Source organism: Pseudomonas sp. REP124 (genome assembly GCF_020164475.1).
Taxonomy (GTDB): domain Bacteria; phylum Pseudomonadota; class Gammaproteobacteria; order Pseudomonadales; family Pseudomonadaceae; genus Aquipseudomonas.
On record NZ_JAIQWX010000001.1, the window covers coordinates 115,343 to 172,225 of the forward strand.

General features: G+C 58.7%; 51 protein-coding genes and 1 pseudogene (2 of these 52 only partly in view). 24 read left to right on the top strand and 28 right to left on the bottom strand.

Going from position 1 to position 56,883, the window contains the following annotated elements; genetic code table 11:
- A pseudogene (locus K9857_RS00385) lies at window positions 1–1,754 on the top strand (acyl-CoA dehydrogenase C-terminal domain-containing protein); it begins 22 nt to the left of the window's first position.
- Between the two features lie 35 nt (window positions 1,755–1,789).
- The gene (locus tag K9857_RS00390) at window positions 1,790–2,953 is read left to right on the top strand and encodes an iron-containing alcohol dehydrogenase (protein ID WP_224532924.1); all 1,164 of its coding nucleotides are present in this window, start codon (window positions 1,790–1,792) and stop codon (window positions 2,951–2,953) included.
- Between the two features lie 200 nt (window positions 2,954–3,153).
- Here the strand turns inward: K9857_RS00390 and K9857_RS00395 are convergent, their stop codons facing one another.
- The 3 genes from K9857_RS00395 to K9857_RS00405 are packed head-to-tail and all read right to left on the bottom strand — an operon-like array spanning window position 3,154 to window position 7,783.
- Window positions 3,154–4,737 carry an aldehyde dehydrogenase (NADP(+)) gene (locus tag K9857_RS00395; RefSeq protein WP_224532925.1) on the bottom strand — a complete coding sequence of 528 codons (1,584 nt, stop codon included), beginning with the start codon at window positions 4,735–4,737 and terminating at the stop codon, window positions 3,154–3,156.
- Window positions 4,738–4,739: 2 nt separating this feature from the next.
- On the bottom strand, window positions 4,740–5,972 hold the full coding sequence (locus tag K9857_RS00400; RefSeq protein WP_224532926.1) for a fumarylacetoacetate hydrolase family protein: 1,233 nt from the start codon (window positions 5,970–5,972) through the stop codon (window positions 4,740–4,742).
- Between the two features lie 26 nt (window positions 5,973–5,998).
- The gene (locus K9857_RS00405) at window positions 5,999–7,783 is read right to left on the bottom strand and encodes an IlvD/Edd family dehydratase (protein WP_224532927.1); all 1,785 of its coding nucleotides are present in this window, start codon (window positions 7,781–7,783) and stop codon (window positions 5,999–6,001) included.
- 256 nt (window positions 7,784–8,039) lie between these two features.
- Between K9857_RS00405 and K9857_RS00410 the strand changes: the two genes are divergently transcribed.
- Together K9857_RS00410 and K9857_RS00415 are read left to right on the top strand one after the other, a co-directional pair.
- Entirely contained in the window at window positions 8,040–9,077 is a 1,038-nt protein-coding gene (locus K9857_RS00410) for a LacI family DNA-binding transcriptional regulator (RefSeq protein ID WP_224532928.1), read from the top strand.
- A gap of 185 nt (window positions 9,078–9,262) precedes the next feature.
- The gene (locus K9857_RS00415; protein ID WP_224532929.1) at window positions 9,263–10,615 is read left to right on the top strand and encodes an MFS transporter; all 1,353 of its coding nucleotides are present in this window, start codon (window positions 9,263–9,265) and stop codon (window positions 10,613–10,615) included.
- Between the two features lie 83 nt (window positions 10,616–10,698).
- On the opposite strand, the gene K9857_RS00420 is transcribed toward K9857_RS00415, so the two are convergent.
- From K9857_RS00420 to K9857_RS00450, 7 genes are all read right to left on the bottom strand, one after another.
- A complete protein-coding gene (locus tag K9857_RS00420; RefSeq protein WP_224532930.1) occupies window positions 10,699–12,195 on the bottom strand; it encodes a sensor histidine kinase in 1,497 nt (498 codons plus the stop codon).
- Between the two features lie 205 nt (window positions 12,196–12,400).
- Window positions 12,401–14,638, bottom strand: coding sequence for an ATP-binding protein (locus tag K9857_RS00425; protein ID WP_224532931.1), 2,238 nt, complete (start codon window positions 14,636–14,638; stop codon window positions 12,401–12,403).
- Window positions 14,635–15,249 (bottom strand): biliverdin-producing heme oxygenase, encoded by a 615-nt coding sequence (locus K9857_RS00430; protein ID WP_224532932.1) that lies wholly within the window; start codon window positions 15,247–15,249, stop codon window positions 14,635–14,637. The genes K9857_RS00425 and K9857_RS00430 overlap by 4 nt, the downstream gene beginning before the upstream one ends.
- A gap of 452 nt (window positions 15,250–15,701) precedes the next feature.
- Window positions 15,702–16,004, bottom strand: a complete 303-nt coding sequence (locus tag K9857_RS00435; RefSeq protein ID WP_224532933.1) for a DUF6124 family protein — start codon at window positions 16,002–16,004, stop codon at window positions 15,702–15,704.
- 516 nt (window positions 16,005–16,520) lie between these two features.
- Window positions 16,521–16,865 (bottom strand): hypothetical protein, encoded by a 345-nt coding sequence (locus K9857_RS00440; RefSeq protein WP_224532934.1) that lies wholly within the window; start codon window positions 16,863–16,865, stop codon window positions 16,521–16,523.
- Between the two features lie 156 nt (window positions 16,866–17,021).
- The gene (locus K9857_RS00445) at window positions 17,022–17,849 is read right to left on the bottom strand and encodes a molybdate ABC transporter substrate-binding protein (RefSeq protein WP_224532935.1); all 828 of its coding nucleotides are present in this window, start codon (window positions 17,847–17,849) and stop codon (window positions 17,022–17,024) included.
- A gap of 11 nt (window positions 17,850–17,860) precedes the next feature.
- Complete coding sequence (locus tag K9857_RS00450; protein ID WP_224532936.1) at window positions 17,861–18,631, bottom strand: type 1 glutamine amidotransferase domain-containing protein; 771 nt, start codon at window positions 18,629–18,631, stop codon at window positions 17,861–17,863.
- A 175-nt stretch (window positions 18,632–18,806) separates the two neighbouring features.
- Between K9857_RS00450 and K9857_RS00455 the strand changes: the two genes are divergently transcribed.
- Window positions 18,807–19,709 carry a LysR family transcriptional regulator gene (locus tag K9857_RS00455; RefSeq protein WP_224532937.1) on the top strand — a complete coding sequence of 301 codons (903 nt, stop codon included), beginning with the start codon at window positions 18,807–18,809 and terminating at the stop codon, window positions 19,707–19,709.
- Window positions 19,710–19,974: 265 nt separating this feature from the next.
- Here the strand turns inward: K9857_RS00455 and K9857_RS00460 are convergent, their stop codons facing one another.
- Together K9857_RS00460 and K9857_RS00465 are read right to left on the bottom strand one after the other, a co-directional pair.
- The gene (locus K9857_RS00460; RefSeq protein WP_224532938.1) at window positions 19,975–21,261 is read right to left on the bottom strand and encodes a CitMHS family transporter; all 1,287 of its coding nucleotides are present in this window, start codon (window positions 21,259–21,261) and stop codon (window positions 19,975–19,977) included.
- A 107-nt stretch (window positions 21,262–21,368) separates the two neighbouring features.
- Window positions 21,369–22,301, bottom strand: a complete 933-nt coding sequence (locus K9857_RS00465) for an SMP-30/gluconolactonase/LRE family protein (RefSeq protein ID WP_224532939.1) — start codon at window positions 22,299–22,301, stop codon at window positions 21,369–21,371.
- Window positions 22,302–22,691: 390 nt separating this feature from the next.
- On the opposite strand from K9857_RS00465, the gene K9857_RS00470 reads away from it, so the two are divergent.
- The 4 genes from K9857_RS00470 to K9857_RS00485 all read left to right on the top strand — a co-directional run bounded on the left by K9857_RS00470 (window position 22,692) and on the right by K9857_RS00485 (window position 27,238).
- Window positions 22,692–23,633 (top strand): hydroxymethylglutaryl-CoA lyase, encoded by a 942-nt coding sequence (locus K9857_RS00470; RefSeq protein ID WP_224532940.1) that lies wholly within the window; start codon window positions 22,692–22,694, stop codon window positions 23,631–23,633.
- Window positions 23,630–24,832: a CaiB/BaiF CoA transferase family protein gene (locus K9857_RS00475; protein ID WP_224532941.1), complete on the top strand. Its 1,203-nt coding sequence runs from the start codon at window positions 23,630–23,632 to the stop codon at window positions 24,830–24,832. Before K9857_RS00470 ends, K9857_RS00475 begins: the two co-directional genes overlap by 4 nt.
- Before the next feature lie 178 nt (window positions 24,833–25,010).
- Window positions 25,011–26,330, top strand: coding sequence for an MFS transporter (locus K9857_RS00480; protein ID WP_263487661.1), 1,320 nt, complete (start codon window positions 25,011–25,013; stop codon window positions 26,328–26,330).
- A 137-nt stretch (window positions 26,331–26,467) separates the two neighbouring features.
- The gene (locus K9857_RS00485) at window positions 26,468–27,238 is read left to right on the top strand and encodes an IclR family transcriptional regulator (RefSeq protein WP_224532942.1); all 771 of its coding nucleotides are present in this window, start codon (window positions 26,468–26,470) and stop codon (window positions 27,236–27,238) included.
- An 11-nt stretch (window positions 27,239–27,249) separates the two neighbouring features.
- Here K9857_RS00485 and K9857_RS00490 read toward each other — a convergent pair whose 3' ends face one another.
- Window positions 27,250–28,320, bottom strand: a complete 1,071-nt coding sequence (locus K9857_RS00490) for an AbrB family transcriptional regulator (protein WP_224532943.1) — start codon at window positions 28,318–28,320, stop codon at window positions 27,250–27,252.
- Window positions 28,321–28,446: 126 nt separating this feature from the next.
- On the opposite strand from K9857_RS00490, the gene K9857_RS00495 reads away from it, so the two are divergent.
- A complete protein-coding gene (locus K9857_RS00495; protein ID WP_224532944.1) occupies window positions 28,447–29,349 on the top strand; it encodes a LysR family transcriptional regulator in 903 nt (300 codons plus the stop codon).
- 50 nt (window positions 29,350–29,399) lie between these two features.
- On the opposite strand, the gene K9857_RS00500 is transcribed toward K9857_RS00495, so the two are convergent.
- Complete coding sequence (locus tag K9857_RS00500) at window positions 29,400–30,323, bottom strand: AraC family transcriptional regulator (RefSeq protein WP_224532945.1); 924 nt, start codon at window positions 30,321–30,323, stop codon at window positions 29,400–29,402.
- A gap of 326 nt (window positions 30,324–30,649) precedes the next feature.
- On the opposite strand from K9857_RS00500, the gene K9857_RS00505 reads away from it, so the two are divergent.
- The 3 genes from K9857_RS00505 to K9857_RS00515 all read left to right on the top strand — a co-directional run bounded on the left by K9857_RS00505 (window position 30,650) and on the right by K9857_RS00515 (window position 33,677).
- Window positions 30,650–31,858: an MFS transporter gene (locus tag K9857_RS00505; protein WP_224532946.1), complete on the top strand. Its 1,209-nt coding sequence runs from the start codon at window positions 30,650–30,652 to the stop codon at window positions 31,856–31,858.
- Window positions 31,859–31,999: 141 nt separating this feature from the next.
- Window positions 32,000–33,016 (top strand): alpha/beta hydrolase, encoded by a 1,017-nt coding sequence (locus tag K9857_RS00510; protein ID WP_411961531.1) that lies wholly within the window; start codon window positions 32,000–32,002, stop codon window positions 33,014–33,016.
- 109 nt (window positions 33,017–33,125) lie between these two features.
- A complete protein-coding gene (locus K9857_RS00515) occupies window positions 33,126–33,677 on the top strand; it encodes a chalcone isomerase family protein (protein WP_224532948.1) in 552 nt (183 codons plus the stop codon).
- A gap of 32 nt (window positions 33,678–33,709) precedes the next feature.
- On the opposite strand, the gene K9857_RS00520 is transcribed toward K9857_RS00515, so the two are convergent.
- The 6 genes from K9857_RS00520 to K9857_RS00545 are packed head-to-tail and all read right to left on the bottom strand — an operon-like array spanning window position 33,710 to window position 38,677.
- Window positions 33,710–34,213: a DUF2878 domain-containing protein gene (locus K9857_RS00520; protein ID WP_224532949.1), complete on the bottom strand. Its 504-nt coding sequence runs from the start codon at window positions 34,211–34,213 to the stop codon at window positions 33,710–33,712.
- On the bottom strand, window positions 34,210–35,478 hold the full coding sequence (locus K9857_RS00525) for an SAM-dependent methyltransferase (RefSeq protein ID WP_224532950.1): 1,269 nt from the start codon (window positions 35,476–35,478) through the stop codon (window positions 34,210–34,212). The genes K9857_RS00520 and K9857_RS00525 overlap by 4 nt, the downstream gene beginning before the upstream one ends.
- Window positions 35,465–36,256, bottom strand: coding sequence for a DUF1365 domain-containing protein (locus K9857_RS00530; protein ID WP_224532951.1), 792 nt, complete (start codon window positions 36,254–36,256; stop codon window positions 35,465–35,467). Before K9857_RS00530 ends, K9857_RS00525 begins: the two co-directional genes overlap by 14 nt.
- Window positions 36,253–37,500 (bottom strand): NAD(P)/FAD-dependent oxidoreductase, encoded by a 1,248-nt coding sequence (locus K9857_RS00535; protein ID WP_224532952.1) that lies wholly within the window; start codon window positions 37,498–37,500, stop codon window positions 36,253–36,255. Before K9857_RS00535 ends, K9857_RS00530 begins: the two co-directional genes overlap by 4 nt.
- Entirely contained in the window at window positions 37,497–38,258 is a 762-nt protein-coding gene (locus tag K9857_RS00540; RefSeq protein WP_224532953.1) for an SDR family NAD(P)-dependent oxidoreductase, read from the bottom strand. Before K9857_RS00540 ends, K9857_RS00535 begins: the two co-directional genes overlap by 4 nt.
- Window positions 38,255–38,677, bottom strand: a complete 423-nt coding sequence (locus tag K9857_RS00545) for a nuclear transport factor 2 family protein (RefSeq protein WP_224532954.1) — start codon at window positions 38,675–38,677, stop codon at window positions 38,255–38,257. The genes K9857_RS00540 and K9857_RS00545 overlap by 4 nt, the downstream gene beginning before the upstream one ends.
- Before the next feature lie 272 nt (window positions 38,678–38,949).
- Between K9857_RS00545 and K9857_RS00550 the strand changes: the two genes are divergently transcribed.
- From K9857_RS00550 to K9857_RS00585, 8 genes are all read left to right on the top strand, one after another.
- A complete protein-coding gene (locus K9857_RS00550; protein WP_224532955.1) occupies window positions 38,950–39,927 on the top strand; it encodes a TerC family protein in 978 nt (325 codons plus the stop codon).
- A gap of 156 nt (window positions 39,928–40,083) precedes the next feature.
- Window positions 40,084–40,917: a type 1 glutamine amidotransferase domain-containing protein gene (locus K9857_RS00555; protein WP_224532956.1), complete on the top strand. Its 834-nt coding sequence runs from the start codon at window positions 40,084–40,086 to the stop codon at window positions 40,915–40,917.
- A gap of 275 nt (window positions 40,918–41,192) precedes the next feature.
- Window positions 41,193–42,224 (top strand): phosphate ABC transporter substrate-binding protein PstS, encoded by a 1,032-nt coding sequence (gene pstS / locus K9857_RS00560; protein ID WP_224532957.1) that lies wholly within the window; start codon window positions 41,193–41,195, stop codon window positions 42,222–42,224.
- A gap of 73 nt (window positions 42,225–42,297) precedes the next feature.
- On the top strand, window positions 42,298–43,263 hold the full coding sequence (gene pstC, locus K9857_RS00565; RefSeq protein WP_224532958.1) for a phosphate ABC transporter permease subunit PstC: 966 nt from the start codon (window positions 42,298–42,300) through the stop codon (window positions 43,261–43,263).
- Window positions 43,263–44,159: a phosphate ABC transporter permease PstA gene (pstA, locus tag K9857_RS00570; protein WP_224532959.1), complete on the top strand. Its 897-nt coding sequence runs from the start codon at window positions 43,263–43,265 to the stop codon at window positions 44,157–44,159. Before pstC ends, pstA begins: the two co-directional genes overlap by 1 nt.
- Before the next feature lie 76 nt (window positions 44,160–44,235).
- Complete coding sequence (gene pstB / locus K9857_RS00575) at window positions 44,236–44,997, top strand: phosphate ABC transporter ATP-binding protein PstB (RefSeq protein ID WP_178131312.1); 762 nt, start codon at window positions 44,236–44,238, stop codon at window positions 44,995–44,997.
- 98 nt (window positions 44,998–45,095) lie between these two features.
- Window positions 45,096–45,794 carry a hypothetical protein gene (locus K9857_RS00580; RefSeq protein ID WP_224532960.1) on the top strand — a complete coding sequence of 233 codons (699 nt, stop codon included), beginning with the start codon at window positions 45,096–45,098 and terminating at the stop codon, window positions 45,792–45,794.
- Window positions 45,795–45,853: 59 nt separating this feature from the next.
- Window positions 45,854–46,396: a hypothetical protein gene (locus K9857_RS00585; protein ID WP_224532985.1), complete on the top strand. Its 543-nt coding sequence runs from the start codon at window positions 45,854–45,856 to the stop codon at window positions 46,394–46,396.
- Window positions 46,397–46,560: 164 nt separating this feature from the next.
- Here the strand turns inward: K9857_RS00585 and K9857_RS00590 are convergent, their stop codons facing one another.
- Window positions 46,561–47,202 (bottom strand): HD domain-containing protein, encoded by a 642-nt coding sequence (locus tag K9857_RS00590; protein WP_224532961.1) that lies wholly within the window; start codon window positions 47,200–47,202, stop codon window positions 46,561–46,563.
- Between the two features lie 193 nt (window positions 47,203–47,395).
- Between K9857_RS00590 and K9857_RS00595 the strand changes: the two genes are divergently transcribed.
- Window positions 47,396–48,361: a GlxA family transcriptional regulator gene (locus tag K9857_RS00595; protein WP_224532962.1), complete on the top strand. Its 966-nt coding sequence runs from the start codon at window positions 47,396–47,398 to the stop codon at window positions 48,359–48,361.
- Window positions 48,362–48,370: 9 nt separating this feature from the next.
- Here the strand turns inward: K9857_RS00595 and K9857_RS00600 are convergent, their stop codons facing one another.
- A complete protein-coding gene (locus tag K9857_RS00600; RefSeq protein ID WP_224532963.1) occupies window positions 48,371–49,312 on the bottom strand; it encodes a LysR substrate-binding domain-containing protein in 942 nt (313 codons plus the stop codon).
- A gap of 161 nt (window positions 49,313–49,473) precedes the next feature.
- On the opposite strand from K9857_RS00600, the gene K9857_RS00605 reads away from it, so the two are divergent.
- Window positions 49,474–50,730, top strand: a complete 1,257-nt coding sequence (locus K9857_RS00605; RefSeq protein WP_224532964.1) for a M24 family metallopeptidase — start codon at window positions 49,474–49,476, stop codon at window positions 50,728–50,730.
- 93 nt (window positions 50,731–50,823) lie between these two features.
- Window positions 50,824–51,681 (top strand): glycine betaine ABC transporter substrate-binding protein, encoded by an 858-nt coding sequence (locus K9857_RS00610; protein ID WP_224532965.1) that lies wholly within the window; start codon window positions 50,824–50,826, stop codon window positions 51,679–51,681.
- A gap of 284 nt (window positions 51,682–51,965) precedes the next feature.
- On the opposite strand, the gene K9857_RS00615 is transcribed toward K9857_RS00610, so the two are convergent.
- The 6 genes from K9857_RS00615 to pchA all read right to left on the bottom strand — a co-directional run.
- Window positions 51,966–52,451, bottom strand: coding sequence for a DUF6130 family protein (locus K9857_RS00615; RefSeq protein ID WP_224532966.1), 486 nt, complete (start codon window positions 52,449–52,451; stop codon window positions 51,966–51,968).
- A 189-nt stretch (window positions 52,452–52,640) separates the two neighbouring features.
- On the bottom strand, window positions 52,641–53,012 hold the full coding sequence (locus K9857_RS00620) for a c-type cytochrome (RefSeq protein WP_224532967.1): 372 nt from the start codon (window positions 53,010–53,012) through the stop codon (window positions 52,641–52,643).
- Between the two features lie 58 nt (window positions 53,013–53,070).
- On the bottom strand, window positions 53,071–54,636 hold the full coding sequence (locus K9857_RS00625; protein WP_224532968.1) for an FAD-binding oxidoreductase: 1,566 nt from the start codon (window positions 54,634–54,636) through the stop codon (window positions 53,071–53,073).
- A 13-nt stretch (window positions 54,637–54,649) separates the two neighbouring features.
- The gene (locus K9857_RS00630) at window positions 54,650–55,342 is read right to left on the bottom strand and encodes a hypothetical protein (RefSeq protein ID WP_224532969.1); all 693 of its coding nucleotides are present in this window, start codon (window positions 55,340–55,342) and stop codon (window positions 54,650–54,652) included.
- A 10-nt stretch (window positions 55,343–55,352) separates the two neighbouring features.
- The gene (locus K9857_RS00635) at window positions 55,353–55,688 is read right to left on the bottom strand and encodes a c-type cytochrome (RefSeq protein WP_224532970.1); all 336 of its coding nucleotides are present in this window, start codon (window positions 55,686–55,688) and stop codon (window positions 55,353–55,355) included.
- A 46-nt stretch (window positions 55,689–55,734) separates the two neighbouring features.
- Window positions 55,735–56,883, bottom strand: partial view of a 4-hydroxybenzaldehyde dehydrogenase gene (gene pchA / locus K9857_RS00640; protein ID WP_224532971.1) — the 3' portion only. 336 nt of this gene lie beyond the right edge of the window; only the last 1,149 of its 1,485 coding nucleotides appear in the window; its start codon lies off the right edge, out of view; the stop codon is at window positions 55,735–55,737.

Below are 56,883 nucleotides of genomic sequence, written 5' to 3' on the forward strand. Positions count from 1 at the left end.
GAGAGGTGCGGTTCGTGCTGCACGAACTGTTCGACGTCTGCGGTCACTGCGAACAACTGGGCATCGACCTGGACCGCGACACCCTCGATGGCATTCTCGAAGAAGCGGCGCGATTCGCCGGCGAAGTGATCGCGCCGCTTAACCGCAACAGCGATGAACAGGGCTGTCTGCTTGCGCAGGGCAATGTCCGCACCCCGGACGGCTTCAAGGAGGCCTATCGTCAGTACGTCGACAACGGCTGGGCAAGCATGACCGGTCCCGTGGAGTTCGGGGGGCAGGGGCTGCCGCAAATGGCGTCGGCCAGTTTCCATGAAATGCTGATGGCGGCGTCGTTGTCCTTTCGCATCTATTCGGGGCTCACCGAAGGTGCGGTGCTGGCGTTGCATCGCCATGGCAGCGAAGCGCTCAAGCAAGCCTGGCTGGGCAAGATGGTCAGCGGCCAGTGGAGTGGAACCATGTGTCTCACCGAGCCGCAGGCCGGCACCGATCTGACCTTGCTGCGCACTCGCGCGCAGCCCCATGTCGATGGCAGCTTCGAGATTACCGGCAGCAAGATTTTCATCAGCGGCGGCGAGCAGGACCTGACGGACAATATCGTTCATCTGGTACTGGCCCGCTTGCCCGATGCACCGGCAGGGGTCAAGGGCATCAGTCTGTTCCTGGTGCCCAAGGTGATGCCTGATGGGCAGCGAAACGCCCTGAGCTGTGGGGCGCTGGAGCACAAGATGGGGATCAAGGGCGCTTCCACTTGCGTGATGAATTTCGACGGTGCGCGAGGCTGGCTGATCGGCGAAGCCAATCAAGGACTGGCCTGCATGTTCACCATGATGAACGACGCCCGTTTCCAGGTCGGCCTGCAAGGCTTGGGCATCGCCGAGGCGGCGTTCCAGGGTGGTTTGCGCTACGCGAGCGAACGCTTGCAGTCGCGTTCGCTGACCGGTGCCGTGGCGCCGGACAAGCCGGCTGATCCGATCATCGTCCACCCCGATGTGCGACGCATGTTGCTCACCCAGAAAACCCTCACCGAAGGCTGCCGGATGCTGGGCATCTACACGGCGCGGCAACTGGACCTCGAACACGCCGCGCAGGATCCGCAGATCCGCGGCGCGGCCTCCCGTCGCGCCGCGCTGCTGATCCCCATCGTCAAGGCCTTCTTCACCGATGTCGGCCAAGAAGTCGCGAGCCTCGGCGTGCAGCTGTACGGCGGCCATGGCTACATCCGCGAGTGGGGCATGGAGCAACTGATGCGCGACAGCCGTATCACCCAGCTCTATGAAGGTACCAACGGTATCCAGGCGCTGGACCTGGTTCGCCGCAAACTGCTGGGTGACGGTGGCGCGGAGCTGAACGCGCTGATCGAGGAGTTTGGCCGGCACGTCGACGCGGCTGGCGCTCACGTCGAACTGCAGGCGATGGCTGTGGCGGTCGCCCGACGACTCGAAGAATGGCGTGCACTCGGCGCTTCCATCATCGAAGCCTGCCAACGAGAGCCGCAGGAAATCGGCGGGGTCTCGGTGGATTTTCTCGCCTACTCTGCCTACATCCTGCTGGCCGGTTTCTGGTTGCAGGCGGCGCTGCGAGCCAGCACCGAGCTGGCCAATGGCAGCGGCGAAACAGCCTTCTACTAGGCCAAGCTGCACGCTGCCGATTTCTACTGGCGCCGCGTGTTGCCACGGGCCACGGCACATCGCGAGGCGTTGCTCGGCGGCGCCGACTGCCTGATGGCCATGCCGGCCTGCGACTTCGCCTGTTGATTGCAGACCCATAACAATAATAAGGAGGCGCTGCCATGCAGCCATTCAGCTTTGCCACCACCGCGCAGATTCTCTGCGAAGCCGGCTCCACCCGGCGCTTGGCCGGCCTTTGCCGCGAGCGTGGCGCGCGACGTGTATTGATCGTCACCGATCCGGGAATCGCACGCCTGGGTCTGTTGGATGACGTGTTGCCGGGCTTTACCGAGGCGCAGGTCGCGGTGGCGATTTTCAGCGAAGTATCGGCCGACCCGAGTCAGGCCTGCGTACTGGCCGCCACGCAACGCGCGCAGCATATCGGCGCGGACCTGATCGTGGGTTTCGGCGGTGGCAGCTCGATGGACGTCGCCAAACTGGTTGCGCTGCTGGCCAGTCCCGATTGCGCACAGTCCATCGCCGAACTGTATGGCGTCGACAAGGCACGCGGGCGGCGCCTGCCGCTGATCCAGGTGCCGACAACTGCAGGGACCGGTTCCGAGGTCACGCCGATCGCGATCGTCACCACCGGCGACACCACCAAGATGGGCGTCGTTTCGCCGTTGCTGCTACCGGATCTGGCGGTGCTGGATGCCGCCTGCACACTGGGTCTGCCGCCGGCCGTGACAGCGGCGACGGGGATCGATGCCATGGTGCATGCCATCGAGGCTTATACCAGCAAACTCAAGCGCAATCCGCTGTCGAGCCTGCTGGCTCGGGAGGCGCTGCGGCTGTTGTCCGGCAATCTGCACCAGGCGGTACATGAGGGCAGCAATCTGGCCGCTCGCCAAGCCATGCTGCTCGGCGCCTGTCTTGCCGGCCAGGCGTTTGCCAATGCGCCGGTGGCGGCGGTGCATGCACTGGCCTATCCGTTGGGCGGGCAATTCCACATTCCCCACGGGTTGGCGAATGCGTTGGTGCTGCCCCACGTGCTGCAATTCAACCTGCCCGTCGCGGCAGCGGACTATGCCGAGTTGGCGCCGCTGATTCTGGGCGAGCGGTTCAAAGCGGGGGATTGTGATGCTCGGGCTGAACAGTTCGTTGCAGAACTCGCGCAACTGGGTGCTCGTTGCGGATTGCCGGATCGACTGCGAGACACTGCAGTCACCAAAGACAGCCTGACCCGCTTGGCAGCGGACGCCATGCAACAGCAGCGCCTGCTGGTGAACAATCCGCGTGAAGTCAGCGAAGCCGATGCGCTAGGGATTTATGAGGCGGCGTATTGATGGGTTGCGGGTAACCACTATGAACACGTGAACAACGTCATCTTCGAAACCTGTAGCAGCTGGCGCAGCCTGCGTCCGGCTGCGAAGCAGTCGTGAAATCGGGCAACGCGGTGTGTCAGGTGTACCCCGCGCTCAGGATTTACTACTGCTTCGCAGCCGGACGCAGGCTGCGCCAGCTGCTACAGGGACCGGGTTTGGCCTTAACTGACGGCCTCAGTCGTACTCACGCCATCCACCAACCGCGCAATCCCCAACGGATTCGCATTCTTCAGCGCATCAGGCAGCAGATTGTCCGGGTAGTTCTGGAAACAGATCGGGCGCAGGAAACGATTGATGGACACGGTGCCCACGGACGATCCGCGTGCATCCGAAGTAGCAGGGTAGGGGCCGCCGTGGACCATTGCGTCGCAGACTTCGACTCCGGTGGGATATCCGTTGAGCAGCAGGCGACCGGCTTTGAGTTCCAGCAATGGCGTCAGATCCGCGAATGCTTCCAGGTCCGCGGGCTCGGCGATCAGAGTGGCGGTCAGTTGGCCTTGCAGGCCTTGTAATGCTCGCTGGAGTTCCTCGCGATCTTTCACCGCAACGACCACGACGACCGGGCCGAATACTTCATGCTGCAGCAGCTCGTCACCATTGATCAGCAACTCGGCGGCTGCTTCATACAATTGCGGATGGGCCTGGCCGCCGGCTTGAGGTTGTCCCGCGCGATGCTGGATCTGCGGGTGCTCATGCAGACGGGTCAAACCATCGGTGTAATTGCACAAACCGCCGGCGTTCAACAGTGTTTGCGCGGGATGGGCGTTGATCTGCTGCGCCAGCTCATCGAGAAATGCCTGGAACTCGGGCGAGCGTATGCCGATGACCATGCCGGGTTTGGTGCAGAACTGTCCGGCACCCTGGACCACCGAAGCGCTGAGCTCGGCGGCGATTTTCGATCCGCGTACTTTCAACGCTTCAGGCAGTACCAACACCGGATTGACGCTCGACATCTCGGCGAACACCGGGATCGGTTCTGGCCGTGCCGCCGCCAAATCACACAGTGCCCGTCCACCCTTGAGCGAACCGGTGAAACCGACCGCCTTGATCGCCGGATGTTGCACCAGCCAGGCGCCCACCATGCCGCCATAAATCATGTTGAAAACGCCCGCGGGCATTTCAGTCTTTTCGGCGGCGCGGATGATGGCCAGAGCCACGCGCTCGGCGGTAGCCATATGACCCGGGTGGGCCTTGAAAACCACCGGGCAACCGGCGGCCAGCGCTGCGGCGGTATCGCCACCCGCGGTAGAGAAGGCGAGGGGGAAATTGCTCGCGCCGAACACGGCAACCGGGCCGATCCCGATGTGGTACTGGCGTAAATCGGGGCGTGACAGCGGCTGGCGATCGGGCAGGGCGCGGTCGATCCGCGCGCCGAAAAAATCACCCCGGCGCAGGACCTTGGCAAACAGCCTCATCTGGCCGCTGGTGCGAGCACGCTCACCTTGAATACGTGCAGCAGGCAACGCCGTTTCCCGGCAAACCGTTGCGATGAACTCTTCGTCCAGTGCGTCGAGCTCATCGGCGATGGCGTCGAGAAAGGCGGCGCGTCGAGTGGCAGGCAACGTGCGGTAAGGCTGGTAGGCCGTTGCTGCTGCTTGAGCGGCTGCGTCTACTTCTTCACGCGTGGCCTCGCTGTAAAAACCTGGCAGCGGCTCGCCGGTGGTCGCGTCGAAACTTTGCAGGCTCCCGTGTCCCGCGGCGCTGCGTTGGCCATCGATAAAGTTGTGTCCGGTGTAATCACTCATCGTCATGCTCCTGAGGGTAAGCGTGGCTTGATCGCGGCATCGACCAGGCCGCGGCCGTGCAGGTTGTCGAGCAGGGCGCGATAACCGATCTGCCAGGCCGGAGCGCGGTCGCTCGTCGTCACCCGGTTCACCAGCGTGCCGAGCTTGGGGCTGCTGATGGCGACGGTGTCACCCACCTTGTGGGTGAAGCCTCCACCCGGCAGATCGCGGTCCTGCTTGGGGGCAAACAGAGTGCCGAGAAACAGCACGAAGCCATCGGGGTATTGATGGTTCTCGTTGAGCGTTTGTGCCACCAGATCCGTTGGATCGCGGCTGATCTGGTTCATGGAGCTGCTGCCGTCGAGAATGAAGCCATCCTGGCCCTCGACCCGCAGGGCGACTTCCGCCGAACGGACATCGTCGATGCCGAAAGTCTCATCGAACAGGCGGATGAAAGGACCAAGGGAAGTCGATGCATTGTTGTCCTTGGCCTTGGACAGCAACAGGGCGCTGCGGCCTTCGAAGTCGCGCAGATTGACGTCATTGCCCAGGGTCGCGCCCTGGATCTTGCCGCGACTGGAAACGGCCAGCACCACTTCTGGCTCGGGGTTGTTCCAGCTGGACTTGGGATGGATGCCGATATCCGATCCAAAACCCACCGCCGACAGTGGCTGCGCCTTGGTGAAAATCTCGGCGTCCGGTCCGATGCCCACTTCCAGGTACTGCGACCACATGCCCTGGCTGATCAGCACTTCTTTGAGCGCGGCGGCCTGCACCGAGCCCGGCACAATGTCGCCCAGGTCAGCGCCGATGCTTTGCACCAGTGTCGCGCGAATGCTGTCGGCCTTGGCCGGATCGCCCTTGGCCTGCTCCTCGACCACGCGTTCGAGCATGCTGGTGGCAAAGGTCACGCCGGCGGCTTTCACCGCCTGCAGGTCGATGGGCGCCAGCAACCATGGCCGGGTTTCGTCACGGTTGGCGGCGTCGCTGTTGCGCAGCAAGTCATCGAGGCCGATCAGCGGCTGCTGCAAGGGCAGGCTGCGCAGATAGGCAACGGGATCATCGAGCTCCAACAGGGCGGATACGGTCGCAACCCGTGCGCTGATGTCATGGACCTGCCGGTCTTTAAGCAGAACCACGGCCGGCCCTGGAGCGGCGCCCGGAATCCAGACGCGGCTGATCCAGGTGCCTTGCGAGACATCCTGAGCGGTGGCGTACAGGTCCGACAAAGTGTTTGCAACGGTGGAAATGGACATGGAAATACCTCTGCAGAATGTGCCAATCAGTGGGAGTGACGTGGATTGCCGCTTCGCGCGATGACCCGCAGGTGCAAGGTCGCGGGCTCCAGGCAGCCACCGGTCGAAAGTTGGCCGACCTGCTGGCGATAGATTTCCTGCCAAGGTGTTTGCGATGCCGGGATGGTCGGTTTGAACGCGGCCTGACGACGGGCCATTTCGCTTTCATCGACCAGCAGATCAACTCGGCGCGCATTGAGGTCGACGCGCAGACGGTCATTGGTTTCCAGCAGGCCGATCCCGCCACCCACCGCAGCTTCCGGGGACATGTTGAGAATCGACGGGCTGGCCGAGGTGCCGCTCTGGCGCCCGTCACCCAGGCAGGGCAGCGAATCGATGCCGCGTTTGATCAGATGCGCCGGTGGCGCCATGTTGACCACTTCGGCGCTGCCGGGATAACCCACGGTGCCGCAGCCCCGGATGACCAGGATGCAACGTTCGTCGATGTCCAGAGCCGGGTCGTTGATGCGCGCGTGATAGTCCTCGGGACCTTCGAACACGATGGCGCGGGCTTCGAAGGTGTTCTCTGCGCCAGGTTCGGACAGGTAGGTTTTACGGAAGGCCTCGCCCACCACCGACATCTTCATGATGGCGCTGTCGAAGAAGTTACCGCTCAACACAATGAATCCGGCGCGCTGGATCAGCGGGTCTTCAAAGGCATGGATGACATCCGGATCGCTGGCCGCGCTGTTGCTGACGATTTCGCCGATGGTTTTGCCCGAGACCGTGGCGCAGTCTTCGTGCAAGCGACCGGCTTTCTTCAGTTCATGCATGACCGCGGGAACACCGCCGGCGCGGTGGAAGCCTTCGCCCAGGTATTTACCGGCGGGCATGCAATTGACCAGCAGCGGCACGTCTTCGCCGATGCGTTGCCAGTCCTCCAGGCTCAGGTCGATGCCGCTGTGCCGCGCGATCGCGATCAGGTGCGGCGGGCAATTGGTCGAGGCGCCCAGGGCAGAGGCCACGGCGATGGCGTTCTCGAAAGATTCGCGGGTCATGATCCCGGAAGGACGAATGTCCTGTCGAACCATCTCGACGATGCGTTTGCCCGTGGCATAGGCCATCTGGCCGCGTTCGCGATAGGCCGCCGGGATGCTCGCACAGCCTGGCAGCGACATGCCCAGGGCTTCGGCCAGCGCGTTCATCGACAACGCGGTGCCCATGGTATTGCAGTGACCAATCGAAGGAGAGGCCGCGGTGGTCATCTCCATGAAACCTTCGTAATCGATCTCGCCGCTGGCGAGCAGGTTGCGCGCGTGCCACAGCACGGTGCCGGAACCGATCAACTGGCCCTTGTGGTGGCCATCGAGCATCGGTCCGCCGGACAAGACGATCGCCGGGATATCGACCGTCGCTGCCGCCATCAGGCAGGCCGGGGTGGTCTTGTCGCAGCCCGTGGTCAGCACCACGCCATCGAGCGGGAAGCCATGGAGAATCTCTACCAGGCCCAGGTACGCCAGGTTGCGGTCCAGTGCGGCAGTGGGGCGACGGGTCTGTTCGGCCATCGGGTGAACGGGGAATTCCATCGGAATGCCGCCGGCGTCGCGAATGCCCGCCTTGGTGCGTTGCGAGAGTTCAAGGTGGTGACGGTTGCACGGCGCAAGATCGCTACCGGTCTGGGCGATGCCGATGATGGGGCGACCCGATTGCAACTCCTCGCGCGTCATGCCGTAGTTCATGAAGCGTTCGACGTAGAGCGCGGTCATGTCCGCATGATCCGGATCGTCGAACCATTGCTGGCTGCGCAGGGACAGAGGAGTTTTATCAGGCATGGGTCATTTCTCTTGTTGGATTTATGGCGAACTTCAATGCGCGTTGGGCGGCATCGATTGGTGTCCTGTTTGGCCTGATGTTACCGGTAACATTGTTTTTGTAAAGTGCTTGCTCTGAAGTTTCCAATGGCGAGATTACCCTCTGCCGGGAGCAGAGCCGGTATGTGACAGCCCATGTATAATCGGCCACCATCCGTATCGGCGGCGTTGATTGACATGATCCGCCCGGTCATTTTTCAGCGAAGACAGGACGTTCATGAGTTCCGAGGATTCAAGCAAAACCACGACGCCGCCGCGCATGGCCGATGTCGCCAAGCTGGCTGGTGTTTCGAAGATGACGGTGTCCCGCGTACTGGCCGGTCGCGACGTTTCCGAGCGCACGCAGAAGCTGGTTCTGGATGCGATCGATAGCCTCGGTTATCTGCCTGATGCCACCGCGGGCACCTTGTCCACGGGCCGCTCTGAATTCATCGTCGCGCTGGTGCCGTCCCTGGCGAGTTCGAACTTTGCCGATACCGTGCGCGGCCTCAACGATGCCGTGAGCGGGCATGGTCTGTGCCTGCTGTTGGGCGATACCGATTACCACCTGGAGCAGGAGGCGTTGCTGGTTCGCACGCTGTTGCGCCATCGGCCGGTCGGAGTGATGTTGACCGGCAGCGCGCACCTGGAAGAAACCCGCAAGCTGTTGCGTCAGGCACAAGTCCCGGTGGTGGAGACCTGGGACATTCCAGCCGATCCTATCGAGCAGTCGGTGGGTTTCTGTAACGCCGCCGCTGCCGCAGCCCTGTACGAACACCTTTACCAGCAGGGCTATCGGCGAATTGGCTACATCGGCGGCGCATCGGTTCTCGACCATCGGGGGCAGCAACGCCTGCAAGGCTACCTGCAAGCTGTCGCGGCGGTGGGGGCAGGGGAGCCCAGGGTGATGGAGCATGGTGAATCGCCCATCACGATGAGCCACGGTGGAGAGACCGTGAAACGGCTGCTGGAAAAATGGCCGGACACCGACGCGGTCATGTGCGTGAGTGACCTGTCGGCCTTCGGCGCGATCATGGAATGTCATCGCCAAGGGCGACGAGTACCCGATGACATCGCGATCGCCGGTTTCGGTGATTTCGAAGTCTCGCGCTATTGCACGCCAACCATCACCACCGTCTCGGTGGACCCTTACCGGATTGGCCGACGCGCCGGCGAATTGCTCGTCGACAGTGCCAACGCGCAGCGCCTTGGGCTGCCTCGTCCACGACAGTCCGATGTCATCGAGTTCAAGATCCTGGCACGGGAAAGCACCTGATTTTTTTTGATCGGAGCGGCTTGCGCTGCTCCGGAACTCGTTGTTAAATTAAAAATGTTACCGGTAACAGCCTATCTTGCAGAGCCCTTTTCTCCCCACCGATTTCCGTTATTCGGTTCGGGGAACTCAAGGTCGCAAGCCAAAACAAAAACAATCGGCATGACGACATGCCTTGAGGTCTACACATGGAATCAATATCTCAGCGCTCCCTCGAAAGAGAGGGCTCGGCGGAGCTTACTTCCGAGGATCGTACGTATCGCAAGGTCATCCTGCGTATCCTGCCGATCCTGTTGTTCTGCTACATGGCGGCGTACCTGGATCGGGTCAACATCGGGTTCGCCAAGCTGGACATGCTCAACGATCTGCAATTCAGCAACACCGTCTACGCCCTCGGTGCGAGCATTTTCTTCTGGGGTTATTTCCTTTTCGAAGTCCCCAGCAACCTGTTCCTGCATCGCTTCGGCGCACGGCTCTGGATCGCCCGAATCATGATCAGCTGGAGCATCGTCTCCATGGGGGTGGCCTTCACCGTGCCGCTGGCCAAGTTCTTCCATATCGAACCGGAGACCATGTTTTACGTGCTGCGCTTCCTGCTGGGTATCTGCGAAGCCGGCTTCTTCCCGGGGGTGATTCTCTACCTCAACTACTGGTTCCCGACGCACCGTCAGAGCCGGGTTATGGCCGGGTTCCTGATGGCGATGCCGATCAGCCTGACGCTGGGCGGGATTCTTTCCGGCTGGTTGATGGAGTCGATGAAAGGCGTGCACGGCATGGCCGGTTGGCAGTGGATGCTGATCATTGAGGGCATCCCGTCGCTGATCATGGCCGTGGTGGTGGTGACGTTGCTGGTCGACAAAATCGACAACGCAAAGTGGCTGACGGCCGCCGAAAAACACATGCTCAAGAACAATCTCGACCAGGACAACAAGTCGAAAGCTTCGAGCCTGCGGGATGTGATCTTCAACGGTCGGGTATGGTTGCTGGTGGCGATTCTGCTGACCTTCAACACCGGTTTCTACGGGCTCGCGTTCTGGATGCCGACCATCATCAAATCCACCGGTATCTCCAATACTCTGGACATCGGTCTGCTGACGGCGATTCCCTACGCCACCGCCATCGTGGCCATGACACTCAACGCCTGGCACTCCAATAAAACCGGCGAGCGTCGCTGGCACGCAGCGGTTCCGGCATTCATCGGTGGCATGGGCCTGATCGGCAGCGCCTTCTTCGCCCACAACCTGCCGGTGTCGATCTTCTTCCTCAGCGTCTCGGCATCGGGTCTGCTGAGTCTGATGCCGATCTTCTGGACCTTGCCGGGCACGGTTCTGTCGGGTGTGGCAGCAGCGGCGGGCATCGGCATGATCAACGCGATCGGCAACCTTTCCGGGTTCACCGGCTCGATGATTACCGCCACCGCCGAAACTCTGACGGGCGACATGAACAACGGCACCTATGTGCTGGGTGGATGCCTGTTGGTGAGCTGTGTGCTGATCCTGCTGATTCCCAAAGCGATGCTGGCCAAGGACAGCAAGGCCTGACTGAAGCCTGAATGCCTTGATCCTGTCCCGTGAACAGGGTCGAGGCATCAGCTCACTTTGGAGAGAGCAGGCAGGCTCCTGGCTCAGGATGAGCCGGGAGTCCCGCCCGCAAGAGAGAAACATACACTGGCACCACGTCCCGGTTCGCTTTCAGCCCAGATCCGCCCGCCATGCGCTTCGATTATCGATCGGCAAATCGACAGGCCCATGCCCATCCCTTCGGCTTTGGTGGTAAAGAACGCCTCGAATAGCCTGGGCAGGATTTCTGCGGGGATGCCAGGACCGTTGTCCTGAACGCGTAAAGTCACCTGATTATTCGGCGCCGTGTCCAGCACGATAACCAGCCGTCGTCCTTTGGCGTGAATGGATGACAAAGCCTGCAAAGCGTTCAGCAGCAAATTGATGATCACCTGCTGCAACTGAATGCGATCGCCCTGGACCCAGAGACCGTCAGCCTGCGATTTGAGTTCGATGTTGGCCTTGTGCCGTCTTGTTTCCCGGCGGGTGAGCAGCAGTGCCTCCTGCAGTACGTCCTGAAGGTCGATCGGCGAGTAATGGGGCTCGGTTTTGCACGACAGAGCGCGAATCCGGCGGATGACTTCGCTCGCCCGATGAGCTTCGCTCATGATGCGCTGAACGGCGCCATGCACTTCGGCGACGTTTGGCTCCTCCCGGTCAAGCCATCGTAAACCCGCCTCAGCATTGGTCGTGACCGCCGCGAGTGGTTGATTGACCTCATGGGCGATGGACGCCGCCATCTCGCCCAGAACCGTTACGCGGGTGATGTGCGCCAACTGGGACTGTGATTGATGAAGCGCCTCTTCCGCGTTTTTTGCGGCGGTGACATCCATCAGCGCGCCCAGGTACTCGCAGCCACCGGATGAGTCAGTCATTCGCTGCGCCAGCATGCGTACATTTTTGCAGCGTCCATCGGGCATCAGTAACCGGAACTCTGTCTGCGGGCAATCGTGCTGGGCATGGACCTGCTGAATCAGTTTTTTCAGATCGTCAGTGTCGTCCGGATGCGCGCGCGCGATCAGCTGCTGCACTGTCGGCTGCAACCGGCCCTCAAACTCGAATATCCGTCTGGCCTCCTCGGACAAGTCCACTTGCCCGTCGGGCATCTTCAGGCCAAGGCTACCGGTGCTGCTCAGCCGCTGGGCCCCGGCCAATAACGCCTCGCTGCGACGCAACAGTTGTACCTGTTCCACCAGCGCATCTCTGGCTGCCTTGCATTTCAATGCCAGGATCGCGGTGATGGTTATTGCGGCAAGGCTCACCAGGCAGCGAGCGAAAGGCGGCGCCAGCCATGTGTCTTCGTGGGAAAGCAGATAGGCGCCCAGTATCAACAGGCCGCACAAGCCTGAAACCGCCTGCATGCCTCGGTAAGAAAACAGATCGCTGGAGATCAGGATGACAGCGACATAAAGCACCGCGATGGCCACATCGAGCGAGCTCAACCAGTCGACCAGGAAAATCATCAGCGTGAGCGTGACCGCGCCCAACTTCAGCATCCATACATGCGACGCTGAATTGATCCCGGCACAGTGTCCGGGCACGACTGAAGTTGCCATTTTCATTCGGACTGATTTTCCTGCGATTTACCTGCATGTAAGGGCGTACTCAGGGCGCAGAATTTAACAGTCTTCGTGTGTCACCCGATACTCATACAAGGGTTTGGCGCGCCATGTGTTCAGTCATACCAAAGCATGAAATAACGACGTCGAAGTATGAGTATCGGTCTCTCGTATCGGGCAGCACCCCGGGGTGATCAGCCAGTCAGGTCTATGCAGACGCCGGCACCGTAAATCTGAACAGAGAACCCTTTCCCGGCTCGCTTTCGGCAGAAATCTTCCCGCCGTGCGCTTCCACGATGCCTTGGGTGATGTAAAGACCAAGCCCTGTGCCGGTCGGGTTGCCTTCCTTGACTGTCCAGTAGCGATCGAACACGTGGGGCAGGTTGTGTTCGGGAATGCCCTCGCCGGTGTCATGCACCGTGAAGACGATGTCATTACCGACCGACTCTGCGTGCACGTTCACCGAGCCCAGTCGCGGGGTGAATTTGATGGCGTTGCTGACCAGATTCGACAGGACCTGGAACATGCGCTCGGGGTCGGCGTGGACTCGTAAATCGGGCGCGGCCTCGAAGGAAATGCTGATGTCCTTGTCCAGCGCCAACGGCGCAAGCAGTGTCTGCGCCTCTTCGAACATCTGTGCGACGTCAAGTTTGCGGGGCTTGATGATGTAGCGCCCGGCGTCGATTTTCGAGGTGTCGAGCAAGTCTTCCAGCAGGGTGTTCATCCGCCCGGCGGCTTGTTGCATGGTGTCCAGCGCTGTGGTCATGCGTCGCGAGGTGTGCGGGCCGTCGGAGCTGAAGGTTTTCTGCATCATGCCGCACAGCATCGATATGACCGTCATCGGATTGCGCAGATCATGGGAGACCACCGCCACCAGGTCATCGCGGGCACGCACGGCTTCCTGCTCACGGCGCACCTGGCGGGCAAGGTCGTTTTCCAGCGCCGAGCGCCGCAGATCGTTGGCGGCAAACAGATCGCCATGGCTCCACTTGGTCGAGATCCCTGCCATCTCGACCTTCCAGATCTCGAACGAGGTGCGCGGGCGCAGGCGCAGGCCGGTGTCGGAGTTTTCAAGATCCAGCGGTTTGCGAGGGTCGCCACTCCAGTTGATGTTCTCCTTGACCTCCGCACGGAACCACAACACGCCGTTGTCCACCGGCTTGGGCAGCGTCATGGCGAGCAGGCCGCTGGCCACTTGCTGAAACTGCTCGGCCGGCGGGTAAACGCTGGAGAGATGATGGCTGGAAAACACCGCCTCACCGCTCTCCTGCAACCACTTGTGCAAAGCACGAATATCTTCCGGCTGAGGACAGTTGCCGTAACGGTGCAACTGCTTGTCTTCGATGATCGCCACGCCCGCGGCTCCGGTCAGCGCCATCAGCACCTGCGGCTGTCCGGCCAATCCGTCAAAGACGTTATGCGGCGAGTCGATCATGGCCTGATTGAGCAGCGCCAGCGCTTCGATTTTATCTTCGCGCTGACGACTGATCTCCAGCGATTCCATCGCGCTGATCTGCAGCGACAACACCTGGCCGATGGTCTGGCACGCGGTGCGCAGTTCATGGGGCACGTGCAGCGGTACACGATTGCCGCAGCTGATCAGCCCCCAGAGCTTGTCGCCTCGAAGCAGGGAAATGCTCATCGACGACAGCACGCCCATGTTCTTCATGTATTGGCAGTGAATCGGCGAAACGCTACGCAGCGTGGCGAAACTCAGATCCAGCGGTGTTTGCGTGTCCGGGCGCAGCTTGGGCACCAGCGGCACCGGTTGGTACGCGGCATCGGGGATGATCCGCAGCCAGTTGGTGCGATACAACTCTCGCGCCTGCTCGGGAATATCGGAGGCGGGAAAAAACAGGCCGTTGAAGACTTCCATCGACGGGTCGGATGCTTCGGCAATGACCTGACCGTGTCCTTCCTCTTCGAAGCGATAGATCAGCACCCGGTCGTAACCGGTCATGGCCTGGATTTCCTTGACGCTGATGTCATACAGCGCCTGCAACGTCGTGGCTGCCTGCAAACGCTGGAGCATGCGCCCCAGATGGGTTTCGCTGCCCGCCACGTTGCGGGGCTTGAAGTTGTCCACGTGGATTTCCAGCTCCAGGATCAACACGTCCTGATGGCGGTGGAGCAGGGCATCGAACGTTGTACCGTCAAGGCGCAACAGAAGCGGTTGCGCGCCGGTCAACATCGGTTGCAGCGACATCTCGCGAACCGCTTCGGCGTATTCGATACCGATCAGGCTATGCAGCGGTCGACCGACCAGCTCCAGCGCCGCACGCCCGAGCAGGGTCTCGACGTTGGCGCTGATTTGAATGATTTCAAATGCAGGCTCGCTCAATGTCAGCAGCAATCCATGGGGCTGAATCGCACCGGGAAAACGGATCGGCTCGTCGGCACAGTTGGCGAGCAATTCTTCGAAAACTTGTTGGTCTTGCAGGTTCATGCCAGTACCTCTCGACTGTCGAGCCACTGTTCGAAACAGCTGAATGTAGTTTGTGCCGCCGTTACAACCGCATCGCGTTCGCTTGCCTGCATCGGCTGAGCGCCCAGGTATTCGATGAAGTCGCGCCAACGGCGTCCGGTCGCTGCGCCATAGATATCGAGAAAGGCTGCACCGTTCTCGGCATCCAGATGCAAACGGCTGGCGATTTCCCGGCGCAGGATCTGCCCGCCGAGCGTCGCGCCCTCGAGTACATACAGCACACCCAGGCAGGCGGCGCTGGAATCGATCAACGGCAACTGCTCGCATTTCGGCAGTGCGTCGATCATCGTGGCTGACATGCCCAGGGCCTGAAGGTCGCTGCGCAAGGTTTGGGCTTTGAGCCGGGGCGCCAGATCGAAATCGACAGGGATCGCGGAGCTGTCCCGCAAAGCGTTCTCCACCGGCAGATAGAAGCCGTAATAGGCTTGCATCAGCTTGTGGAAGGCTTGGATATCAAGGGAATCGGAGAAAAAAGGAAGACGTTTTTCCAGTGCGATGTGCAGTTGGGCCGTACCGGCCCGCAGATCCTGAAGCACCGGTGGCACATAAACTTCACGGGCCTTTGGTTGCATGGGTTGCGCTCTTGATAGGGCCGCATGGGCCAGACACTGTGGTCAAAAAAGGGAGAACTCTAGCATTCAAACCAACAGTACTGACCAGACAGCTTCACGATTCCGACATGTGTGCCCAAAAAAAGTTCGAGTGACGGGATTTGCGACGTTCGCACTCACACTCACACACACACACACAAACCTGTGGAAGCGTGGCTTGCCCGCGAATGGTGGTCAACGATGACGCTGGCTGCCTGATGCCCCGCGGTGTCCGGGCCACCATCGCGAGCGTGCTCGCTCCTACAGGGTTTTTGTCGTGAGCACTATTTGCGGCTGACACATAAAACCTGTGGGAGCGTGGCTTGCCCGCGAATGGTGGTCAACGATAACGCTGGCTGCCTGATGCCCCGCGGTGTCCGGGCCACCATCGCGAGCAAGCTCGCTCCTACAGGGGAATGCATTTCAACATTGAGTCAGGGTGGATCGAGCTGATCGAGTACCCGATTCGCGGTGATCTCCGCCAGCATGATGCTGTTGGAAATGCCCAGCAGGGCATTGCGTAAACCGCCGTCCAGATGATCGACGAGGTGATGGACCATGACGTCGACCGAGGCGAGGGTTTCGACGAGGTAGACCATCAGGTCTTCGGTTCGGGTTTCGGGGTTGACGGTGAAGAGGGTGCTGGGTGTTCGGGGTGTTGCTTTGATGTCGGCGGAAGAGGGGGCGTCGAGGGAAGTGGGATCAGTATCTGGCGGGTTCGGCGTGGCTTTGAACATATTCGATTCTCCAGCGTGAAGCCGTCACCTAATCGCTGCTAAACGAGGGGTGGCAGCCGTGGGCAGGTTAGCAGACCGGGGAGAATCGAAACCGGCGCGCCCGAGGACGCCCTGCACACGGCTACCATCAAGTGCAGGCATGAGATCACCTGACCGTTCGGACGCTTGTGCACACCGATTAACCACGAGCTGCTAAACCCGTATCACCAAGGCAGTGATGCGAATCAAGTTACCCAGCGGCCCCAAGGCGCACAAGCCGGCGGATTCTGGCGTAGCGGTAGGCAACGGCGCAAGGTCCTGTAGCTTTCCGGAAGTAATTCCGAGGGCTTTTAAACACGCGCGCTCGAGGTGTGTTTAAAGCTTGTAGGCGCGCTAATCGAATCGCGAATGCTCGAAACCCGCAAAGACCGGATTTTGGGTGCCGTGCCGGATGATTGTCATTCCAGCAGTGGCCGTCGACGGCTGCGGGCTTCGAACAGTTACGCGGTGGTTTCAGTTGCTCCTGGGAACAGGTGGCTATTCACTTCCAGTTTGCTGAAGCAGTTTGACGTCGTCGTCGACGAATTGCTCGCCTGGTACAGGCGCGTCGGGATGCATCGAGTGCGAACCATTTCTTCCTGCTGGCTGGATATATCCAAACGCGTCATCGTCGGCGAATTGCCCGGCTGCTATAGGCGCGTTCGGATGCATCGAGTGCGAACCATTTCTCCCTACCGCCTGGATGAATCCAGATGCATCGTCGGCAGTGGATTCACTCAAGGTGCTGCTCCGATTTTGCTGTGTGGATGGGTCAGCGTGCGCTGTCAGGCAGGCTGCTGTCAGCAGCGCTGCGGCCATTGCGCTCGGTATGGTGGTGCTCATTGTCGTACGCCTCCGTTAGAGTCGCACCTTGCAGTTTGAACCTCTGGGGAAAAAGATTGATCGCGGGCGACCGACGGCTTGGTCAATGATGGTTACGGGATGCGCATTGCTTTCGAGCATGAAAATGATCGCTGACTCTTTCCTGAACTCAGGAATTCAAAGCCTCTGAAATGTCGCCGGTGATCCATCAGATACTACCTGCGACCCTATCGGGCTGAACCCGAACTCTTCCATTGACTGCGCCGCTTGCGGACTTTGCAGGTGCCGGATCAAAGCCACTGCGCCTTCACCGCGCTGTGCATGGGCTGCCACTGCCGCAGCGATGACGTTCACGCGCTGGACCTCATCGGGCAGTGGCCCGATGATTTGGACTCCCGAGACCGCCAACAACTCGCTCATTTGCTGCAAACCGACCTGCGCCTTACCGTTGCGCAGTGCATCGCCAACCAGCGCCGGCGCTGCGATCATCACAGTCTTCTCGCGCAACTGTTCAACGATGCCCATCTTCGGAAACAGCACGTTGACCGCGTAATCCCCACTGACCCCACTGGAAACCGCGACGGACTTTGCCGCCAGCAACGTACGACGCAGCCCTTCTGTGGTGGCGATATCCGGTCTGGGAGCACCGACCTGCACCGCCAGCCCCAAATGTGAGGTGGCAAGGTCTTGTAGCGTTTCTGTTCGCACATTTCCCTGTTTGACTTGCTCATCCAAGGCCTCGCGGATCATCACAACGAGATCAGCCTTCTCGCCGTTTCTGAGGCGCACGGGCAGGGCATCCGGAGCGTTTCCGTAAGAGGCACCCCAGGAAAAGACCAACCGCTCCCCGCTCATCGCTTCAAATTCGGGCCCAACCTTTTGGAATAGCGGTTTGAGCGCCGTTGAAGCCAACACGTGCAAGTCTGCAGCAGGCGTGCTGCCTGCCACGCCTATCATTGCGAAGGAGCCGACCGCCACGGCTGTCAAAAGACGTACTCGTCGCATTCGCATCCCCCTCACTCAGCTTTGGCTTGCAGCGCTTTGATTACCGCCTCGCCCAGCGCTTTTGCGGACGCCGGATTCTGGCCGGTAATCAGTTGCCCATCGACTACCACGCGGCTCTCGAAAACCGGGGCTTCTTCGAACGTTGCGCCAGCCTTTCTCAACGCGCCTTCAAGCTCGAAAGGCACGATCGTGGCGTACTGACGCGCTATCTCCTCCTCGGCAGTGAAACCGGTGAGGCGGCGTCCCTCGATCAGGTTGCGGCCATTGCTGAGCTTTACATCGAGCAGCCCGGCCGGGCCATGGCAAACCGCACTGACAACACCATGGTTCTCATAGATGGTGCGCACGATGCTGCTGAGTACAGGGTTGTTGACGAAGTCCCACATGGGGCCATGACCGCCCACCAACATCACCGCGCTGTACCGGGATGGGTCAACTTTGGAAAGCTTGAGGGTGCTACCCAACTTGTTGCGGTGCTGCGGGTTAGTCCAGAACTTCAGGTTAGCTTCATCCTTCAAGTCGAAACCATCGAAAGGTGCCAATCCACCATTGGGACTGGCCAGGTCGAAGTCGACACCTGCCTCGTCGAATACTTCGACCGGATGGGTGAGCTCGGGAAACCAGAAGCCCCCGACAAGCTTTTCGGTTTTCTTGTCAAGGCTCGATACAACGATCAGGACCTTTTCGTTTTTCAAGTTCTGTTCGGCGAACGCCGTAGAGGGACTCGCCACGAATGCGAAAAGCACAGCGGAAAAACCAATAATTCGCTTGGAAAAAGACATGTCACTTCCTTGGATGATGAACGACAGGGCGAACTCTAGCCGCGCCGCCGGAAGTGAAAAACTGGCCCGGCCCGAATGCACTATTTATAAAACCATTCTAATAGCGCTGAATTACCTGTAAGAAATCGAGTAGTCTGCGGGCTTGTCACATGCACAGACAGCAACGGGACGAGCAATGAACCACCCTCCAAATTTCGATGGACTGCCCGAGTTTCTGGCGGTGGCCAAGCGCTTGAGCGTCACTAAAGCTGCCCTCGATCTTGGCAAGACGGCTGGCTCGGTCAGCCAAGCCTTGCAGCGACTGGAACAACGCCTGGGCATCGCACTTTTCCATCGCACGACTCGCAGGATGTCCCTGACGGAAGCTGGCCATGCTCTGTTGGAAAAAATTGAACCAGCCGCTACTGCCATCTCTACCGGGCTTGAGGATGCCGCTCAATCCGCGCAGGCACCATCCGGCACCCTGCGTCTGATTGTCGAGAGATTGGCTCTGCCGCATGTCATTGAACCGGTGCTGCCAGCCTTTCGAAAGGCTTGGCCGAACCTGAACGTAGAAATCACGGTCAGCAATCGCCACGAGAATTTCGTTTCCGAGGGATATGACGCGGGCATATTGATCGGGTCCTACATCGCTCAGGACATGATCGCGGTGCGACTTTGCAAACCTTATCAATGGGCGATTTTCGGCTCACCGGCGTACTTCAAATCACACGGCAAACCGCAAGTAACCAACGATCTGATACAGCACGAGTGCATTCGCTTTCGCCGGCCTGAAAAAGGCGACATCTATCGTTGGGAATTCCTGGAGAACGGTTCGACCGTGCGAATAGATCCGAAAGGAGCCATTACGGTCAATGACGGTGAACTCATGCGCAGCCTCGCCGTGAAAGGCATGGGGCTCATCTATTCATCGACCTTCCACACCTCGCGCGAGTTAGCGGCGGGCACGCTTGAGCCCGCACTGCTCGATTGCTCACCCAGCAGTGACGGGCTGTTTATCTACTTCTCGAAAGCCGCCAGGAATCAACCCAAGCTGCGAGCGTTTATCGATATGTGCACCAGCATGCTGAAGTCCTGACTCACTCGTGGCATAGAGGTTGTTGTCCGCTTCTGGCTAGCGACGGCCCAGCATTGTTCGTCGTTGTCGTCAGGTAGCAAAGCCCTATAACAAAAGTATGTTGTAGCTGATGATCAGGCGATTTTCGTCCGCCCCGCAGGCGAAGTCAGAGCGATAGCTCGCCTTACGCCAGCGTATGAAAATTCGAGCGCACCGAGATGGCCAAATTGTTTTTGTTGAGTGGAGTCGCTGGTTGTGTTGCTGGTTACTGAGTTGAACAAGACCCTCAGTTGAAAACGCCGATGATTCCCAGTGCGATAGCCGCTACGAACATCACGAAACACGTACCAATGCTCCAGCAGATGGAAGCACGTTGGTTGTCTCCGTAATCCAGGTCGAGCAGCCCGCACAGAAGGTAGGTCGACGCAACGAGAGGGCTGAGCAGGTGAACGGGTTGACCGATCAGGCCGGCGATAGCCATCTCCTTTGCACTGATTCCGTAGTGGCTCGCAGTCTCGGCAAGGATTGGAAGAATTCCGAAGTAGAAGGCGTCGTTGGTCAGTACGTAGGTGAACGGCATGCTGAGGAAGGCCGTGATGACTGACATGAAATGCCCGGCTGAATCTGGAATCACATGAATCAGGCTCTCCGAGATGGCCTTGATCATCCCGGTTCCCGACATGATCCCGACGAAGATGCCCGCCGCGAAAATCAGCAAGGTCACCGCCATGACGTTATCGGCATATTTGCCAACCACTTCCTTCTGGGCTTTGACACTGGGGAAGTTCACCAGGACGCCCAGGCCGAACGCGAGCATGAACAGAATGGGGAGCGGCATGACGTTGAGCATCATCATGGTGACCAACGTGATGGTCAGTGCAGCGTTGAACAGAAAGCGCCAGTCAGTCAGTTTGAACTCGGTGAAGTGGCTCATGACTTCATCGTGGTCGAGTTGCACGACACCCAGGCGACGACGCTCACGGCGACCAAGGTAGAAGGCTGCAAACAGCACCCAGCCAGCCCCAGCGATCATTATTGGAAGCATTTCCCGGAAAAGCTCGGTGATATCCACGTGCATGGCGCTCGCGGCGCGAGAGAACGGCCCCGCCCAAGGGAGGATGTTCATCACGCCATTGGTCAGCAACAAAACAGTGGCCAGAACCTGAAGACTCATCCCTGTCCGTCGATAGAGCGGAAGCAGTGCGGCAGTGGTGATGATGTAGGTTGTCGCGCCATCGCCATCCAGGCCGACGCAGATGCCAAGCACGGCAGTACCGATGACAATTTTCAGCGGATCGCCTTTAACGCATTTCAGGATCAGTTTGATCAGCGGATTGAACAAACCGGCGTCGGTCATCATGCAAAAGTAGAGGATTGCGAAGGTCAGCATGATCCCGGTGGGGGCCAGCATCTTTACGCCATCGAACATCATCGGCCCGAGTTGGGTCGCGAATCCGCCCAGGCTCGCGAATGCAACCGGCACCAGAATGAGGGCTACCAGCGGAGAAAGGCGCTTGCTCATGACCAGGTACATGAAGCAGGTGATCATGGTGTAGCTCAAGAGAGTGAGCATGTTTCCCTCTTATTATCTGTTTTGTATGAGTGGTAAAAGTTCGCCAGCTTTTCCGGGGCCGAACAACACCCGTGCGCCATTTGCACAGGGCAGCAAGGCTTCAGTAATCAGCCTGGAGCGTGGGAGTACATTTGCTTCCCTGAATGACCTGGCTCAGCTTTGAGTACATGGCCGGTTGAGGAATCGATAATGAAAAGACTCCGCTTCTCATGGCCACCGAAGGCCAGGTTGGTCAGGGTCTTTCCTTCAGTGCAGGACTTGAATCTGTAGAGCGGCACGGCATGGGAATCGAATGCCCATACGCATCCATTACCGGCATCACAGACATACAGGTTTCCTGATTCGTCGAGCGCCATACCATCGGCGCCGCTCACACCGCCTGCCATGGCGGTGAACACGCCTACCTTGGAGGTGCTGCCGTCAGGCTGAAGAGGAAGTCGCCAAACTGCGTTCCCGCGAGTCATCGCTACCAGTAGCGCTTTTTCATGGAAATCCATCACCAGGCCATTAGGGCTAGGGCCGTTATCCAGCAAACAGTCCAGGCGTTGTTGCTCCAGGTCGTAACGGAAGACACGACCCGTGGGATCGTGCATCCCTGTCTGTCCCTGATCGGTGAAGTAGAGGTGTCCCTGCCGGTCAAAAAACAGATCATTTACGCCCTTGAAGCTTTCACTCCGGCGATGCGTGAGGAAGGGTTCGATGCGTTTGCTGATCGGATCGAGTACGAGAATTCCGTTTTTGTAATCGGCTATGAACACTCGACCATCGCGATGGATTTTCAATCCATTGGGCCAGCCGTCGTATTCGACAACCAGCTCCCAATCGCCGCCTGCAGAAACCCGGAAAACGCGGCCGTATGGAATGTCAGTCACGTAGAGATTACCGGCCTGATCGAAGGATGGCCCCTCCAGAAAGCTGGCGACTGGCTGACCTGGTTTGTTGGCTCTGACCCAATCGGAATCCCCGTCACGCCAAAACTCTTTTGGCAGTCTGCTGAAGACTTCGGTGCAACGTTCCTCGGGAGGGGCGTAAAGGCTCATGGCATATCTCCATGTGAAAACAGGCGCACCACACAGAAGCTCAAACGGCAGTGGTTCGGGTCGGTGCCTTCAGTGTATGTCGCTTGGACTGTCTTGTTGTTTCGAGCTTCGTTCTATCTGATAGAACATCGTTGCTCTTGGTAGAACACTTTCCAAGCTATTTTTGTTGCTGTCAAGTCTGCTCTGACGGTCGAGTTCACAGCTGTCCTCTACCAATCTCTGAAATTACCCGTTCATCGCAGGTCGCGTTGACAGGGAGGAATTTGTGGATAGATACTAAAACAGAACGCAATTCCGCCTGACAGAACAATCATAAAAAACAGCGCTTCGCCTCGTTGCCGCACTGCATGAATGTTCGGGCAGGCTCTCCACACAAACAGGAGAACCTCCGTGAAAGAAGCGACAGATATCGACATCCTGGTCAGTGAAGTTGGGCCAAGGGATGGCTTACAAAGTGTCAAAGCCACCATGCCCACCGAGGTGAAGCTGGAGTGGATCTCCGCGTTGGCGGGTGCCGGCTTGAGAGAAATTGAGGTCGGCTCGTTTGTGTCGCCGAAACTACTGCCGCAGATGGCTGATGCAGCTCAAGTCGTCGCTCACGCCCTGACCTTGCCCGATCTGTTCGTCACTGCACTGGTGCCGAATCTCAAAGGCGCTGAAGCCGCGTTCAACGCGGGTATTCATAAGATCACCTTGCCTGTTTCCGTGAGCGAACAGCATTCGATCTCGAACATTCGCAAAACCCATGCTCAAGTTTTCGATGAAGTTCAAGCGGTGGTCGCACTGCGCAACGAACGCTTCCCAACTGTCCAGATCGAGGCCGGTCTATCCACTGCCTTCGGATGCACTCTTCAGGGCGTTGTCACCGATGACGAGACGATTGCGATTGCCTTGAAGATGGCGGATCTCGGAGTGGACGAGGTCGGTCTCTCCGACACAGTCGGTTACGCCAATCCCACTCAGGTACGCCGTTTGTTCACCCGCTTGTTCCTGGAACTCGGGCCGCTCGCAGGAAGTGCTCACTTTCACAACACCCGGGGGCAAGGGTTGGCCAACGTAGTCGCTGCCCTGGAAGCGGGGGTGAAAACCTTCGATGGCTCCCAGGGTGGGCTCGGCGGGTGTCCATATGCACCAGGTGCATCGGGGAACATCGTCACCGAAGACCTGGTTTATCTCCTTGAGTCCATGGGACTGAAAACCGGCATCGACATTGATCGATTGATCGCCGCCCGTGAAGTGCTTCGTCGTGGGCTACCTGATGAGCCGGTATACGGCTTCATCCCCGATGCTGGCGTCGGCAAGAATTTCACCTATGCGAAGGAGGCCGTATGAGCCAGCACGAAGAGAAGACCCTGCCACTGACCGGCATCCGAGTCGTTGAATTTGTGCATATGGTGATGGGCCCGACCTGCGGGCTGCTGCTTGCCGATCTCGGTGCCGAGGTCATCAAGGTGGAGCCGGTGCCAGAGGGTGACAACACTCGTCGCCTGATGGGCTCCGGTGCCGGGTACTGGATGACCTACAACCGGAACAAAAAAAGCTTTGCCGTAGACATCAAGTCCGAAGAGGGCATGGCCGCGGTGAAGAAGTTGCTGGCTACCGCTGATGTGGTCACCGAGAACTTCCGCCCAGGCGCCATGGAAAAGTTGGGCTTGGGATACGAGCAGGTCAAGGCCATCAAGCCTGACATCATTTACAGCTCGATGAAGGGCTTCTTGCCAGGCCCTTACGAGAAGCGCACGGCGTTGGACGAAGTCGTCCAGATGATGACGGGGCTGGCTTACATGACAGGGCCGGTCGGGCGCCCACTGCGCGCAGGAGCCTCTGTAAACGACGTCATGGGCGGGATGTTCAGCGCGGTGTCGATTCTCGCGGCTCTGCTGCAACGCAAAGACAGTGGTCGAGGCCAGTTCGTGCAGACCGGTTTGTTTGAAAACTCTGCCTTTCTGGTTGCTCAGCACATGATGCAGAAGGTCGTGACCGGCAAAGCGGCAGCGCCGATGCCCAGCCGAATTTCGGCTTGGGCCATCTATGACGTGTTCGAAACTGCGCAGGAAGATGAGCAGGTCTTCATGGGCGTCGTCAGCGACAGCCAATGGGCTTCGTTCTGTGAGGCCTTCGATTTCCCGGAGCTAGGTGGTGATGCCGAGTTGAGCCGGAACAATCAGCGTGTCCAGGCACGTGACCGGATCATGCCAATGGTGCGTGAGCGTCTCTCTGGCATGGATAAGTCGACGGTGATGGCTCTTTGCGAGAAAGCTGGTTTGCCGTTCTCACCCATCCAGCGTCCCGAGGACATGTTCGAGGACGAGCATCTCAACCAGTCTGGGGGCATGGCGGAACTTACGTTGCCAGACGGTGAACAGGTCAAGGTGCCGATGCTCCCCTTTGAGATGGACGGCCAGCGGTTTGGCGCTCGACTCAATGTTCCGGATCTTGGCAGCCACTCGAGAGAACTCTTGGCCCAGCTCGGCTACGGGGACGACGAGATCGTCCAGCTTGAGGCCAGCGGCACGGTCAAAACCGCCTGAGCCCAGTCGTCCCGAGTCTCCCAGGGAGGCTCGGTCGGGACAAATTTGAAACGACAAGCCCGAAATGATTTTCGGGCGAAATCAGCAGTTTCACTGACGCGGGACGCATCAGATCTCTGCGCTCACCGCTGGCCCATCCAGCCACGGTATTCATAACAACAAAACCGAGGATACAGTCATGGCTAATGTCACGACCCCGGATACCCCTTTATCCATGCCGCAGTCTGATGCTCCAACCTCGCTGCAGCAGCGAGCAATGAAGAAAGCCGCCTGGCGACTCATTCCTCTGCTGGCTCTGGCCTATTTCTTCAACTACCTGGACCGTACCAGCGTGGGTTACGCCGCCCTGCAGATGACCGATCAGCTTGGGCTCACGGCGGCCCAGTTTGGCTTGGGCGCAGGAATAATGTTCGTGGGCTATTGCCTGTGCGAAGTGCCCAGCAATCTGGCCATGTATCGCTTTGGTGCGCGTATCTGGATGGCTCGCATCATGATTACCTGGGGCCTGGTGGCGGCAGCTACAGCATTTGTAGTCGGTCCCTACAGTTTCTACTTCGTCAGATTCCTGCTTGGGGTGGCTGAGGCCGGCTTCTTCCCTGGCGTCATTTTCTTCCTGACGCTGTGGTTTCCCGTCCAATACCGGACTCGTGTACTGGCATGGTTTACCGTCGCCACCCCAATCTCCTTTCTCGTTGGCGGCCCGCTGTCGATCTGGTTGCTGCAAATGCACGGTGCCATGGGACTCGCTGGTTGGCAGTGGATGTTCATCATTGAGGGGCTGCCGGCTTGCATCCTGGGGCTTATCACCCTGAAGGTGCTTGCCAACCGACCCAGCGAGGCCAAGTGGCTTTCCCAGGAAGAAAAAGACGCTCTTACGGGAATGTTGGAGACGGAAAAGGCCAAAACACAGAAAAGCCATGGCTTCGGTGCCGCGCTCAAGGATCCGCGAGTTTGGATTCTCAGCTCAATCACGTTCAGCTTCACTATTGGCACCTATGGGATAGGCATCTGGCTCCCGCAAATGCTGAAGGCTCAAGGTGTCGAGATGAGCCTGATTGGTTGGGTAGCCGCAGTGCCTTACTTCTTCTCCACCATAGGATTACTGTTCTGGGCGAAACATGTTGACCGTACCGGTCGCGGCATTCTCAACCTGATCGTAGCGCTGGTCCTGGCTGGTTTGGCGTTGCTCTTCGCGGTGAACATGAACGCGCTGATTCCGGCTCTGGCAGGTATCACCCTGGCTCTTGTGGGTACGATTTCGGCGAAGACCATTTTCTACACGCTGCCAGCCAAATTCCTCAGTGGTCAGGCAGCGGCCGGTGGTATCGCGCTCATCAACTCCATCGGTGCATTTGGTGGGTTTGTCGGCCCCTATTTGATGGGGTTCCTCAAGGATTACACGCAATCCTTCACGGCGGGGCTGATGGTTATGGGCTGCATCCTCTTCTTCGCCGCTCTCATGGCGCTTTCACTGCGCTTTTTCATGCGTGATGCGTGATTCAGATTGCGTGTATTGAGCAGAACAGCGTTCTGGACAATGGACTAGCTGCTGGTTTGACTCACAGGTAAGGTAGCAGCCATCACAACGGCCCCTATAAGGGGCCGATTTTTCCCGATGATGCCGAGCAGAGTCAGATGCCGCCAAAAAATGAACCAGAAATAGTCGATTCCTCCAAAAGCAACGCTGAAGGAGGAGTAGCGGCAGTTGATAGGGCATTCGCAATCCTTGGGGCGTTTGAACCTGATCGCGCCAGTCTGCCCTTGGCTGAAATTGCCCGGCGTACTGGCTTGTACAAAAGCACCATTCTTCGTCTGATGAGTTCCCTGGAACGAGCAGGCTTCATCCGGCGTTTGGCCGATGGGCAATATGGTGTTGGTCATGAGCCTTTGCGGCTGGCTCAGATCTATCAATCTTCCTTCCGGCTGCGGGACGCCATCTATCCGGTGTTGGAAACGCTTACTGAAGAGAGCGGGGAAACCTCGTCTTTCTACGTCATCGAAAACGACATCCGGGTGGTGTTGTTCCGAGTAGAGCCCAAGCGGGCAGTTCGCTTCAGCATCCACGAGGGTGACCGTTTTCCACTTCACGCCGGCGCTTCAGGCAAAATCCTCAGAGCCTTCGGGCCACCAGCGGATCGCGCCCTTGCCGAGGTGCGTGAGCATTTCTGGGCGACGTCGTTTGGAGAGAGAGATCCGGAAACTGCGTCCATCTCGGCCCCTGTGTTCGGTGTAGGCCATGAGTTCAAAGGAGCCCTGACGCTTTCAGGCCCCTCCGAGCGCTTCAACAAGGAGCAGATGCAAGCGGCACGCTCCATGTTGCTCAAGCGAGCGGCACAAGCCACCAATCTTCTTGGGGGAAGCGACCGAGAGCTACTGGCTGCATTGGAGCTCAATGAGGAAAAGTAAGGGAACCAAAATCATGACTGCGTCAGACGGATTATCTGTCTGGCGCAGTAGGCACCCGTCAAAATCACCCCGAAAAGCCGCAGCGTCTGCATCGCCAGCACCATGCCGACATCGGCATGCGTCTCCACAGCGATGATAGCCATGGCGTCCAGCCCACCTGGACTGGTCGCCAGGTACATGGAAAGAAAATCCGTGTGGGTGGCATAAGCCAGGAGCCATGCACAGCCCGCGCACAGCACGATCAGGATCACTGCACCGATAATCATCGTGGGCAAATGTTTGAACACGTAGCGCACGGTTGTGCGATCAAACCTGAGCCCGATGTAACAGCCAATGGCTCCATAGGCGACTGCAAGCAGCCAACTCGGCATGGCAATACTCATCAGGCCGCCGAGCTGAAGTGCGCCGCCGATCAACAGCGGCATCAGTAACGCGCCTGCAGGCATCTTCGTACCTGCGGCGACACCAAACAGGATGACGGCCAGGCTGATCAACACATCGGAAACTTCGATGCCATTCGAAAGCGTGCTTGCATGAACCACCTCTGCGGAGAGATTGCCTGCCCCGAGCATATGACTGACCAATGAGCCAATCATGACGACACACACCACCCTGACGTATTGCATGGTGGCCACCACTCGAGAGTCGGCACCACTTTCCTCAGCCATGGAAACCATCGCAGACGCGGCACCAGGCGCCGTTCCCCACGCTGCAGTGCTGCCAGGGATACCGCCAAACCAAACGGTTCCAAGTCCGACGGCGGCACTGAGTGTCACAGTGAGGAAGGTTGCGAAAAGCATCACATGCCATGACTGAGCCAATGAAGCCAGAACAGACCATGTGACGGAGTGAGCCACAAGCAGACCCACGCATCCTTGTCCGAAGCGGAAAATGTGTCGGTGCAATCGCAGGTCAGCACCGCAGACACCAAATACGATAGCCACCAGCATTGGCCCCAGAAACAGCCCCGCCGGTACTGCAATCGCGTGTAGAAGTTGACCTGCCGCGCCGGCGACGACGACCAGGCCTAGCCACTTGAGGCAAAGCAGGTGAGGAGGAGGGGCGGGCTTGGAGGTTTGCAAAGAAGGAAGTCTCCTGGCGATGACGCCACTCTCAATGGCAAATCTGTGGCCGGGAAATTATCGACACCGGGAATGATCAAGTCTATTTTCTACTTTCGATGAACCTATAACTGAAATTCATGAATCATGGACTTTCGCGACCTCGCCTATTTCGAAACCATCGCAGAGTTGGGCCACCTCGGACGCGCTGCCGAGAAGCTCAACCGCAGTCAGCCTGCGCTGAGTAAAAGTATTCAGCGTCTGGAAGAATCCTTGGGCACGCGCCTGTTTCAGCGCGATGGAAGAAGGATCAAATTGACCGATGTTGGTGAACTGCTACTCGCCCGTGGCAAGCAGCTTCGCATCAACATTGCCGAAACCGAGCGAGAAATCCGCGAGTACGCAGGCGGCCTGGTTGGCAATATTCGCCTTGGGTGTGCGGCAAGCATGGCCGAGTACCTGCTCCCACAGCTTACTGAGGAACTGCTGGAGAGAGCGCCCAAGCTGACTCTCAAGCTCTCCATAGGCCAGGATGATGTGCTTAGAGAATCTCTGAGGGCGGGGCGGCTGGATGCGATTATTTGCCCACTTGTCGTCGACGATCCTTACTTCCATACGTATCCCGTGCTGCAGGATGAGGCGGTGGTAGTGGCAAGCGCAGAGCACCCGATTTTTTCCGCCGCCTTTGACCAGCGTGATCTTTGCCAATATGGATGGGTGCTGCCGGGCCCCACGGTGACGGCCAGGCGCTGGATAGACAATGCATTCATCTCCAGGCAACTGCCGCCTCCGAACGTACAAATCGAAACCAACTCGATTTCGATGCTGCCCAGGCTGATTGCACGTACTCGATTACTGAGCTTTGTGGCTCGAGAGACACTGGAGTTCGGCCAAGGCATGTCCCGACTTCGAGAGGTTCCGTTGGAGCAAACCACGATGAGCCGAACCGTTGCCGTATTGGTGCGCGCAGAAGGTTATTTACCACCCGCTGCGGCGGCTATGGTTGAGCTCTTGCGTGACAGGGGAAGCAGCTTTCTGAGAGAGGATTAGTTACCCGAGGCGACAATCAATCAACCGGCATGCCAACCATCGTGAAAAGCTCATGCAGACGCCAAGTCCCTCAGGACGGTGATGTCCTGCTTCGGTGACAAACCAAACATCCGACTGTACTCACGACTAAAATGCGACGGGCTTTCGTACCCGACCTTGAATGACGCGGTTGAAGCATCATGATGCTCGTTGAGCATCAATCGCTTGGCCTCGCTGAGACGTAACCATTTTTGATACTGAAGGGGGCTCATGCCGGTCAGTTGTCGAAAATGCCGGTGGAATGAAGATGTACTCATCTGAACCTGGCTGGCCAGCTCATCAATTCGAAGTTGGGACGCGAAGTTCACCTTCAACCAGTCAATGGCTCTCCCAACCCGATATCCATGGCTATCAATCGCTGCAACCTGCCGCAGTTTTTCGGCCTGATCGCTAAGCAAAAGTCTGTAATGAATTTCACGCCGCAGCATCGGCTCGAGTACGGGAATCGCCTGAGGTTCATCCAGCAACGCAACCAGTCGACAAAACGCATCGAGAATAGCGTCGGTTACAGTACCTACGCCGACACCCGTGCCTGATTGGCGCTCGTTATGGGGTGGCAAGCCACCTTGCGCAATGAGCTCCGCCAACATGCGTTGGTCGAGCTGAAATGCCAGCCCCAGACAGGGGTGACTGCTGCTTGCCTCCGTTACTTCGGAATTGGCGGGAATATCAAGTGATGTCACCAGGAATCGAGACGAGTCGTAGGCGTAGGCCTCTCCTCCAACCCACATCTTCTTGGCCCCATCTACGACCAGGACAATGCTCGGAGGCACCATGCAAACTGCCGGTGGTGCAGGCGCATCGCGGCGAAACAGATCAAGCCCAGCGATGGCGGTTGCAAAGTCCCCAGTACCCGGAGTGCGATTGCCTATCCGCTTGATCAGTGCACTTCGGTAGCCGTCTTTATGCCTATCGAGCGTGTGTTCAGTGTTCATATGGATTGTTCTCCTTCAGATTCGGACTGTAGTTCCGCAAGGAAAAAAAACCTACCGATACGCTCCAGATTGGTCGGAATGGGCAAGTAATGTAGAGAAACCAGCTACTGCAGCCAAGGGTGCAACGCCCACAATTGTCTACATCAACAAGGCCGCATTCACTACTGCACATCTTGGATGGCTCCAATCTCGCTGGCTGTTCTACATGCGCAGCCAGGCGGCCCTGACTCCCTCAAAGCCTTTATCAATGAGGATAGACGCCTGTGTTATCAACCACTCTTCCCACTCCTTCTGATGGAGAAAGTCCAAAAGCCTGGGGGGCCGTAATGGCGATGTCCCTGGCTGCGTTCGCCTTGGTTGCCTCTGAATTCATGCCGGTGAGTTTGCTTACACCGGTAGCGACTGACCTGCATCTCACGGAGGGTCAGGCAGGTATGGGCATCTCGGTGTCGGGGCTGTTTGCCCTGATCACGGCATTATTGATTGCGCCTGTTGCCGCAAAGGTAGAACGCAAGAGGCTGTTGCTGTCGATGATGATCATCATGATCATTTCGGGAACTGTGGTCGCCTTCGCTGCAAGCTACGAAACGTTCATGGCCGGGCGCGCGCTTATCGGAGTGGCTATCGGCGGGTTTTGGTCGCTGAGCGCCGCTACATCCATTCGCCTGGTCCCCGCAGATCAAGTTCCACGTGCCCTGGCTCTGGTCAATGGCGGCAATGCACTCGCGACAGTTATCGCGGCTCCAGTGGGTAGCTATCTGGGAGCCTACATCGGCTGGCGATGGGCATTTTTCACCGTAGTACCCGTCGCGATGATTGCATTGGCATGGCTGATGTTCAGCATGCCCAAACTGGCTCCACGCCAAACAACGCCAGGAGGCGGCAATGTTCTGCTGCTTCTCAAAAAGCCTCCAATCGCACTCGGGATGCTCGCCGTTGCAGGTTTTTTCATGGGCCAGTTCATGCTCTTCACCTACCTGCGACCTTTCCTCGAAGCAGTAACGCGTCTCGATGTGTCGATGGTTTCCTTCGTGTTGCTGCTGATTGGAGTGGGCGGCCTGCTAGGTACCTTCCTGATCGGTCCCTTTCTTAAGGGTAACGGCCTGTACCGCACGCTCATCAGTGTGCCGATCATGATGGCTGCGATCGCGATTGCACTCGTGATGTTTGGGCACTCACTGCTCGCCACAGCGGGGCTACTGGCGTTATGGGGATTGATCGCCACTGCGACACCCGTTGCGTGGTTTACATGGATAGCACGCGTGGTGCCGGATGACGTTGAAGCAGGCGGAGGTTTGTTTGTAGCCATATGCCAGTTAGCCATCGCTCTGGGAGGCACCGTCGGCGGGATTATTTTCGACGCATTTGGCTATCGATCGACCTTCGAAACGAGTGCGCTTTTGCTCGCAGCCACTGCAGTTCTCGCTTTTCTTGCAAGCCGATCAGCGAACAACACTGCTGCCAGAGAGTTGAGCTTCGCCCCACAACCGCTATGGCGTCCTGCTGGTGATGCGCTGCCGTCCTCAGAGCGTTGACTCTGCGAAGAACCGAACCTGACATCCCAAGGATTCAATTCCCTCTACTTACATATCACTTATAGGTACAGAGTCATGACAGCAAACTTCGCCGCTAAAAGTACTTTCAAAGTAACAGTCCTTGCATTTGCCTTGGCGATGATGGGCATGGAATCGGCCAAAGCGCAGTCTCAGGCCGTCACCGTTGATCCTTCAACGCACTTGGTCCAGACGTGGGACAAAACCTTTCCCAAGAGTGACAAGGTTGATCACCGGAAAGTGACCTTCAAGAACCGCTATGGGATCACCCTCGCGGCCGATGTCTATCTGCCAAAAAACCGTGGCAATCAGCGCCTGGCGGCTATCGTGGTCGGTGGTCCGTTCGGCGCGGTGAAAGAGCAGGCTGCCGGTCTGTACGCGCAGACAATGGCCGAGCGCGGCTTCGTCACGCTGGCCTTCGATCCTTCCTATACCGGAGAGAGTGGCGGGGAGCCACGCAACATCGCCTCGCCGGACATCAATACCGAAGATTTCATGGCTGCGGTGGATTTCATCGGCCTGCAGTCCTACGTCGATCGTGAGCGTATCGGCATGATCGGCATCTGCGGTATGGGCGGCATGGCGTTGAACGCAGTGGCAGCTGACAAGCGTGTCAAGGCCGTCGTCGCCAGCACCATGTACGACATGAGCCGGGTCATGTCCAAGGGTTACAACGACAGCGTCACGCCCGAGCAGCGCGCGCAAGCGCTGGAGCAGATGAGCCGGCAGCGCTGGGTAGACGCAGCGAATGGGAAGCCAGAATATCAACCGGCCTACAACAAGCTCAAAGGCGGCGAAGCACAGTTCCTGGTCGAGTACGCCGACTACTACATGACGCCGCGCGGCTACCACGCACGAGCGGTCAATTCGGGCAACGCCTGGTCAGTCACCACGCCGCAGGCGTTCATGAACATGCCGATTCTGACCTACATCAAAGAGATTTCGCCGCGCCCAATCCTGTTCGTACACGGTGAAAAAGCTCACTCGCGTTATTTCTCTGAAACCGCCTACGCGGCGGCAGAACAGCCGAAGGAACTGCTGATCGTCAAAGGTGCTACCCATGTCGATCTCTACGATCAGAAGGACAAAATCCCATTTGATGCGATGACCACGTTCTTCAATCAGAACCTGAAAATCTAAACCGGTTCTGAGGCTGGCGTGAACATCACTAACCATACAATTTCTGTACAAAATCATGATTTGGTATAAGTTTTAAAGGCGTCCATTGAGTCCTATCGAGGCTTTTCGCATGACTTGGCAGCCGGAACGCTCGATCCGCCACGTTATCTGCCTTGTGCTGATGCTCCAGAGTGCAGAACTGTTTGCTGGCTGGCGTGAAGCCTTACCCGATGCACGTCTGTCGGGTAGCGGTGACATGCGGGTTTTTGGGTTCTCCATCTACAGCGCCCAGCTCTGGAGCCCACGCCTGATTGCGGGTAAAGCGCCGGGGGCAGATGTGCCTTTTGCGCTGGAGCTGACCTACAGTCGTGCGATCAGTCGCGATGATCTGGTGGAAGCCAGCATCAAGGAAATCCGTCGCCTGTCGCCGAGTGCCGGAAACTCACAGCTGATTGCTCGCTGGAAGCGGGAGATGCAGAGCGCGTTCGTCGATGTACGCGCAGGTGACCGCATAACCGGAGTCTTTATGCCGGGAGAGGGCGTACGTTTTTATGTAGGCGAGAACCTGCGGCATGTGGTGCGCGACGATGCGTTCGCCAAAGCCTTTTTCGCAATCTGGCTTGACCCCCGAACACGCGATCCACAGTTGCGTGCCCAATTGCTGGGCGCAGCGAAACCCTGAGGCCGTCGAGCAAGTGAACACGTCGCCTTGAGTCAACGAACACGCGGTCCGGCCATCCAGTGCAGCGCCGGCATCAATAGTGCCCATATCGATGCGAGCAACAGAATGCTCGGCCACACACCCAGGGGCAATCCCACTTCTGCCAACCTTGCGCCACCCCAATAGGAGAGCGGCCCGCCGATAGCGCCTGCCAGGCTGCCCAGCCACCAGGGTCGGTTTGTCCAGCTCAGGCTGTAGCGCAAGGTGCTGGCGAAAAGCAGCCAAAGCAATGCCAGCCAAAGTGGCAGAACTACAGTGGCGCCGGAAAAGTGGAATAGCCCGAGGTGCATCAGCGTGGTGTCCAGAATCCAGCCCGAGGATGCCACCCGCAGCAGACTGGGCCACTCATCACCCGCGTTTGCGATCCAGAACAGGTGCAAAGCCAGACAGGCAATTGCCACCAGCAACAGCCAGGGCCGATGAGCACCCAGTACACAGGCGAACCACCCGAGTTGGAATAGACCTGCGTTGAGAAAGAACCGGCCTCGTCCGCTCACGCCTTCAGCTCGAAGGGTGCCGGTCTTGCCCCAGGCTTGGCGAGCAATAGATGCGCGGTGCCGATGCTTCGCTCCAGAAAACCACCTTCGCAGTAACACAGGTAGAACTCCCAGAGGCGATAGAACGTCTGGTCGTAACCCAGTGCTTCCAGGTTATGCCGGCTGCGTCGCAGGTTGTCGTGCCACATGCGCAGGGTACGGGCGTAATGAAGACCGAAGTCCTCCATGTGGTGAAGGTTCAGGTCGGTGTCGCGACTGATGGTGTTCAGCATCGCGCTGACCGAAGGCAAGGCACCACCGGGGAAAATGTAGCGCTGGATAAAGTCGACGGTTTTTTTCGCCTGCTCGTAGCGCTGGTCCCGAATCGTGATCGCCTGCAACAGCATCAGTCCGTGTTCTTTGAGCAGATGCGCGCACTGTTCGAAGTAGGTGGGCAGGAAGCGGTGGCCGACGGCCTCGATCATCTCGATCGACACCAGCTTGTCGTACTTGCCTGTCAGGTCACGATAGTCCTGCAACAGCAGGGTGATGCGCTCCTGCAGACCCTGCTCCTCGATTCGGCGCCGGGTGTACTCAAACTGCTCATGGGAGAGGGTGGTGGTAGTGACCTTGCAGCCGTAGTGGGTGGCCGCATAGAGCGCCATACTGCCCCAGCCGGTACCGATCTCCAGCAGGTGGTCACCGGGTTTGAGATCGAGCTTTTGGCAGATGCACTCCAGTTTGTACATTTGGGCTTGTTCGAGGCTGTCGCTGGCGGAGCGGAACATGGCCGCCGAATACATCATGGTCGGGTCCAGCAGCTGTTCGAACAACTTGTTGCCCAGGTCGTAGTGAGCTGAAATATTGCGCTGCGAGCCCCGACGCGTATTGCGGTTGAGCCAGTGCAGGGCTTTGGTCAGCGGACGGCGTATACGTGCCAGGCCGCGCTCCATGCCATCCAGCACATCGAGGTTGGCAACGAAAATGCGCACCACCGCGGTCAGGTCCGGGCTGCTCCAGTAGCCGTGGATATAGGCCTCGCCAGCACCAATCGAGCCATTCGCCGCCACCATTGGCCAGAGCGCCGAATCATGCACTTCGATCTCGCCATGCAACCCCTCGCCTGGCTGGCCGAAGCTCAAGGGCTGACCGTCGACGATGACCACCAAGTGCCCGTGACGCAGTTGCGCCAACTGACGCAACACCAATTTCTTCAACAGACGGGCGCCCGGTCCGCTGGCCGTGGAGCTACAGGTGCTGGAGGGGTTGAGGCTAGGATTTGTCATGGCGCGACTCCAGCTCTGCGGTGAGGTATTCACCGGTTGCGGCTTCATGGGAAAACAGTGGCAGACGCTTGAGCAGCAGACGCAGGGCCTGCCAGTAAATGCCGATCAGGGTTTTGCCGGTCATCCAGGGGAAGGCCAGAAGGTGGCGGTGCAGGCTTTGACGCGTCAGCTCGATGCGCTCCAGGCCCAGGCCAGCCTCAAAGATTTTTTCCTCCCCCAGCCAGTCCTGCATGGACACGTGCAGCGTTTGCCCGGGAGCAGAGAAACGCATGCGGTATTGCAGATCGCGGGGCAGGAAGGGCGATACATGAAACCCCTTGCTCACTCGATGGCGTGACTCACCGCTGGCGTGGGTCGGCAGTACGTAGTGGTAACGCTCTCGCCAGGGGGTATTGCTGACCTCGCAGAGGATGGCGGCCAGACTGCCGTCGGATTCGAAGCAGTAAAACAGGCTGATCGGATTGAAGGACAGCCCCCAGCTGCGCGGCTGGGTGAGCAGACAGATACGTCCCTGTGGTGCGAATCCGAGGGCCTGCTCGACGCGTTGGCGTACTGCATCGCTGAGCGTCACGCCCTTGCGCGTGGCGTGCGGCAGGTAGTCGGTTTCGCGGAAGGTGAAAGCGCCCCAGCGCGAGTTTCCAGCCAGCCATGACAGGCTCAAAACCTGCGCTTGTTCCGCAAGATCCAGGTAGAGCATGCCCATGCGATAGCGAAACCCATGGGCGCGCGGCAGCACCCGGCGGTGGCTGACCCAGCCGTAATAAAGCGCGCTGTTCACAGTTGTTCTCCGAAAGCGGCCGCCACGCGCAAGGCACTGACCACACCGTCCTCGTGGAAACCGTTGGCCCAGTAAGCGCCGCAGTAATAGCTGTTCTGGGCGCCTTGCAATTCCTGCCATCGTGCCTGCGCAACCATGCCTGCCTGGCTGTATTGCGGGTGGGCGTAGCGGAAACGGTCGAGGATTTTGCTGGGGTCAATTCCCGCAGTCTGATTCAGGCTCACGCAATAGGTGGTGTCGCTCTGCAGCCCTTGCAGGATATTCATGTTGTAGGTGACAGCGGCCGGTTGCCGGGGCGAGCCACCGAGGCAGTAATTCCAGCTTGCCCAGGCCAGGCGACGGCTTGGCAGCACACGCGTGTCCGTGTGCAGTACCACCTCGTTCTCGTCGTAACGCAGTGCGCCGAGAATCTCCCGCTCGGCTTGGCTGGGCGCAACAAGAAGGCGCAGCGCCTGATCGCTGTGACAGGCGAACACCACGCTGTCAAAGCGATCGATGCCGGCGCTGCTGTGCAGATTGACGCCGGCGTCGTCACGTACGACCCGATGGACCGGGCAGTTGAGACGGATGCGTTCGACAAAGCCTGCGCTCAACGCTGCTACGTAAGTGCGCGAGCCACCACTGACAACGCGCCACTGTGGCCGATTGGTCACCGACAGCAGCCCATGATTTCTACAGAAGCGCACGAAGAACTCACATGGAAAACGCTGCATGTCGGCGCGTGACATGGACCAGATCGCCGACCCCATCGGGACGATGTAGTGTTCGATAAAACGCTGCCCGTAACCGTTCTGCCCCAGATAGTCGCCCAGCGTGGTTTCGCCAGTGATGCGTTGTTCGTCCAGGTCACGTATGACCTCGCGGTTGAAGCGCAAGATGTCATGCAACATGCCCCAGAATCCGGGTGAGAGCAGGTTGCGCCGCTGAGCAAACAGGCTGTTGAGATTGTTGCCGTTGTATTCGGTGCCGGTACTCGGATCTTGAACCGAGAAACTCATCTCGGTGGGTTGCGAAGCCACGCCGAGTTGATCCAGCAAACGGATGAAGTTGGGATAGGTCCAGTCGTTGAAGACGATAAAACCGGTATCGATAGCGTGGCTTTTCCCCTCTGCTGCAACCTCGACCGTGTGGCTATGGCCACCGATCCAGTCATCCGCCTCGAATACCGTGATGTCATGTTTGCGGTTGAGCAGCCAGGCGCAGGTCAGGCCGGAGATTCCACTACCGATAATCGCAATTTTCATGAAGATGCTTCTGTAGCCGGACGCGCCATACGCCTGGCCAGCGCCAGTTGCAGGCGTTGAGGAAGGATCGCCAACAGGCGCAGGGTGGCGATGAAAGGTCCGGGAAAGGCGACTTCCAGCGGTCGTTTTTCCAGGCGAGTGGCGATGTAGTCGGCAGCCTTGCCCACCGGCCAACGCATCGGCATCGGGAAATCGTTCTGTCGCGTCAGCGGTGTATCGACGAAGCCCGGGCTGACGAGCGTGACGTCTATACCCTCGTGTGCCACATCGATGCGAAGCGATTGAAACAGGTAACGCATGGCCGCCTTGGAGGCGCCATAGGCCTCGGCGCGAGGTAATGCCAGGTAAGTAACCGAGCTACAGATCGCCACCAGATGAGGTCGCTGCGCCTTGCGCAGCAGTGGCAGGGCAGCTTCAACGCAGTAAGCCGCGGAAAACAGATTGGTCCGCATCACCCGTTCAATCATGCTGGCTTCAAAGTGGCCAGCGTCCAGGTACTCGCAGGTTCCAGCGTTGAGGATGACCTGATCCAGATAGCCCCAGAGTTCGCCGATTCGATCGCCCATGGCTTGAACCTGTCGCGCATCGGTGAGGTCGCCTGGCAAAACAAGTACCTGCTGCGGATGTGCTGTCTGCAGTTTTTCCAGGGCCGTTACATTGCGGGCGCTGACAGCCAGAAAATGGCCTTGGGACAGGAGAATTTGCGCAAGTGCCGCGCCTATACCGCTGCTGGCGCCGGTGAGCCAGATCCGTTTCATGCCAGGCGCCCCTTCAACCAGCCAATTGCGGTGCCCATTACCGGCAGGTGCTCATAGAGCAGCGCGCCGGCATCGAAGTAGTCGCGATGCCGGTACACCTTCTCGTGCCATTGCAGGTATGAGCAGCCAATGACCTTTATCATTTGGCCACGGCGCAAATGGGGATGGCGAAACTGCAGGGTCCAGCGCAGATAACCGCTGCCTTCTTCCACCTGGTCATAGCCGTGAAAGGAGAATCCGAGCTCGCTGACGTTGACGTACAGCTCTGAAAAATAGTCCTGCAGCGCTGTCAGGCCCTGTATCTCGTGTAGCGGATCGCTGAAGTGGATATCGTCGCTGTACAACTCCGTCAGCCTGTGCAAATTGCTGGCGTCGAGCGCTGCGAAGCCGCTGGCGAAACGTTGGAGAAAGTCAGACACGTTGCATCCCCATTTCCTTTTTCTTGTACGGATCGATTGGCTTGTACAGGTTTTTAAAGAATAGGGTGCATGCTGTACAAGTCAAATTTCCTGTACAAGTTTTTGTTTCGAAGCGTGAGGAGGTTCTTGAGGACGGTGGTTGAGGAGGGAGAATCCCTGGCAATACTTCGTAAAAAACGAACTATTCGCACCGAATAAACGATTTTTGTTGATGAACCATGATCGCTAGCATGACCTCTCCAGCCTATTGCTGCGTCATGCGGAGATAGAGAATGACTGCCATCAGCATCGGCCAACCCTGGATGTGGGCCGCCTTCATCGTGTTTGTCCTGGCCATGCTGGCGCTCGATCTGTTCGTCTTCGGCGGACGAAAGGCGCATCGTGTTTCGGTGCGAGAAGCGCTGGCCTGGGTCCTCGCCTGGGTCAGTTTGGCATTGGTCTTCGCTGCCTTGCTCTGGTGGTACCTGGACAGCACATTCGGCGCCGAAGTGGCCCAGCGTACAACGCTCGAATTCCTGACCGGCTACCTGATCGAGCAGTCGCTGTCGATCGACAACATGTTCGTTTTCGTGATGATCTTCGGCTACTTCGCCGTGCCGCCGGAGTTGCAACGCCGCGTGCTGCTCTATGGCGTGCTCGGCGCCATCATCATGCGCGCAGGGATGATTTTCGCGGGTGTCTGGCTGGTGCGGGAGTTTGCCTGGTTACTCTATGTCTTTGGTGCGTTTCTCGTCATCACCGGCATCAAGATGCTGGTCTTCGCCAATCAGCAGCCGGACCTTGGAAAGAACCCTTTGCTGCGTTGGCTGCGTAGCCACATGCGTATCACGGACAACTTTCATGGCGAGCGCTTCTTCGTGCGTAAGGATGGCCTGCGCTGGGCGACGCCGATGTTCCTGGTGCTGGTACTGATCGAGGCCAGCGACCTGGTCTTCGCGGTCGATAGCATCCCGGCCATCTTCGCCGTCACCACTGACCCCTTCATCATTTTCACCTCCAACATCTTCGCCATCATGGGCCTGCGCGCACTGTATTTTCTGCTTGCCGACATGGCCCACCGCTTCCACTTGCTCAAATATGGCCTGTCCATCGTACTGGTGTTCATCGGCGGCAAGATGCTGGTCGCGCCGTGGTGGCACATGCCGATCCAATGGTCGCTGAGCATTGTCGGCGGCATCATATTGATTTCGGTGCTGTTGAGTCTGGCGTTGACGAAGAGCAAAACAGAGGTCGCGGGAGAACAGTCATGAAGCGATGTTCTGAGTTTGCACCGAGAAAGCTGCAGCGACAGTAAGGCTCGGTCATTGATTACTCAGTGTAATAATTGAAATTCAGTTCAGGGGCTCTATCGCTTTTTGCTCCGGTAATAAGATGGATCCATCCAACCATCACTACTGGAGTATCACGTGAAAAAAACCATTATCGCCGCTCTGTTAACCGCTGCCGCCAGCTACGCCAACGCCGGCACGGTATTGGTTGTCCTGTCGGACCAGGATCAACTGGACCTCAAAGACGGCAAGGTCATGCAAACCGGTTTCTTCCTCAACGAATTGATGCAACCGGTGCAGACTTTCATCGAGGCGGGGCAGACCGTGGTATTTGCCACGCCTAGCGGCAAGGCGCCAACCGCGGACCAGAAATCCAACGATGTGAATTTCTGGGGCGGTGATGAAAAGGCCCGTCAGCAAAGCCTCGCGCTGCTGGACACGCTGAAGCTGACCTCCAAAAACGGCTCGCCGGCAATCAGCTTCGCGCAGGTTCAGAAAATCGGTTACGACAAGTTTGACGCCGTGTTCGTGCCTGGCGGCCATATCCCGATGCAGGACCTGCTCAAGGACAAGCAACTGGGTCAACTGCTGACCAACTTCCATGACAACGGCAAAGTCACCGGCTTTACCTGCCATGGCACCATCGCCATGTTGTCGGCGATCCCCGACGCCCGTGGTTTTGTCTCCGCATTGGAATCAGGCAAGCAGCCGGCCGCGCCCGCCAACTGGATTTACAAGGGCTACAAAGTCACCGCCTTCACCGACGCGGAAGAAGAGCAGGCCAAAGGTTTCCTCGGCGGCGGCCACATGAAACTGTTCCCGCAGGATGGCCTGACGGCAGCCGGTGCCAACTTCAATGAGGCCAAGCCATGGAGCGAGCATGTGATCGAAGACCGCGAAGTGATTTCCGGCCAGAATCCGCAGTCGGCCAAGGCAGTCGCAGTGGCCATGCTGGCGAAGTTGAAGAAGTAAGCCTGGGCGGGCGAGTCATATCGCCCTGAAGAAGTGCTGAACCCTGTAGGAGCCAGCTTGCTCGCGATGGTGACCAACGATGACGCTGGCTATCCGATGCCCCGCGGTGTCCAGACCTGCATCGCGAGCAAGCTCGCTCCTACAGAAGGGGCGTGGAAATCCATGGGTAAATGGCTCGTCAAATCAACAAGCCACCTTTTTGCCACCCGACTGTCATAAATTTTTCATATAACTGGTTCAAAGTGCGGCAGCCGCTCTCAAAAGGAATGCCGTTCATGAAAAGTTTTGTTAAGTCCGCTGCGCTCGCTCTTACCGTTTCTATCTGCGCCACATCAGTGTCTTTTGCTGCCGAAAGCGTGCGCCTGACAGGTTCTGGCGCCAGTTTTCCGGCTCCGATCTACCTGACCTGGTTCAAGGATTTCAGCAAGAAAACCGCTGGCGTCACCGTTGATTACCAATCGAAGGGTAGCGGTGCGGGCGTACAGGACTTTCTGAACAAAACCGTCGATTTCGCGGCCAGCGACTCGGCCATGAAAGACGAAGACATCGCCAAGGTTGCCGAAGGCGTGCAATTGCTGCCGATGACCGCAGGCGAAATCGTGTTGGCGTACAACTTGCCAGGCAGCCCTAAAGGCCTGAAACTGCCACGCGATGTTTACTCCAACATCTTCCTGGGCAAGATCACCCAGTGGAACGATCCGCAGATCGTCGCAGCCAACCCTGAGCTGAAGCTGCCGGCACTGCCAATCACTGTTGTCGTGCGTGCAGACTCCAGCGGTACTACCGCGGTGTTCACCAAGCACATGTCGACCATCAATGCGGAATTCAAGACTGCGCTGGGCGAAGGCAACACCGTCAACTGGCCGGCCAGCGACAAGTTCATCAAGTCGCCTAAAAACGACGGCGTGACCGCTACCGTACGTCAGACCCCTGGTGCCATTGGCTACATCGAATACGGCTTCGCCAAGCTGGCCAAAGTCGACTTCGCCGAGCTGCAGAACAAGGCCGGTCAGTACGTTGTGCCTAACGCAGAAAGCGGTGCCGAAGCTCTGAACGCGGTCAAGTTCCCGGAAAACCTGGTGGCCTGGTTGCCTGATCCGGACGGCGCCAAGTCGTACCCGATCACTTCCTACACCTGGATGATCTTCCGCAAGCAGAACGAGAGCCCGGCCAAGGCCAAGGCCATGCGTGAAATGGTTGAGTACAGCCTGACTGAAGGTCAGAAGATTGCCGACTCGATGGGCTACATCCCGCTGCCGCAATCGGTCATTGATCAGGTTCGCAAAGCTTCGGCCAACATCCAGTAACGCTCGCGAGTCTTCATCCGGTGTGCGCTGCAGGCACGCCGGATGAGATTTCCACCTGTTCCGGAATACACCCATGACCCAGCCTTTTGTCGTACCGGTTAACCCGGACTCTGCGTGCCAACCGCCTTCCGCGAAGGATTTCCTGGTGGATCGGACCTTCCGCGCGATTGCGCGCATAGGTGTGGTCCTGATTCTGGTGTTGGTATTCGCCCTTGTATTCGAAGTGGGCCGCAAGGCCCTTCCGGGCATGGAAAAGCATGGCCTGGACGTTCTCCTGGGTTCCGTCTGGGACGTCAACCAGGGCAAGTACGGCATTCTGCCTGCCATCTGGGGCACGCTTTACAGTGCACTGATTGCATTGCTCATCGCCGGCATTTTCGGCGTCAGCATGGCGATCTTCCTGACCCAGGATTTTCTGCCCGCCAAACTGGCGGCCATCTTCCGCACCATCGTCGAACTGCTCGCAGCCATCCCCAGCGTGGTTTATGGCCTGTGGGGGATCTACGTGGTGATCCCGGCCATTCGTCCTCTGACGACATGGTTGAACACCGAACTCGGATGGATTCCTTTTTTCGGCACTTCGTTGAGCGGGCCAGGATTGCTGCCTGCTGCGTTGGTGCTGGCGATCATGATTCTGCCGACCGTTGCCGCCGTTTCGCAGGATGCGCTCACCGGCGTTCCGATGAAAACCAAGCAGGCCGCTTACGGCATGGGTACCACCCACTGGGAAGCGATTCTGAAAGTGATGGTGCCATCCGCCGCCACCGGCATCTTCGGCTCGCTGGTTCTGGGCCTGGGCCGCGCACTGGGTGAAACCATGGCCCTGGCCATGCTGGTCGGCAACGCGAACAACATTTCGCTTTCGCTGTTCGCACCGGCCAACACGCTGGCCGCCTTGCTGGCGCTGAACTTCCCTGAAGCGGGACCGAACGAAGTAGAGGTTCTGATGTACGCCGCGCTGGTGCTGATGTTCATCACACTGCTGGTGAATGTCATCGGTTCCATGATCATGATGTACGCCCAGCGGGGGAACAAATAATGACTGATCTCACTGCTGCTTCCATTTCCGCTGCACCGAGCCTGCAACGCAGGTTCGAAGGCCGCGCGCTGCGCAGCCTGGTATTGACCACGCTGGTCTGGCTTCTCGCTGTGGTGGCCAGTGTGCCGCTGTTTTCAGTGCTCTACATGCTGATCACCCGTGGTGGTGCTCGCCTGAGCCTTGAAGTCTTCACTGAACTGCCTCCGACGGGCTTCGAGACCGGTGGCGGCTTCGGCAACGCCCTGGCCGGTACCTTCGTCATGGTCGGTATCGCGGCCGCCATCGCGGTGCCGGTCGGCATCATGGCTGCCGTCTTCCTGGCTGAGCTGGGACCTGAAAGCAAGCTGGCGAACGCCTCGCGCTTCGCCGCCAAGATGCTCACCGGGCTGCCTTCCATTCTGGCGGGTGTTTTCGCCTACGCCCTGGTGGTCGTGACCACGGGTACCTACTCTGCACCGGCAGGTGGCGTGGCGCTGGCAGTGCTGATGCTGCCGATCGTCGTGCTGACGGCTGAAGAGTCGATGAAGATGGTGCCCAAGATCATGAAGGATGCCGCCTACGGCATGGGCTGCACACGCTCGCAAGTGATCTGGAAAATCGTTCTGCCTACCGGCCTGCCGGCGATCCTGACCGGCGTCATGCTGGCCGTGGCGCGCGCAGCGGGCGAAACCGCGCCGTTACTGTTTACCGCGCTGTTCAGCAACTACTGGATCTACCACGAAGGCAGCCTGTCGATGATGAACCCGACGGCATCGCTTTCCGTGCTGATCTACAACTTTTCCGGCATGCCTTTCGACAACCAGCTCGAGCTCGCATGGGCGGCTTCGCTGGTGCTGGTGATGATCGTGCTGATCGTGAACGTCGTCAGCCGTGTTTTCGGCAAACCAAAGTTTTAAGAGCGGGAGCATCTGAATCGTGAACACTCTATCTGCGCAAAAAATCGCCCCTGTCGAGACCAAGTCTCCGGTGGTCATGGACTGCAAACTGGACAAGATTTTCTACGGCAACTTCCTGGCGGTTCGTGACAGCCATGTGCCGATCGAAAAGAACAAGATCACCGGCTTCATCGGTCCTTCGGGCTGCGGCAAAAGTACCGTGCTGCGCAGCCTGAACCGGATGAATGACCTGGTCAGAGGCTTTCGCTTCGACGGCCATGTCCATTTCCTCGGGCAGGATGTCTACGGCAAGGGCGTGGACCCGGTCGTCGTGCGTCGTTATATCGGAATGGTTTTCCAGCAGCCAAACCCGTTCTCGATGAGCATCTTCGACAACGTCGCTTTCGGCCTGCGCCTGAATCGCTACAAGGGTGATCTGGGCGACCGCGTCAAGCACGCCCTGCAAGGCGCCGCGCTGTGGGATGAGGTCAAGGACAAGCTCAAGGTCAGCGGTCTGTCCCTCTCCGGTGGCCAGCAGCAGCGCCTGTGTATCGCTCGCGCCATCGCTACCGAGCCGGAAGTTCTGTTGCTGGATGAGCCGTGCTCGGCGCTCGACCCGATCGCCACTCGCCGTGTCGAGGAACTGATGGTCGAGTTGAAGAAGGACTACACCATCGCCCTGGTGACCCACAACATGCAGCAGGCCATCCGTGTCGCCGACACCACGGCTTTCTTCTCGGTGGATATTTCCCAGGGGACACGCACCGGTTATCTGGTCGAGATGGGTGCCACCACGCAGATTTTCGGCAGCCCGCGCGAGCAGATGACCGAGGATTACATCAGCGGCAAGTTCAGCTAAACCGAACGTGCGTCAAAAACCGTATACCGCTCGCGGCTATACGGTTTTTTCGTCCATAGGGTTGTCTTCGTCTCACTCCTCTTTTTTCAGGTTTGCCAATGTCTGCACCGCGTCGTCTTGATTTGCCAGCGATAGAGCGCGCCCTGCGTGAAGTGCAGTATCGCTTCGCTGAACTGAGCGAGCACTTCACCGAGCCGCGTGATCCCTTCACCGACGAAGTACTGATGAATGTGGTTGAGGGCTACGCCCTGATCGACGACTACGTCGCACGGGATGTCGACCTGTTCGATTTGCAGCAACTGAATCTGATGCTGGAGATCAATGCCACCGTTCTGTGCGGTCGAGACCCTGCTCGCCGACTGGAATTCGCGCCGCACCTGGCGGCCACCGAGGCGCACTTTTTCAACGACTTGGAAGGTGGCATCAAGAACTTGTTCAACTGGTACAGCGCCCATCACGGCGAATCGCCCTGGAAGCGTGCGGCCGGTGTCTATGTGCGGATTCTCAGCAAACCGCAGCTGTTCATTGAAGGCAACAATCGCACTGGCTCGCTCATCGTCAGCTACCTGCTGATGCGCGCCGGGCTGCCTCCGTTCGTGCTGAACCTGGACAACGCCAAGGGTTACTTCAATCCCTCGTCGGTCATCCGAAACTCCGCCAAACATGGCGTCAAGGCGTTATTTGAATTGCCCAAGATCAAGAAGAAATACGCAGCCTTCCTCGAAGAGCAATCCCCGGATCCGAAGCGGTTTTTCCTGAGCAGAAAACCCGCTCCTGCCTATCAGGGAGGCGCTTGATGAATACCTACCCAACGCTCGAAAAATGCCGGGTCATCAAGGATCAGGTTTGGCAGGCAATGAAAGATTCCTTTGCGCCGTACATGTTCAGACGTCAGCGCATTCGGGTTTCGTTTGATATCGACGACACCCTGGCCTGCCTGCCGCACCACAGCGACGTCGAGCCAGGCCCGATGCCGGATTTCGTGCATCGCTGGCTGGGCGAACCGCTGCGCATCGGAACGCGCTCCCTGACCCGCGAGTTGCGCCGCCAGGGCTGCAGCATCTGGGTCTACACCTCGTCCGGCCGCACACCGTCCTATATCCGGCGCTGGCTGTTGCTGTACGGCATCCACGTCGACGGCGTGGTCAACAGTGTTCGGCATAACCAGGCGCTGACGGAGCGGGGGATGGTGAACTCGCCCTCGAAGCTTCCGACAGCGTTCGATATCGACTTGCATGTCGATGATTCCGAAGGGGTGAAAGCTGAGGGGCATGACCACGGATTTCGGGTTGTGGTCGTGCGTCCCGATGATGCGAGATGGGCGCAGCGAGTTCTGGATTCGGTGGCTGAGGTCCAGGCGGTGGTTGCGAGGCAGCAGGGTGTTGCGTACGCAAGCTGAACCTCCGACACATAAAACCTGTGGGAGCGAGCCTGCTCGCGATGGTGGTCAACGAAGACGCTGGCTGCCTGATGCCCCGCGGTGTCCGGGCCTCCATCGCGAGCATGCTCGCTCCTACAGGGGAATGCATTCCCAAGCAAAAACTGCGATCTATTGATCTTCTGTCAGGACGCCCAAGGTGACTTGCGCAGGATCTCGACGAAATTCGTTGGCCTGAACCCTGGATCCTTTTCCACCAGCACATCGCTCATGACGTTGGCGAAGGCCGTGTCCGGACGATGGCGCGTGCCATCGGCAAAGGCGCAAAGCACACACTCCTTGAACCCCTCGCCACGTGGGTGCGCATGCACCACCGCTTCGCGCTGCACGTCCGAAAACGTCTCGTAGCCAATTCCCAGCGAATCCATTTCCACGCCGGCGGTCACCAGAGCCACAGTCGGGCGCAAATGATGCGGTATGCCTGGAGTGGCGTGCAGGGCAATGGACAGCCAGACCTGTTCGATATCGTCATCACTGAAACCGTAAGGCTTGAGGAACTCGGCGGCGGCGTTGGCGCCATCGACTTCAAAGCGCTCGTTGTCGGTGCAATAGCCTTCCACCAGACCGAGGTCATGGAACATTGCGCCGATGTACAAAAGCTCCGGGTTATAGGCCAGTTGCTTGCGCTCGCCGCTCAGCGCGCCGAACAGAAAGACCCGGCGCGAGTGGTGATACAGCAGGTCCGATTCAATGTCGCGGATGTAGTCGGTGGCCGCCTTGGCCAGGGCGCTGTCGGGGGTTTTGATGCCGGCAATGCGGGTGCTCATGGGGACTTCCTCGTGGTGAACGCCGTGGCGGCGTTGAGGGTTGCAAGTGTGTTCGCGCCCTCAAAACCGGACAATTGATCCCTGGGGCCTATCGCGGCCAATACACCGCGATATCGCGCCAGCCTCACCTGTCGGCCGCAGATTCGGCTAGGGTGAGAGGCGATCTCCTCCCTGCTGCAGGTACCGTCCGGCCATGCAAAAAACCGTCGCCATCGTCGCTTTCAACGGTGTCCGCTCCCTGGATGTCACCGGGCCCATGGATGTGTTCTCCATGGCCAATCGGTTCCTCGCGCCCGAGGATAGCTACCGGCTGGAGGTGCTTGGCGTCGAGCGCGGAGTGCTGACCTGTTCCAACGGCCTGGTGCTGAACGCCCATCGGCATTTCAGCGAAGCGCTGCAATCCTACGACCTGGTGTTGGTGGCCGGCGGGCCGCAAGCGCCGGTGATGGATTTCGGCGTGACCTTTGACGCCTGGCTGCGTGATGCCAGCGCGCGGGCGAAGCGGTTCGGCTCGATCTGTAGCGGCGCCTTCATCCTTGCCCGGGCCGGATTGCTGGAAGGGCGCACGGTGACGACCCACTGGGATGACGCGGCGCTGCTGGCGACACTCTGTCCTTCGACCCAGGTGGAGGCTGATCGTCTGTACGTCCAGGACGGCAAACTCTACACCTCCGCCGGAGTCACGGCGGGCATCGATCTGTCGCTGTACCTGCTGGGCCTCGATCATGGGCCTGACGTGGCGCTGAGCGTGGCCAAGCGACTGGTGGTTTTCACCCAGCGCTCAGGCGGGCAGTCACAGTTCAGCCAGTTCCTGGTGCCCCACGCCGAACCTGTATCGGTGGTGGCCATGGTCAAACGCTACGTGCTGAACAACCTCACCGGTGCCTTGACCATCGCCGACCTGGCCAACGCCGCCAACATGAGTGTGCGCAACTTCTCCCGGGTGTTTGCCAAGGAAGCGAAAATCACCCCGATGGAGTTTGTCGAACGAGCGCGGGTCGATGCGGCGCGGGCGATTCTGGAAAGCACCCGCGTACCGCTCAAGACCGTGGCCTACCAGTACGGATTTCGCGACGCCCGGCATATGCGCTTTGTGTTCAATCGCAGGCTGGGGGTGACGCCGCGGCAGTTCAGGCTGAACTTTGCGGCGATGGTTTGAGGCAGGGTTTTATTGAGCGTCGGGGGATGCGAGCTCCACGGGCTGGCTGTAGCTATTGATCCAATCCCTCAGTTCGATGGCCTCATCACGCAAGGGCCGTCCCAGGTTGGTCATCAGGTAATAGCCTCTTCCCGAATTCACTGTCAGAGAAGAGAACCGTGCCAGCCGCTGACTTCGAAGCTCCTGATCCAGCAGGTAGCGAGTTCCAATTGTCACGCCACGACCTCGCGTGGCGGCATCCACCAATACGATGTAATTGTTCCCGTATTCTGCGGGCCGGACTCTGCCTGCATCGACACCTAGCGCCCCGAACCAGGCTTTCCAGTTGATCCAGTTGGGTTCCAGGCGCTCGTATTCCAGCAGTTTGTGCTTGAACAGTGCTTCCGGGTCTGCGTGTTCCAGTGGGTTCTCGCGAATGTAATCAGGACTTGCGACGGGAAACAGTTCCTCCTCGAACAGCAGTTGGGAGGACCAGTTTTCGTGATGGATAGGGTCGTAGACGATGGCCAGATCCACGCTTTCGTCGAGCAGGTCCGAGGTATGGTCAGATGTAATCATTCTGAGGCTTGCGCAAAAGCCGGGGTGATTCTGACGAAAGTCGCGCATGACCTCGCTCAACCAGTAATGGGCAGTCGCCGTGTTCGCAGCGAGCGTGATCGGCTGCCACTGGTCCTTCACGCTGATTTCTTCGACAGCATCCGCCAGATAATTGAATGACGTGCTGACCTTGGTGAGCAGTTGCTTGCCGCGTGGAGAAAGCGTCACCCGTCGTCCGTTGCGCACGAAAAGCTCAATTCCCAACGCCTCTTCCAATAGTCGGATCTGCTTGCTGATCGCAGCCTGGGAGACATGGAGCTCCTGCGCTGCGCGAGAAAAATTCAAGGCACGAGCCGCCGCTTCGAAGGCCATCAGGCTGGTAAGCGATGGAAGTCGATGACGCAGACTTTTCATTTAATAACCTGAAGTTGTTAACCGTCATGAATTTCCATCTGTGTACACCCAATTCTCAGGCTTGTAAATTTTGATTCAGACGGGATGCGAGAGCGTGTCAGCGCGCTGGCAAGTCCGCGGCTCTTGATAACAAATAGTTAACTCTTAGCCTGGATATCTATATGACGACCTTGGATTGGCATCGCGAGCGCTCAGATCTTTCCGATGTAGCCCTTCTGGATAATGTTCAAGGGAATGGTGGCATCGATTTGCGTGCCGTACGGCTTTACCGATTGGGCCGGGTGCGTGAGCAAATGCGCAAACGTGGGGTGGCTGCGCTGGTCATCAGCGACCCGGTCAACATCCGCTACGCGACCGGCGCCCGCAACATGCAGATCTTCTGCGCTCGAAACACACCTTCACGCTATCTGATCGTTACCGAGCATCGGACGATTTTGTTTGAGTTCACCGGATGCGAGCACCTGGCCAGAGGACTCGAAACTATCGACGAGGTTCGTCCATCATCGACCGCAAGCTTTGTAGCCGCAGGTCCGAGTATCGTGGAGCGTGAGAAGGCCTGGGTAGCCGAGATGGTCGGCATTCTGAATGAGCTGGTCGGGCCGGGTGCCACGGTGGGCATGGAGCGGATGAATGCTGGTGTGTCGATCGCAATGGCGAATGCGGGTGTGCGGATTGTCGATGCACAGGAGTCCATTGAGATGGCCCGTGCAATCAAGTCTTGCGAAGAGCTCAAATGTGTCGTGGCCTCGCTGCGTGCCACCGAAATTGCCGTTGGTAAACTGCGCGAAGCGATTCGCCCCGGTCTGACCGAAAACGAGCTGTGGTCGGTATTGCACCAGTCGGTAATCGCTCAGGATGCCGACTACGTCGAGACCCGTCTGCTCAGCGCAGGGGGCAGAACCAACCCATGGTTTCAGGAAACATCGAACAACGTCATCGGTGAAAACCAGTTGATCGCTCTGGATACCGATGTTGTGGGTTGCCATGGCTACTACTCGGACTTTTCTCGCACCTTCCATGCCGGTCCGGGCGCTCCTACCGAACACCAGCGCACGCTGTACAAACTCGCTCATGAACAGGTGCATCACAATATCTCGGTGATCAAACCCGGGATGACGTTCAGGGAGTACAGCGATCAGGCCTGGAACATTCCTGAGAAGTATCACGTCAACCGCTACTACCTGTCCTCACACGGTTGCGGGATGACGGGTGAGTATCCGTATCTCTACCACCATGCGGATTATCCCGCCTCCGGCTACGACGGTGAAATCCAGCCTGGCATGACATTGTGCGTCGAGAGCTATATGGGGGAAGACGGCGGCAGTGAGGGTGTGAAGCTGGAACAACAACTGCTTGTCACTGAGACCGGGACCCGATTGCTGTCGATGTTCCCGTTTGAAGAAGAACTTCTGAGGTAACGCAGTTCAACCGTTTAAAAAGGCGGCGGCGCGCGAACCTCGAAGCGTAAGGAACGCGCCGCCACGTACCTGTAACAGAGGGGCTATTTCCAAATGCTCAAAAAATTGAAGGTACTGCTCTTCGGCTTGTTTATGGTCCTCGGGGCCACAGCTCATGCGGCCGACGCCAAGCCGATCACCATCGGTGTGAACAGTTGGGCAGAAAATATCGCTGTCGCAAACATGTGGAAACTTCTTCTGGAAGAGAAGAATTACAAGGTTTCGCTTCAGAACGCTGGAAAAATCATTCTTTACAACAGCGTGGCCCAAGGGAAGATCGACGTGTCTTTCGAGGTATGGCTGCCAGCCTCTGACAAAGCCGCGTACGAGAGTATCAAGGACAAGGTGCAACTGATCGGGCCGTGGCTCAGTGAAGCGAATCTGGGGCTGGCGGTGCCGAACTACGTGGATATCACCAGCATCGATCAGCTCAACGATCACAAGGAGGAGTTTCAGTGGCGTGGCAGAGCGTCCATTTTCGGCATTGACGCTGGAACCGGACTGATGGGCCTCACCGATAAAGCCATGGCCGAATACAAGTTGGACTACAACCTTTTGCCTTCTTCGGAAGTGGCCATGTTGCAGTCGCTGGATCGCGCCATGAAGCGCAAGGAGCCGATTGTCGTCACACTGTGGAAGCCACACTGGGTCTGGGCGAAAAAGGATCTACGTTACCTGGACGACCCCAAAAAAATCTTCGGAGCGACGGACTCGATATACGGAATCGCTGCGCAGTCCTTCAGAAATGATCATCCTCAAGTGGAGCATTGGCTTCAGCAATGGAAGATGGACGAAAAGTCGCTCGGTGATCTGATGGCAACGATTAATGAAAATGGCAGTAGCACGCCGGAGAAAGGTGCTCAGGTCTGGATCGATGCCAATCGGGCAACGATTGATGGGTGGTTCAAGTAAGTTGCTGCCGAATTCTCAGCGAACCTGTAGGAGCGAGGCTTGCCCGCGAAGACGGTGCTCCAGTCAACAGTGATGGCGACTGATGAATCGCTTTCGCGAGCAAGCCCGCTCCCACATGGGTGATGTGCCGATGCCAAAGTCGGGGGCAGTCACCCCTTCACTGTGGGAGCGGGCTTGCCCGCGATGGTGGTCAACGATGACGCTGGCTGCCTGATGCCCCGCGGTGGCCGGGCCTCCATCGCGAGCAAGCTCGATCCTACAGGGGAATGCAGCTTTTCATTGCCTCATTGTTTCACCGCATGCCCATCACCCATTTCCGGGCCGCCTGCGGTTTTCTTTTCGGGCACCTCAAAACTCACTGTCGTGCTGGTGAGGATTTTGTGAGTCGGGTCGGCGACTTCCAGTAGCACCTTGTGTGCGCCAGGCGTCAGGCCAACCAGGATGATCGGGTCCTCACTGGTATGCGCCCAGGTGCCTTTCCAGTCATCGATGGTCACGTGGAGATGGCCAAGTCGTGGTGATACGTCACCCGCGGTTTTTCCAAACACGGGCATGATCCGGACATGCTCCGTTCGGTACTGGATGATGACCACGCCACGCGCCAGCGGCTCGGGCAGCGGCGGATAGGCGATGAGTTTTGGCAGGGCCTCGGATTCCAGCGGGAGTATTGCCGGCGGGGGAATGGTGTCTGTTTTCTCCTGGGAGAAGGCTGTGTGGCCGAAAAAGCCGCACAGGGCAAAGACGATCAGATTTCTGAGGGCGAGGGACATGGGATTTTCTCCCGCAGGGTTTTGTTCAAGTCTAGATTACCCATCAGCGTCCATATCAAACCTGTGGGAGCGAGCCTGCTCGCGATGGTGGTCAACGTTGACGCAGGCCGTCTGATAAAACGCGTCGTCAGGACATTTATCGCGAGCAGGCTCGCTCCCACAGTTGGCGAATTTCCCCTATAGCAGCGGTTACTGCAGGCTCTTCAGATAGGCGATGAGATGCTGACGACTCTGCGCATCGGCCTGACCGGGAAACATCATCATGTTGCCCGGCACCACACTGGCGGGGTTTGTCAGCCACTTGTCCAGGTTGGCGTCGTTCCATTTCAGCCCGGCGCCTTTCAGGGCGGGGGAATAGGTGAAGGCGGGGGCCAGGGCGCTGTTGCGGTCGAACACGCCGTGCAGGCTTGGCCCCATCAGGTTCTTGCCCGCGTCCGGGCTGTGGCAGAGGGCGCATTGGGTGCTGAAAAGGGCTTTGCCTTGAGTGACGTCACCCTGGGCGAATGTCAGAGGCGCGGCCAGTAGAAGACTGCCGGCGACCAGCAATTGTGTGTAAGTCATTACGTGTCCTGGAAATTGAAGGCTACGCCAGAGAGTCCAGGCGCAGCCTTGGGATCGATCAGAATGTATTGGCGAGGTCGATGCCCGACTTGCCCGGTGCAAGAATGTTGTTGGGGTCCAGCGCCCGCTTGATGACATGTTCAAGCCTGCGTTTCACCGGGCCGTAGCTCTGCGCAACCCGCTCCTGGAAGGCGGTGTTGACGCGATACACGGCGTAGCCTTCCTTCTCGAACACATCCAGCAATTCGGCAAAGCAGGCGTTGGCGCGTTTGGTTTCCTCGGGGTTGGTGCGGTCATACAGCACGTCGATGACGTGGTGCATGTCGCGCCAGCCGACGATGAACTCGCCGACATAGTCCAGGCCGTGCTTGTTGAGGGTCTTCTTGGCCAGCGCCTGCTGTTTGTCGCACTCGCTGCCACGGGCCTGGCTCACCGGCGCAAACCACATCGAGCCACCGCCGCCACGCCAGTTGTACAGACCGAACTCCTGCAGGTTAGGCACGCCGGACATGAGCTGAGCGCGGTACTTGAACGGCTGGGTGTCGCCTGCCTCTTCCTGGGTGACAATGCGGCCTTTGCCCAGTTTCTTCAGGGCTGCGGTGACAATGTTCCAGTTGACGTCGACCTGCTCCTGGGTGCCGTACAGAGCGGCGTAGACGTTCCAGGCGCCGAGGTTCTTGTCCTTCTGGATCTGCTTGAGGATCGCATCGGAAGTCGCGCCCGGCTCGCTGGTGTAGTCGGAACGGCGGGTGTTGCAGGTCGATGCTTCCCAGAGCACGCCCGCGATCACCACCGAGTTGGGAATGACCTGAGCGATGCGCAACGGGCGGATGAATTCGACGATCTCGGCGATGTCCGATTCGTTCTCGAACTTGATCTCGAACGGTTTGAACACGGGAGGTTTTGGCATCAGCCAAAAGCCCATCTTCGTGCAGATACCGTAGTTCGCCTGGGTGAACATGCCATCCAGGGTCGGACCATAACCCCACTTGAAAACCTGCCAGGCGTTGTCGCCTTTCACGCCGCCCATGCCGGAGCGATACACATCGCCGTTGGCCAGCACCACTTCCATGCCGCACTGCATCAGAAAGTGTTCGCCGTAGGGGGTGTAACCCACGCCGCGATCCATGGTATTGCCCAACGGGCCGGCGATGGCCGACGGCGCAGAGAACGACAGCATCAGGGGCAGATTGCGTTCCTGGATGTAGTCGTACAGCTGCTGATAGGTCACACCCGGTTCGACCAGAGCGGTGCACAGCTCGGGGTCGACGTGGAGGATTTTGTTCATCTTCTTCAGGTCGAGAATGATCTGACCGCGCTGGCCGGGTGCTGCAGAGCCGTAACCGAAGTTGCGCCCGGTGGAGATGGTCCACACCGGGATCTTGTGTTCATTGCAGATCTTCACCACGCCTTGCACCTGTTCGACGGTGGTGGCGGTCACGGCGGCGGATGGCGTGTGCTCGGTATTGTCCACGGCCATCATGATCTTGGCGTAGGAGATCAGTTGATCGTCCTTGACCAGGACGTTTTCATCGCCCAACAGTTGGCGAAAGCTGGCGATTGCCCGATCGAAGTTTGCGCTGTCGACGCCGCGCGGGAGCAGGGTTTTGTTGGTTTGAGTCATTGGGTGAGCTCCTTCATGCCTGGATCGAAAACGAAACGAAATTACCGGTCAGCGGCGAGGGTTGGCGGGTGATCAGGGGAGGCTGCCCTTCATGGGTGGAACCCAGGGTTGCGAGGGTGTAGCCCAGGGTGGCTGCCCATTGGTCTGAGCCAACGTTGTTGCGGGCAGCCGCGGACACTTGCAATGGAGGTTGCAGGCCATGCAGACGGTGTTCGGTCAGGCTGAAGCCAGTGCCACAGGCATTCAGGCTCAGGCCCAGTCTGGGGGCGCAGCCGCTTGCGGCTTCGGCACTGAGCAAACGGTGTTTTGACGTGCCGGTTGTAGCGTGATGCTGGCCCAGCCATTGCACGCGTGCGCCAGCGCTGCGGGCCAGATCAACGATCAGTGCGGCACCGGCATCGTCGACCAGACCGATGATGCGTTGTGGCTGGCCGCTGCGCAGGCGTTTGTCGAAACCCTGAATGAAGTCCAGCCCGAGGTCGGTGCGTTGCACCTTCACCTGCTTGCCTGCCGGACTCGCGGTGACGCCCTGAAGAAAGACCGACTCGGCCACCTCATTGTTGACCAGCACCAGGGTCGGCATTGCCAACCCCGTCCGAGTGCCCAAGACGCTATTGGCCATGCTCAGGCCGGAGCTGCTCATGGCGACACCGGCCAGGCTGCTCAAGGCCAGTCCCTTCAGTACCGTGCGACGTTCGATGTTCATGGCTGGCTCCTCAAGGCTTGGTCGCCGGGGCCGGCGTTTTGGAAATGTACTCGGCGACCTGTTGCAGCGAGTCATCGTCGATGAACGAGGCAGGGAACGCCGGCATCGCCCGAAAACCGTTGCGCACAATTGCCGTGATGTACGGCGCTGGCAGCTGGCGCCCGGTGATTTGCGGTCCGACCTGTTTTTCGTGGCAGTGACCGCACACCTTGGCGTAGACGTTTTCTCCGCCTTTCCAGACGCCGTCGCCATCGGCAACCGCGGTACCCGCCAGCAGGATAAAGGGCAGGGCAAGGCAGGCGGACAAGGTCCGTTTCAGCGCTGCGCCGTTGAGGAGTGAAGACATTTCGTACTCCGTTTTCTTATTGGAATGTAGGTTCATGGGGCCTTGCTCAGAACGGATACGCTCTTGGAGCGTGCTGCAAGGTGATCCAGTGGTCGGTGGTGAACTCCTCGATCGCCCAGTCGCCGTTGAAGCGACCCAGGCCCGAATTCTTTTCACCACCGAACGGTGCGTTGGGTTCGTCATTGACCGGGATATCGTTGACGTGGGTCATGCCAGCGTGGATGCGTTGGGCGAACTGCACGCCACGCTCCAGGCTGGAGGTGAACACCGCGCTTGAGAGTCCGTATTCACTGCTGTTGGCCAGTTCGAGGGCATGCTCGGCGTCACGGGCGCACTGAATGCCCACCAGCGGACCGAAGATTTCTTCCCGGGCGATGTCCATGTCGGCGGTGACGTGGCCGAACACATGCGGCGGCAGAACGTTGCCTTGGGCTTGCCCGCCAACCAACAGCGTTGCGCCTTCGGCCTGGGCGGTGGCGATCTTCTCCTGAAGTCCGGCCAGTTGCTTTTGGTTGATCACCGGACCCACCACGGTGTCCGCTTTGTTCGGGTCGCCACAGGGCAGTGCCTTGACGCGTTCGACGAATCGCCGGGTGAACGTTTCCAGCAGCGGCGCTTCGACGATGATGCGGTTGATCGCCATGCAGATTTGCCCCTGGTGGAGGAACTTGCCCACCACGGCGGCACTGACGGCCTGCTCGACATCGGCATCGGCCAGGACCACGAACGGACTATTGCCACCCAGCTCCAGGGCAACGTGCTTGAGGTATTCGCCGCTGCTGGCGATACGGCCGATGTTGCGTCCGACCTGAGTCGAACCGGTGAAGGAAATGAACGCCGGGACCGGGTGTTCGACGAAGGCGTCGCCGATCTCCGCGCCGGAGCCGACCACCACGCTGAGCACGCCGGCCGGCAACCCGGCTTCCTCGAAAATTCGCGCCAGCAAAAGGCCGCCGGTGACCGGGGTGTCGCTGGCCGGCTTGACTACCACGGCATTGCCCAGCGCCAAGGCCGGTGCCAGTGAGCGGGCGGTCAGGTGGAACGGGAAGTTCCACGGGCTGATCACACCGATGACGCCCAAAGGCTTGCGATACACGCGGCTTTCCTTGCCAGGGATATTGGAGGCAAGAATGCGCCCATGAACACGGCCAGGCAGGCTGGCGGACTCCAGGGTAATGGCGCGGGCGGCGCCCCA

Excerpts from the sequence above, each read along its gene's own strand:
- K9857_RS00390 (WP_224532924.1), top strand. The coding sequence starts at position 1,790 with ATGCAGCCATTCAGCTTTGCCACCACCGCGCAGATTCTCTGCGAAGCC.
- K9857_RS00395 (WP_224532925.1), bottom strand. The coding sequence starts at position 4,737 with ATGAGTGATTACACCGGACACAACTTTATCGATGGCCAACGCAGCGCC.
- K9857_RS00400 (WP_224532926.1), bottom strand. The coding sequence starts at position 5,972 with ATGTCCATTTCCACCGTTGCAAACACTTTGTCGGACCTGTACGCCACC.
- K9857_RS00405 (WP_224532927.1), bottom strand. The coding sequence starts at position 7,783 with ATGCCTGATAAAACTCCTCTGTCCCTGCGCAGCCAGCAATGGTTCGAC.
- K9857_RS00410 (WP_224532928.1), top strand. The coding sequence starts at position 8,040 with ATGAGTTCCGAGGATTCAAGCAAAACCACGACGCCGCCGCGCATGGCC.
- K9857_RS00415 (WP_224532929.1), top strand. The coding sequence starts at position 9,263 with ATGGAATCAATATCTCAGCGCTCCCTCGAAAGAGAGGGCTCGGCGGAG.
- K9857_RS00420 (WP_224532930.1), bottom strand. The coding sequence starts at position 12,195 with ATGAAAATGGCAACTTCAGTCGTGCCCGGACACTGTGCCGGGATCAAT.
- K9857_RS00425 (WP_224532931.1), bottom strand. The coding sequence starts at position 14,638 with ATGAACCTGCAAGACCAACAAGTTTTCGAAGAATTGCTCGCCAACTGT.
- K9857_RS00430 (WP_224532932.1), bottom strand. The coding sequence starts at position 15,249 with ATGCAACCAAAGGCCCGTGAAGTTTATGTGCCACCGGTGCTTCAGGAT.
- K9857_RS00435 (WP_224532933.1), bottom strand. The coding sequence starts at position 16,004 with ATGTTCAAAGCCACGCCGAACCCGCCAGATACTGATCCCACTTCCCTC.
- K9857_RS00440 (WP_224532934.1), bottom strand. The coding sequence starts at position 16,865 with ATGAGCACCACCATACCGAGCGCAATGGCCGCAGCGCTGCTGACAGCA.
- K9857_RS00445 (WP_224532935.1), bottom strand. The coding sequence starts at position 17,849 with ATGCGACGAGTACGTCTTTTGACAGCCGTGGCGGTCGGCTCCTTCGCA.
- K9857_RS00450 (WP_224532936.1), bottom strand. The coding sequence starts at position 18,631 with ATGTCTTTTTCCAAGCGAATTATTGGTTTTTCCGCTGTGCTTTTCGCA.
- K9857_RS00455 (WP_224532937.1), top strand. The coding sequence starts at position 18,807 with ATGAACCACCCTCCAAATTTCGATGGACTGCCCGAGTTTCTGGCGGTG.
- K9857_RS00460 (WP_224532938.1), bottom strand. The coding sequence starts at position 21,261 with ATGCTCACTCTCTTGAGCTACACCATGATCACCTGCTTCATGTACCTG.
- K9857_RS00465 (WP_224532939.1), bottom strand. The coding sequence starts at position 22,301 with ATGAGCCTTTACGCCCCTCCCGAGGAACGTTGCACCGAAGTCTTCAGC.
- K9857_RS00475 (WP_224532941.1), top strand. The coding sequence starts at position 23,630 with ATGAGCCAGCACGAAGAGAAGACCCTGCCACTGACCGGCATCCGAGTC.
- K9857_RS00480 (WP_263487661.1), top strand. The coding sequence starts at position 25,011 with ATGGCTAATGTCACGACCCCGGATACCCCTTTATCCATGCCGCAGTCT.
- K9857_RS00485 (WP_224532942.1), top strand. The coding sequence starts at position 26,468 with ATGCCGCCAAAAAATGAACCAGAAATAGTCGATTCCTCCAAAAGCAAC.
- K9857_RS00495 (WP_224532944.1), top strand. The coding sequence starts at position 28,447 with ATGGACTTTCGCGACCTCGCCTATTTCGAAACCATCGCAGAGTTGGGC.
- K9857_RS00500 (WP_224532945.1), bottom strand. The coding sequence starts at position 30,323 with ATGAACACTGAACACACGCTCGATAGGCATAAAGACGGCTACCGAAGT.
- K9857_RS00505 (WP_224532946.1), top strand. The coding sequence starts at position 30,650 with ATGGCGATGTCCCTGGCTGCGTTCGCCTTGGTTGCCTCTGAATTCATG.
- K9857_RS00510 (WP_411961531.1), top strand. The coding sequence starts at position 32,000 with ATGGGCATGGAATCGGCCAAAGCGCAGTCTCAGGCCGTCACCGTTGAT.
- K9857_RS00515 (WP_224532948.1), top strand. The coding sequence starts at position 33,126 with ATGACTTGGCAGCCGGAACGCTCGATCCGCCACGTTATCTGCCTTGTG.
- K9857_RS00525 (WP_224532950.1), bottom strand. The coding sequence starts at position 35,478 with ATGACAAATCCTAGCCTCAACCCCTCCAGCACCTGTAGCTCCACGGCC.
- K9857_RS00535 (WP_224532952.1), bottom strand. The coding sequence starts at position 37,500 with ATGAAAATTGCGATTATCGGTAGTGGAATCTCCGGCCTGACCTGCGCC.
- K9857_RS00540 (WP_224532953.1), bottom strand. The coding sequence starts at position 38,258 with ATGAAACGGATCTGGCTCACCGGCGCCAGCAGCGGTATAGGCGCGGCA.
- K9857_RS00550 (WP_224532955.1), top strand. The coding sequence starts at position 38,950 with ATGACTGCCATCAGCATCGGCCAACCCTGGATGTGGGCCGCCTTCATC.
- pstS (WP_224532957.1), top strand. The coding sequence starts at position 41,193 with ATGAAAAGTTTTGTTAAGTCCGCTGCGCTCGCTCTTACCGTTTCTATC.
- pstC (WP_224532958.1), top strand. The coding sequence starts at position 42,298 with ATGACCCAGCCTTTTGTCGTACCGGTTAACCCGGACTCTGCGTGCCAA.
- pstA (WP_224532959.1), top strand. The coding sequence starts at position 43,263 with ATGACTGATCTCACTGCTGCTTCCATTTCCGCTGCACCGAGCCTGCAA.
- pstB (WP_178131312.1), top strand. The coding sequence starts at position 44,236 with ATGGACTGCAAACTGGACAAGATTTTCTACGGCAACTTCCTGGCGGTT.
- K9857_RS00580 (WP_224532960.1), top strand. The coding sequence starts at position 45,096 with ATGTCTGCACCGCGTCGTCTTGATTTGCCAGCGATAGAGCGCGCCCTG.
- K9857_RS00585 (WP_224532985.1), top strand. The coding sequence starts at position 45,854 with ATGAAAGATTCCTTTGCGCCGTACATGTTCAGACGTCAGCGCATTCGG.
- K9857_RS00590 (WP_224532961.1), bottom strand. The coding sequence starts at position 47,202 with ATGAGCACCCGCATTGCCGGCATCAAAACCCCCGACAGCGCCCTGGCC.
- K9857_RS00595 (WP_224532962.1), top strand. The coding sequence starts at position 47,396 with ATGCAAAAAACCGTCGCCATCGTCGCTTTCAACGGTGTCCGCTCCCTG.
- K9857_RS00600 (WP_224532963.1), bottom strand. The coding sequence starts at position 49,312 with ATGAAAAGTCTGCGTCATCGACTTCCATCGCTTACCAGCCTGATGGCC.
- K9857_RS00605 (WP_224532964.1), top strand. The coding sequence starts at position 49,474 with ATGACGACCTTGGATTGGCATCGCGAGCGCTCAGATCTTTCCGATGTA.
- K9857_RS00610 (WP_224532965.1), top strand. The coding sequence starts at position 50,824 with ATGCTCAAAAAATTGAAGGTACTGCTCTTCGGCTTGTTTATGGTCCTC.
- K9857_RS00615 (WP_224532966.1), bottom strand. The coding sequence starts at position 52,451 with ATGTCCCTCGCCCTCAGAAATCTGATCGTCTTTGCCCTGTGCGGCTTT.
- K9857_RS00620 (WP_224532967.1), bottom strand. The coding sequence starts at position 53,012 with ATGACTTACACACAATTGCTGGTCGCCGGCAGTCTTCTACTGGCCGCG.
- K9857_RS00625 (WP_224532968.1), bottom strand. The coding sequence starts at position 54,636 with ATGACTCAAACCAACAAAACCCTGCTCCCGCGCGGCGTCGACAGCGCA.
- K9857_RS00630 (WP_224532969.1), bottom strand. The coding sequence starts at position 55,342 with ATGAACATCGAACGTCGCACGGTACTGAAGGGACTGGCCTTGAGCAGC.
- K9857_RS00635 (WP_224532970.1), bottom strand. The coding sequence starts at position 55,688 with ATGTCTTCACTCCTCAACGGCGCAGCGCTGAAACGGACCTTGTCCGCC.